44 protein-coding genes and 1 pseudogene are annotated in these 48,998 nt (G+C 59.0%); 29 read left to right on the forward strand and 16 right to left on the reverse strand.

Translation table 11 applies throughout. The features are described from left to right. From NW838_RS09085 to NW838_RS09095, 3 genes are all read left to right on the forward strand, one after another. On the forward strand, positions 1-740 hold a 740-nt coding region (locus NW838_RS09085; protein ID WP_414427902.1), incomplete at its 5' end, for an OmpA family protein. Between the two features lie 119 nt (positions 741-859). Next, a complete protein-coding gene (locus NW838_RS09090) occupies positions 860-1,972 on the forward strand; it encodes a hypothetical protein (RefSeq protein WP_414355631.1) in 1,113 nt (370 codons plus the stop codon). A 165-nt stretch (positions 1,973-2,137) separates the two neighbouring features. After that, positions 2,138-3,394: an AI-2E family transporter gene (locus NW838_RS09095; protein WP_414427903.1), complete on the forward strand. Its 1,257-nt coding sequence runs from the start codon at positions 2,138-2,140 to the stop codon at positions 3,392-3,394. 72 nt (positions 3,395-3,466) lie between these two features. Here the strand turns inward: NW838_RS09095 and NW838_RS09100 are convergent, their stop codons facing one another. Both NW838_RS09100 and rnc read right to left on the reverse strand, forming a co-directional pair. Then, entirely contained in the window at positions 3,467-3,694 is a 228-nt protein-coding gene (locus NW838_RS09100; protein ID WP_414355629.1) for a hypothetical protein, read from the reverse strand. Then, positions 3,691-4,413 (reverse strand): ribonuclease III, encoded by a 723-nt coding sequence (gene rnc, locus NW838_RS09105; RefSeq protein ID WP_414427904.1) that lies wholly within the window; start codon positions 4,411-4,413, stop codon positions 3,691-3,693. The genes NW838_RS09100 and rnc overlap by 4 nt, the downstream gene beginning before the upstream one ends. A gap of 153 nt (positions 4,414-4,566) precedes the next feature. On the opposite strand from rnc, the gene NW838_RS09110 reads away from it, so the two are divergent. Next, a complete protein-coding gene (locus NW838_RS09110) occupies positions 4,567-4,899 on the forward strand; it encodes a hypothetical protein (RefSeq protein ID WP_011432395.1) in 333 nt (110 codons plus the stop codon). Positions 4,900-4,961: 62 nt separating this feature from the next. Here NW838_RS09110 and NW838_RS09115 read toward each other — a convergent pair whose 3' ends face one another. The 5 genes from NW838_RS09115 to lpdA all read right to left on the reverse strand — a co-directional run bounded on the left by NW838_RS09115 (position 4,962) and on the right by lpdA (position 9,742). Further along, positions 4,962-5,237 carry a hypothetical protein gene (locus NW838_RS09115; RefSeq protein WP_099812344.1) on the reverse strand — a complete coding sequence of 92 codons (276 nt, stop codon included), beginning with the start codon at positions 5,235-5,237 and terminating at the stop codon, positions 4,962-4,964. Positions 5,238-5,337: 100 nt separating this feature from the next. Further along, entirely contained in the window at positions 5,338-6,411 is a 1,074-nt protein-coding gene (mutY, locus tag NW838_RS09120; protein ID WP_414355642.1) for an A/G-specific adenine glycosylase, read from the reverse strand. A gap of 85 nt (positions 6,412-6,496) precedes the next feature. After that, the gene (locus NW838_RS09125; RefSeq protein ID WP_011432392.1) at positions 6,497-6,634 is read right to left on the reverse strand and encodes a hypothetical protein; all 138 of its coding nucleotides are present in this window, start codon (positions 6,632-6,634) and stop codon (positions 6,497-6,499) included. A 233-nt stretch (positions 6,635-6,867) separates the two neighbouring features. After that, positions 6,868-8,196, reverse strand: a complete 1,329-nt coding sequence (locus tag NW838_RS09130) for a class I SAM-dependent methyltransferase (protein ID WP_414427905.1) — start codon at positions 8,194-8,196, stop codon at positions 6,868-6,870. Between the two features lie 163 nt (positions 8,197-8,359). Further along, positions 8,360-9,742 carry a dihydrolipoyl dehydrogenase gene (lpdA, locus tag NW838_RS09135; protein ID WP_414355641.1) on the reverse strand — a complete coding sequence of 461 codons (1,383 nt, stop codon included), beginning with the start codon at positions 9,740-9,742 and terminating at the stop codon, positions 8,360-8,362. Positions 9,743-9,861: 119 nt separating this feature from the next. On the opposite strand from lpdA, the gene NW838_RS09140 reads away from it, so the two are divergent. The 14 genes from NW838_RS09140 (at position 9,862) to NW838_RS09205 (ending at position 21,824) form a co-directional block, all read left to right on the forward strand. After that, positions 9,862-10,644, forward strand: coding sequence for an HAD family hydrolase (locus tag NW838_RS09140; RefSeq protein ID WP_414355626.1), 783 nt, complete (start codon positions 9,862-9,864; stop codon positions 10,642-10,644). Further along, complete coding sequence (locus NW838_RS09145) at positions 10,641-11,495, forward strand: M28 family peptidase (protein WP_414355625.1); 855 nt, start codon at positions 10,641-10,643, stop codon at positions 11,493-11,495. The genes NW838_RS09140 and NW838_RS09145 overlap by 4 nt, the downstream gene beginning before the upstream one ends. 258 nt (positions 11,496-11,753) lie before the next feature. Further along, complete coding sequence (locus NW838_RS09150; protein ID WP_414355624.1) at positions 11,754-12,515, forward strand: ChaB family protein; 762 nt, start codon at positions 11,754-11,756, stop codon at positions 12,513-12,515. Between the two features lie 148 nt (positions 12,516-12,663). Further along, entirely contained in the window at positions 12,664-13,599 is a 936-nt protein-coding gene (locus tag NW838_RS09155; protein ID WP_011432386.1) for a DnaJ C-terminal domain-containing protein, read from the forward strand. Further along, positions 13,596-13,877 (forward strand): chaperone modulator CbpM, encoded by a 282-nt coding sequence (locus NW838_RS09160; protein ID WP_011432385.1) that lies wholly within the window; start codon positions 13,596-13,598, stop codon positions 13,875-13,877. Before NW838_RS09155 ends, NW838_RS09160 begins: the two co-directional genes overlap by 4 nt. A 34-nt stretch (positions 13,878-13,911) precedes the next feature. Next, the gene (locus tag NW838_RS09165; RefSeq protein WP_414427906.1) at positions 13,912-14,136 is read left to right on the forward strand and encodes a hypothetical protein; all 225 of its coding nucleotides are present in this window, start codon (positions 13,912-13,914) and stop codon (positions 14,134-14,136) included. Positions 14,137-14,165: 29 nt separating this feature from the next. Then, positions 14,166-14,669 carry a hypothetical protein gene (locus NW838_RS09170; RefSeq protein ID WP_414427907.1) on the forward strand — a complete coding sequence of 168 codons (504 nt, stop codon included), beginning with the start codon at positions 14,166-14,168 and terminating at the stop codon, positions 14,667-14,669. Positions 14,670-14,954: 285 nt separating this feature from the next. Continuing rightward, a complete protein-coding gene (gene rplU, locus NW838_RS09175; RefSeq protein WP_414355622.1) occupies positions 14,955-15,380 on the forward strand; it encodes a 50S ribosomal protein L21 in 426 nt (141 codons plus the stop codon). Positions 15,381-15,456: 76 nt separating this feature from the next. Then, positions 15,457-15,726: a 50S ribosomal protein L27 gene (gene rpmA / locus NW838_RS09180; RefSeq protein ID WP_414355621.1), complete on the forward strand. Its 270-nt coding sequence runs from the start codon at positions 15,457-15,459 to the stop codon at positions 15,724-15,726. A 225-nt stretch (positions 15,727-15,951) separates the two neighbouring features. Next, a complete protein-coding gene (locus tag NW838_RS09185) occupies positions 15,952-17,454 on the forward strand; it encodes a cellulose synthase (protein WP_414355620.1) in 1,503 nt (500 codons plus the stop codon). Between the two features lie 488 nt (positions 17,455-17,942). Further along, the gene (locus NW838_RS09190) at positions 17,943-19,754 is read left to right on the forward strand and encodes an MBL fold metallo-hydrolase (protein WP_414427908.1); all 1,812 of its coding nucleotides are present in this window, start codon (positions 17,943-17,945) and stop codon (positions 19,752-19,754) included. 54 nt (positions 19,755-19,808) lie between these two features. Then, on the forward strand, positions 19,809-20,564 hold the full coding sequence (locus NW838_RS09195) for an ABC transporter ATP-binding protein (RefSeq protein ID WP_414427909.1): 756 nt from the start codon (positions 19,809-19,811) through the stop codon (positions 20,562-20,564). Between the two features lie 196 nt (positions 20,565-20,760). Continuing rightward, positions 20,761-21,336, forward strand: a complete 576-nt coding sequence (locus NW838_RS09200; protein WP_414355617.1) for a TIGR04376 family protein — start codon at positions 20,761-20,763, stop codon at positions 21,334-21,336. A gap of 191 nt (positions 21,337-21,527) precedes the next feature. Beyond that, on the forward strand, positions 21,528-21,824 hold the full coding sequence (locus NW838_RS09205) for a PipX family protein (RefSeq protein WP_011432377.1): 297 nt from the start codon (positions 21,528-21,530) through the stop codon (positions 21,822-21,824). Between the two features lie 61 nt (positions 21,825-21,885). On the opposite strand, the gene pheS is transcribed toward NW838_RS09205, so the two are convergent. Beyond that, entirely contained in the window at positions 21,886-22,887 is a 1,002-nt protein-coding gene (gene pheS / locus NW838_RS09210; RefSeq protein WP_011432376.1) for a phenylalanine--tRNA ligase subunit alpha, read from the reverse strand. A 133-nt stretch (positions 22,888-23,020) separates the two neighbouring features. Beyond that, positions 23,021-26,404, reverse strand: coding sequence for a ribonucleoside-triphosphate reductase, adenosylcobalamin-dependent (nrdJ, locus tag NW838_RS09215; protein ID WP_414427915.1), 3,384 nt, complete (start codon positions 26,402-26,404; stop codon positions 23,021-23,023). A gap of 638 nt (positions 26,405-27,042) precedes the next feature. Here nrdJ and NW838_RS09220 point away from each other — a divergent pair. The 4 genes from NW838_RS09220 (at position 27,043) to NW838_RS09235 (ending at position 32,519) form a co-directional block, all read left to right on the forward strand. Continuing rightward, positions 27,043-28,257: a site-2 protease family protein gene (locus tag NW838_RS09220; protein ID WP_414427910.1), complete on the forward strand. Its 1,215-nt coding sequence runs from the start codon at positions 27,043-27,045 to the stop codon at positions 28,255-28,257. Between the two features lie 170 nt (positions 28,258-28,427). After that, on the forward strand, positions 28,428-29,732 hold the full coding sequence (locus NW838_RS09225; RefSeq protein WP_414355615.1) for a M16 family metallopeptidase: 1,305 nt from the start codon (positions 28,428-28,430) through the stop codon (positions 29,730-29,732). Positions 29,733-29,792: 60 nt separating this feature from the next. Next, on the forward strand, positions 29,793-31,103 hold the full coding sequence (locus NW838_RS09230; RefSeq protein ID WP_414427911.1) for a M16 family metallopeptidase: 1,311 nt from the start codon (positions 29,793-29,795) through the stop codon (positions 31,101-31,103). Positions 31,104-31,412: 309 nt separating this feature from the next. Further along, a complete protein-coding gene (locus tag NW838_RS09235) occupies positions 31,413-32,519 on the forward strand; it encodes an o-succinylbenzoate synthase (RefSeq protein WP_414355613.1) in 1,107 nt (368 codons plus the stop codon). On the opposite strand, the gene prfB is transcribed toward NW838_RS09235, so the two are convergent. Further along, positions 32,516-33,644 (reverse strand): peptide chain release factor 2 gene (prfB, locus tag NW838_RS09240; RefSeq protein ID WP_414355612.1). Its coding sequence is split into 2 segments (ribosomal slippage): positions 32,516-33,571 and positions 33,573-33,644, totalling 1,128 coding nucleotides; the frame shifts between segments, so codons are not numbered across the junction. The genes NW838_RS09235 and prfB overlap by 4 nt on opposite strands. A 322-nt stretch (positions 33,645-33,966) precedes the next feature. Here prfB and NW838_RS09245 point away from each other — a divergent pair. Continuing rightward, positions 33,967-34,368 (forward strand): DUF4359 domain-containing protein, encoded by a 402-nt coding sequence (locus NW838_RS09245; RefSeq protein WP_414355611.1) that lies wholly within the window; start codon positions 33,967-33,969, stop codon positions 34,366-34,368. Positions 34,369-34,420: 52 nt separating this feature from the next. Here the strand turns inward: NW838_RS09245 and NW838_RS09250 are convergent, their stop codons facing one another. Both NW838_RS09250 and NW838_RS09255 read right to left on the reverse strand, forming a co-directional pair. Beyond that, complete coding sequence (locus NW838_RS09250) at positions 34,421-35,542, reverse strand: methyl-accepting chemotaxis protein (protein WP_414355610.1); 1,122 nt, start codon at positions 35,540-35,542, stop codon at positions 34,421-34,423. A gap of 282 nt (positions 35,543-35,824) precedes the next feature. Next, positions 35,825-37,042 (reverse strand): annotated as a pseudogene (locus NW838_RS09255) (HD domain-containing phosphohydrolase). Between the two features lie 215 nt (positions 37,043-37,257). On the opposite strand from NW838_RS09255, the gene pth reads away from it, so the two are divergent. Next, a complete protein-coding gene (pth, locus tag NW838_RS09260) occupies positions 37,258-37,932 on the forward strand; it encodes an aminoacyl-tRNA hydrolase (RefSeq protein WP_414355608.1) in 675 nt (224 codons plus the stop codon). A gap of 211 nt (positions 37,933-38,143) precedes the next feature. Here pth and NW838_RS09265 read toward each other — a convergent pair whose 3' ends face one another. Continuing rightward, on the reverse strand, positions 38,144-39,019 hold the full coding sequence (locus NW838_RS09265) for an ABC transporter permease (protein WP_414355607.1): 876 nt from the start codon (positions 39,017-39,019) through the stop codon (positions 38,144-38,146). A 296-nt stretch (positions 39,020-39,315) separates the two neighbouring features. On the opposite strand from NW838_RS09265, the gene NW838_RS09270 reads away from it, so the two are divergent. Then, positions 39,316-40,800: a cation:proton antiporter gene (locus NW838_RS09270; protein WP_414427916.1), complete on the forward strand. Its 1,485-nt coding sequence runs from the start codon at positions 39,316-39,318 to the stop codon at positions 40,798-40,800. A 1-nt stretch (position 40,801) separates the two neighbouring features. Here the strand turns inward: NW838_RS09270 and NW838_RS09275 are convergent, their stop codons facing one another. Further along, positions 40,802-41,392 carry an FHA domain-containing protein gene (locus NW838_RS09275; RefSeq protein WP_414355606.1) on the reverse strand — a complete coding sequence of 197 codons (591 nt, stop codon included), beginning with the start codon at positions 41,390-41,392 and terminating at the stop codon, positions 40,802-40,804. A 215-nt stretch (positions 41,393-41,607) separates the two neighbouring features. Between NW838_RS09275 and NW838_RS09280 the strand changes: the two genes are divergently transcribed. The 4 genes from NW838_RS09280 (at position 41,608) to NW838_RS09295 (ending at position 43,964) form a co-directional block, all read left to right on the forward strand. Beyond that, a complete protein-coding gene (locus tag NW838_RS09280) occupies positions 41,608-41,832 on the forward strand; it encodes an NAD(P)H dehydrogenase subunit NdhS (protein WP_414355605.1) in 225 nt (74 codons plus the stop codon). A 34-nt stretch (positions 41,833-41,866) separates the two neighbouring features. Beyond that, positions 41,867-42,634, forward strand: a complete 768-nt coding sequence (locus tag NW838_RS09285; protein WP_414427912.1) for a low-complexity tail membrane protein — start codon at positions 41,867-41,869, stop codon at positions 42,632-42,634. An 84-nt stretch (positions 42,635-42,718) separates the two neighbouring features. Continuing rightward, a complete protein-coding gene (locus NW838_RS09290) occupies positions 42,719-43,513 on the forward strand; it encodes a hypothetical protein (protein WP_414355603.1) in 795 nt (264 codons plus the stop codon). Positions 43,514-43,706: 193 nt separating this feature from the next. Continuing rightward, a complete protein-coding gene (locus tag NW838_RS09295; RefSeq protein WP_414355602.1) occupies positions 43,707-43,964 on the forward strand; it encodes a DUF2949 domain-containing protein in 258 nt (85 codons plus the stop codon). 63 nt (positions 43,965-44,027) lie between these two features. Here the strand turns inward: NW838_RS09295 and NW838_RS09300 are convergent, their stop codons facing one another. Continuing rightward, a complete protein-coding gene (locus NW838_RS09300; protein WP_414427913.1) occupies positions 44,028-47,237 on the reverse strand; it encodes an efflux RND transporter permease subunit in 3,210 nt (1,069 codons plus the stop codon). A gap of 48 nt (positions 47,238-47,285) precedes the next feature. Next, positions 47,286-48,638, reverse strand: a complete 1,353-nt coding sequence (locus NW838_RS09305) for an efflux RND transporter periplasmic adaptor subunit (RefSeq protein WP_414427914.1) — start codon at positions 48,636-48,638, stop codon at positions 47,286-47,288. Between the last annotated feature and the right edge of the window lie 360 nt (positions 48,639-48,998).

Below are 48,998 nucleotides of genomic sequence, written 5' to 3' on the forward strand. Positions count from 1 at the left end.
CCGGCTTTGAGATCCTCTTCTCCGGGTTGGGGGAGGAGATTGAGACCCTCGGCTACAACAACCAGATTGCTCACGAGATCCTCAATATGAAGGGCACCTACAGCACGCCGGAAGAACGGGCCCAGTGGCCGTTTCAAAACGCCAGAGAAAACACTGCTGCCTATTTAGCCGCACGTGGCAAGTCCCCCGAAGGCGATGAGCGATTCGTGAGCGCCTACTTTGTGGTCAATACCGATGACTGGGAGGTCACCCGCGGCAGTGGACCGATCCCGACCGGGATTACTCTGGGGCGAGTGGATGTCGTCGATGTCAAGCCCCGCCAGCAACGCCTGGAACTGGTTGAAAGCATTACAAGCAGCGAGATCGATCAAGCCATCAGCCGCGATGGCCGGATCGCTCTCTACGGCATTCTCTTTGCCTATGACTCGGATCAAATCGAAGCGGCTGCCGAGCCCACCCTTGCCGAGATCGCCAAGCTGATGCGCGAGCGCACCAACCTCAGCATCCTCGTGGTCGGTCATACCGATGCAACCGGTAGCTTCGACTACAACCTAGGTCTCTCGCGGCGCCGGGCCGAGGCGGTTGTCAACCGGTTGGTTCAGCTGGGTATCGAGCAACGTCGACTCTATCCGGTTGGTGTGGGGTTCTCTGCTCCTGTGGCCAGCAACACCACTGAGGAAGGCCGGGCGAAGAATCGCCGCGTGGAGTTGGTGGATCTGGCGGGTGGCAGAATCCCCTAGGGGAGAGTTTCTGAGTTTTGGCTCAGGGCAAGCATCGCCGAAACTCTGGACACTGCGGCTGCGGCGAACTAGTTTAGAGGCAACTCTTTACTTCTAAGCTATTTCAAGGGGTGGGATCCATGCTTAAGCCCAGTCTTTTGTTCTCCGGCTCGGCGCTGTTGGGTTTGCTGTCTTTGCCGTTTTTGATTGGCGAATGTGGCTGGTTGACCTCATCTCGTAAGAGCCAGAGTCCTGTCACTGAGGTTTCTCTACAAGCTTGGGAGCACTCCCTGCCCTCATCCCAGACCTTGTTTGAAGATGAAGCAGGTTCTGAATCTTGGCTCAGGCGGCAAGCCCAACTGCAAGAACGGGTACAACAGCTTGAGCAGCGCTCTCTCGCTCACCAGCAGCAGGTCTATCAATGGCTTGCGCAACAGGCAGATCCCCAGCCCGCCGGGGTTGTTGGCCGTTCCAACCCAAGCCTTGCCGTGCCGGCACGGCCTCGGCGTCAGAATCCCACTCTCTCTCAATCCTCTGCTCCGGCGGATCTTCCCAATGAGCTGGCGCGGCTAACCCAGTCCATCCAACAGGAGCCGGGAAATGCGCAACTTTATCTGCAACGGGCGCAATACTTCTGGCGTCAGTCTCAAGAAGATCCTGCTGCTTTACCGCAGCCTGAGCATGCTTCTGCCATTGCTCGCTTGATGCGCTCTGCTCTGCGGGATCTGGATATTGCCATTGCTTTGGATCCCTATCTGGCTGAAGCCTATTTGCTCAAGGCCAAAATCCAACACGAGCGTTTGCAAGAACCTGAGCAGGCTCTGGCGAGCTTGTCTCCCCTGGATCGGATTGCCTATCACAACCCGCAACTGCACTTGATCCGCTCTCGCATCTGGGCCGAACAAGGCCATCTGGAATCGGCATTTGATGTGTCGCATCTGGCGATTGAGCTGGCCAAGCAAAATCAAAGTGCTGCCGATCTTTTCGAGGCCTATGTCCATCGCGGCCTGATGTGGGCCAGCATCTGCGACTTCAATTTGGCCGTTCAAGATTTCAGCCGAGCTCTTGAGTTGCAGCCTTACCAAGGTGATGTGTACTACTACCGGGGTATGGCGCGCGCTTACCAGGGAGAGGATAGGGCTGGTGCCGCTTCCGATTTGGGTAGCGCTTTGATGTTGTGGCGGGCTTCCGGCACGGGATCCCCGGAGCTGCTGGAATATGCAGAAGCGGTACGGATGGAACTGCTACGGTAGCTGCAATTCTGGCTGGGTTTTTGCTGCGGATCTTTGGTCTGGCCGACTGGGCAGGGAAGTTCTGGGTCTAGGGTCTTTGCCCAAGAGCGTTTGGCAAGTCCAGCTAGGGCAAGCCAGGATGGTAGAGCCATCTGTTACCTAGCCCCCTGAAGAGAACCCAGCCAGATGATGAGCCGAAGACAATTGACCATCTCCGTATCCTCCGTAGCCCTGGTGGTGGCCACAGGGATGCTGTTGTTGCTGCTGTGGCAACTGCGCAGCTTGGTGCTGACGGTGATGATCGCGGTGGTGGTGGCGGCAGCGCTGGCTCCCCTGGTGGATCTGGCCGAGCGATTACGCATCCCCCGCTGGCTGGGGGTTGTGCTGGTGTATTTGAGCTTAATTGCCGGGATTGCCGGCTTGGCTCTGCTCATTGGCCCAACGGTGGTAACTCAGACCCAGCGGTTGCTAGCGAGGTTGCCCTTCTATCTGGAGCGACTACAACTGCTGGTGGACACCTGGATTGCTGATCTGGCGGGGGTGGATCCGGCGGCGCTGGACTACTTAAACCAGTTGCTCGATCCTCAGTCGTTGATGAGCTGGGCAGTTCGCTCGGGACAACGGGTGCTGGTGCAGTCTTTCGACTTCACCCGCGGTTTGCTGGGCGGTCTGCTGACCATGGTGCTGACCCTCTTCATTTCCGGCTACATGCTGGTGAGCGGCTCTGACTTGGTGCGGGGCTTGGTGGAGTTGTTTCCCTATCCCTGGAATGAGCGGCTTGCTGAGCAGGTACACCCGATGGCTCAGCGCATGGGGGGCTACATCCAGGGGCGGGTGCTGGTCTCTGCCATTTTGGGCGTGATGATCACCGTCTCGCTTCGCTTTCTCGGCCTGTCGGAGTTCGCTCTGGCGCTGGGGGTGATCGCCGGGTTTACCAACCTTATCCCCTTCATTGGGCCGGTACTGGGATCCCTGCCCGCCTTGGTGGTGGCAATCGTTCAGGGGGGCTGGACTTTTTTGTGGGTGCTGATCCTATACGTTGCCGTTCAAAACCTGGAAACCTATGTGTTGGATCCTCTGTTGGTGGGATCCTCGGTGCGGGTGAAGCCCTTGTATCAGTTGCTGGCGGTGCTGGGGGGCACCCAGTTGTTGGGTATTGTTGGGGCGGTGATCGCCCCCCCGTGGGTGGCGGGTATGGCGGTGCTGCTGGAGAACCTCTATCTGAAGCCCAAGCAGGAGGCAGAGGTTCGAGCCAGGCTGTATGCTCGGGCCACCGAGGCTGCTGGTTCTTTGGCTTTGCCGGGGATGGATCCTGCCGACGCGAGCAGCCCGGAGCCATCTTTTTCCTCTCGTCCGAATGACTCGTCAAACGAGCCGGAAGGGTTGCCACAGAAAGAAAGTCTCTCGCCTGCGGATCCCGTAGCCGGAAGAAGTCCTTATTAGCAAGCTTCTCATCTGATTCGCCTCTGTTGCTCTCGGAGAAGGGCTGCTGTGGTTTTGGGTAGGGTGCACATCTCAGCGGTGACGGGCATCGAGGATGAACAGAGCACTACCTACGACGAACAGGAGGCTGGCTCCTATCCCCAGCAGGGTTTGGACAACCTTGAGATTGAGAAGGGTTGGAGCTGCGGGATCCCACGGAGGGGGGTCGCTACCCAAGGTCATCACCTCGCTCGCCGCAAACAGGCTGCTCCCCAGCAAAAACAACCAACTGGCCAACTCGTAGCGGTGGTTGCCTCTCATGTCTTCTCCGACTGCAAGTGTTCGTAGGCTTGAGCAGCGGCGGCCATTTCCGCAGCCTTTTTTGAGCGACCTTCACCGCGGCCCCAGCACCGCCCTTGCCCCCAGACTTCCATGGTGAAATGAGGGGGATGCTCCTGGGCGGCCACCAGGCGGTATTCGGGCAGGCTACCCCAAAGGCGTTGGGTCAGTTCTTGCAAGGCTGCTTTGGGGTTGCGCCGAGTGGGGTCTTGGAACCATTGCTCCACTCGCCGGTGTAGATAGGGATCCAGCCAGGGATGCAGCCTGGGCAGCGTGTAAATACCCCAACTGAGATAAAAAGCCCCAAGCAGAGCCTCGAAAGCATCCGCCAGCCGCCGACCCCGTCCGGCCAAGTCGTTTTGAGAGCTGGATCCCACCTCGAGGTAGCGATCCAAGCCGTGCAGATCCGCCAGTTCTGCCAGGTAAGCATCGCTGGTCAGGTCGGAGCGAATCGCGGTCAGCTCTCCCACCGACAGATGGGGATAGGACTGAAACAAGAATTCCGTAACCAAAATTCGCAGGACAGAATCCCCCAACAACTCCAGCCGATCGTTGTTCCGCTGGCCATCCAGAGAAGGGTGAATCAAGGCCTGATCCAGCAGATCCCAGCGCAGCTGCTCCAGCAAAGCCGGATCCCTGAATCCAAGGCGGGCCAGCAAATGCTCCAAGGCACGGCGACGGGGCGGGATCAACTCAACCATACACTCAGGTGCTGACGTTGCCTTAGCGGTCAGAACTGCACAGCTTGCAACCATTTTGACCTGAGCCATCTCACCCAGGCCGGGATCCCCGCTCAGGCGGTAAGCCAGCTATGCTACAGGAGTAGTATAGGCTTTTCGAGGGAGGATCCCTGCATGCCCATTCGCGCCAATTCCCCCATTCCCACGACCCAGATGGAAGTGACCAGCATTCGGCTGGAACGTGAGCTGAAGCAGCGACTGAAGGCGTTGGCCGGAAATCAGGGTTACCAGGCCCTCATACGGGAAATTCTTTGGAGTTATGTCCTACGCCACTCCCAAGGGGCTGCCACCCTCAGTCCTGAGGATATTCGGGCCAGCTTCCCGGCCACGGCCCACCAAGCCCAATGCTGTGCTCTCACCGGACGGGCCATTCAACCGCAGGAGCCAATGTTGCTGGGGTGGACCACCGATGGGAAGTTTGTCGCCCTCAGCTCCTCCTGCTTTTAATCTTTGTTTTGGAGTCTCTCTCCAGTTGGCGAAAGGCTCCACCCGGCACGAATGCCACCCCTTTAGACGCCACGAAGTTCTCGATATTTTCTGGCCCGTTCCTCGGCTGGATCGGGGGCTTGAGCTTTGGCAACTGCCTCCTCCAGTTGGGCCATCACCGTCTCTGCCGGTTCAGCGGAGCGGACGACGTAAAACATTAGGTTAATGGCTTCGTTGGCCGTCAGTTTGAGGGTTTCTTTTCCCTTGGGCACCAGCGCGATCTTGCCATCTGTGGTTGTGATGGCTGTGTGGGATCCCTTAGCCAGAATCTCCCCAGCTTTTTCCAGAGTGACAAGCATATCCGTAGCTCACGGCAGCAGGACATCTACTATCCTATCGAATGTCTTGGGGCAAACGTTCCAGAAGGGTCTAAGCCATTTGGCGGATTGGGTGGGTTCATCATGGGTTGCCATGCTCTGCCAGCCAAGCATACAAGTGGGGAAACAACTTTTGATTGGCCCCTGGGAAGGGAAATTCCGACAGCTCCGCCGGGCTGACCCAGCGCACCTCGCTACATTGCAGGGCTTGGGCTTCTCCGCCCAGGTAGCGGCAGATAAAAGCAATAAGAGTAACGGTGAAATGGGTGTAGGCATGTTCGATGGTGGCCAGCGGTGCGACCACCTCGATATCGATGCCGATTTCTTCCTTCACCTCCCGCACTACACACTCGGCAGCCGTTTCTCCCGGCTCGATTTTCCCTCCGGGAAACTCCCACAGCCCACTGAGCATCGAGCTTTCCAACCGTCGATCGATAAGGATTTCTTTCCCCCGCAGAACAATGGCAACCGCGATTTGCTTATGAGGACGGGAGGCACGGGGTGCAGACATAGGCAATTGTTGGTGTTGACCTCGATTGTAGGCGCTGCAATCCGCTTGCCAAGGGCACTGGCCACAGTGAGGCTTTTTGGGACGACAGACGGTAGCCCCCAAATCCATCAGGGCTTGGTTAAAAGCCCGCGGCTGCACGGGATCCAACAATTGCTGGGAAAGCTGCCACAGCAGGGACAGACACTGGGACGGAGGCTGCTGCAAAGCCACCAAGCGAGCCAGCACCCGCTTGACGTTGCCATCCAAAATGGGCAAAGGCTGATCGAAGGCAGCGCTGAGAATGCCGCCGGCTGTGGTGCGCCCGATCCCCGGCAGAGCCAGCACCTGCTCCAAATCCCTGGGGAACTCGCCGTTCCGTTCCCGCACCAGGATTTGGGCGGCTTTGTGCAAGTTCAGGGCCCGCCGGTAGTAGCCCAGGCCCTCCCACAGTTTCAGCACCTGCTGCTGGGGGGCTGCCGCCAATGCTGGGATCCCGGGCAGGGTTTGCATCCAGCGCTGAAAGTAGGGGATAACTGTTGCCACCTGGGTTTGCTGTAACATCACTTCCGAAACCCAAATGGCGTAAGGATCCCGGGTGCGGCGCCAGGGCAGATCCCGCCCGTGTTCACGGTACCAACGCTGAAGAGACTGCCGCAAGCGTTGCAAAGAAGCCTCGTCCCACTCCCCTCCTTTGCTCGGAAGGCTGGCAATGTAGGAAAAACTGACCTCGGCTTCTGATATGGGCTGAGACTCAAGCTGCGTAAGCAAAGTGCAAAGCCCACCAGATCAGGGCCGAAACCACACCGGCCACAATTCCTGCCGAGATCAAAACGACAATTGGGCTATCTGCCCCCTTGAACTTCATAATGCCGCGATTGTAGTCAGCCATCCTTGCCTCCTACCAGCTCTGGCGTTGGGGTTGTCAGGGATGTTGATCGGGATCCAGATTTGCCAGCTCTATTCACAGGGAAAGCTGTGGCGAAGATGTCCCAGTAGAGGTGCTCCGCACCGCCGGCGCAAACATGCCTGGGGAGAAGCACCGTCCTCGGTCATGCATGATACAACCTTAGCATGGAACAGACTTTGACCCTGGTGATTTGGACTGTTTGGAATAACCAGAAGCTAGGCAACCCGCAGAACTAACCGGTCTGCTTCCCACTGTCTGAAGAGGTTGAGAAGGTGGTCGGGTCTCTCTTCGTGGGCAGCCAGGATCTCAGCGCCAGAACGGGCTTGATTGGCCAGGGGCAGCAGCAGCTCCACCACCTGGTAGCGGGTAGAGGCTATCATCTTGCCCGGGATCCGGGCGATAGGCCAGAAAATATCCATCTTCTGGGTCAGGATCTGGGCCGGATCCAGCTTGCCCAACAGATCTGAAAAGGGGATTTTTTGATCCCAGTAGCGCACGCTGCCATAGCGGACGAACAAGGGGTTGAGCTGCCAGCGGGAGCTCTTAAAAAATTCGACTGTAAAGGGATCCCAGTGGTCCACCTTTTTCCCTTGATGGCAACACCAGAAGAGATTTTGCGTGTGATATAGGGGCTCCAGATACTCGATGACCCGCAGTTGGTCGATGCGAGCGAGGGCCTCGTAGCGGCGGTGGAACTCCAGGTGGGTGGCGGCAATCAACGGCCTGGCGTTCCAATAGTCCAAGTAGGGGGCTACATCGATAAACTCCAGCCCGGCTTGGGCAAGCAAGTCGGGAATCTCGCCGATGTCGAAAGGAATATCATTGGCATGGAAGAAATTATCGACAATGTTTTCATCTTGTCCATAGTATTCTTGGTGAGCCTTGGCGTGCTTGGCCAAAAGGGAATTGGGGCTGGCTCCCTTCAGCAGTTGCCGCACAAATTCGATCTTTTCTGGGGTTGCAGGTGGGGTGATGCCCAACAACTCCAAGGCTCGCCGAATGCGGTACAGATGCCAACGGCCTGAACGGTTGTAGAGCATCAGCGCCATCACCCCATCGGGAGCCAACCGCGATGCCAGATTGCTCAAAGCCTTCACCGGATCTGCAGTGTGGTGAATCACGCCGTAGGAGCTGATCATGTCGAAGATGCCTTCGGGCCAAGTAGAGGGATCCAGCAGATCCCCGTACTGCACCGAACAGTTGCGCAGGCCGTGGTGCTTAATTCGCTTCTGGGCCATCTCCAGGGCTGGGCGACTGATGTCAATCCCGACCACCGAACCATAGCCGGGGTTGCTGGCGGCAATGCCATGCACTTCCCAGCCGGTGCCACACCCTGCCACCAAAAACCTGGCTCCTGCGGGCTCTTGCAGCCTACGGGTGCGGGCGTACTGCGCCAAGGTATAGCTGCCCAGACTGGAGAAGCCCTCAAAGGGTCGGTCGTAAGGAATAGGAGGATAGGGGAAAGTCTCGTACTGGGCCTGCACCGCCCGGGTAATCTCGGCTTCGCTCACCAAAAGCACTTCCTCCCACGCGTTCCCCCCCATCCTAAGGTCTTCTTGACGCTTTGAGCCGGGAGATCTTGCTGGGTTGCCCGTCTGAGAACCTGGCCCTTCACAGCCTGGTTGTAAACCCCGCCGGAGGCAGAGCGGGCGGGACGGAGTCCTCACAAAACCGAGTGAGGCAGGCGACCCTCTGCCGAGCCGTTGGCTAAGCCCCTGCCAGAGCGTGAGTTGCCCGCTTGTAGGCTTCCTCCAGCGTCTCTGCCAAGGTGGGGTGAACGTGCACCAAGCCGGCCAGTTCTCGCACCGTGGCCCGGCGAGCAATGGCCTGAGCTGCCTCGTGAATCAAATCCGCCGCATGGGGCCCGAAGATATGGGATCCCAGCAGTAGGCCGGTGCTCTTGTCAAAGACCAGCTTGACCATGCCCTCTGTCTCTCCCGAAGCAATGGCCTTGGAGTTGCCGCCAAAGTAGGTGCGCACCGTGCCCACGCTGTAGCCTTCCTCCTTGGCCTGAGGTTCGGTCAGCCCCACAAAACCCATTTCCGGGTGGGTGAACACCGCGGCCGGGATGCTGAGGTAGTCCATGTAGGCAGTACGGCCACAGATGTTTTCCACGGCCACTCTCCCCTGAGCTGCCGCCGCGTGAGCCAACATCATTTTGCCTGTCACATCCCCAATGGCCCAGAGGTGAGGCAAATCGGTGGCCATGCGGCTATCGACGGGGATGAACCCCCGTTTGCCGGTGTCGATGCCCAGCTCGGCCAAGCCCAGCCCCTCTGAGACCGGGATCCGACCGGCAGCCACCAAGCAGCCATCCACCTGCAGCGTCTCGCCGTTGGAGAGGTGAATCGTTACTGGCTGGCCAGGGATCACCTGCTTGGCCGTGATCCCCACGTAGGTCTGGATTTGCCTGGGCTTAATCAGCACCCGCTGGGCCAGGCGGGCAATATCGGGGTCAAAGGCCGGCATCAGGGTCTCCAGGGCTTCGATGAGGATGACCTGGGATCCCAAGGCAGTGTAGATGTCGGCAAACTCCTGGCCAATGTAGCCACTGCCGATAATCGCTAGGCGCTCCGGGATCCACTCCAGCCGCACCGCCTCGTCGCTGGTGAACACCGTCCGCCCATCCACCTCGATGCCAGGGGGCACAAAGGGGCGGGAGCCCGTAGCAAGAATAACATCCTGCGCCGTGTAGGTATAGGATCCCTTCTCTTCCTGGACTTCCACCTGCTGGGGTGCCACCAACTTGCCTCGCCCTCTCAGGATTGTTACCCCCAGCTTCTCCAGCGAGCGAGTCATGTCGGCGCGGATCTTCTCCACCACTTGGGCAGCATGGGCGGCAATCGCTCCCCGGTCAGCCTGGACGGATCCCACTTGGATGCCCAGCTCAGAGCTGTGTTGCAGTTCCCGCAGGCGTCCTGAGGCGGCCAGCAGAGCCTTGGAGGGGATGCAGCCGCGGTTGATGCAGGTGCCGCCCATTTCTGCACCTTCGACGATGGCGGTTTTCAGGCCGGATTCGACAGCATGCAAAGCAGCGCCGTGACCGCCGACGCCGGCACCGATGATGATCAAGTCAAAATCGAAGCTCATGGCGAGATTGGATAACCAGTGCCTCATTTTCTCACCTTGTTGGCCTTCCCAGAAACCTGGCTAGGGGCACCCAAGCCATGCAGTAGCATAGAGTCGCTTGTAGGCGGGTGGGGGTACACATGACACTCCAAGCTTTGATCTTCGATGTGGACGGCACGCTGGCGGACACGGAGCGGGATGGTCATCGCGTGGCCTTTAACGCTGCCTTTGCCGAGGCAGGGCTGGACTGGCACTGGTCGGTGGAGCTGTACGGCCAGCTCTTGGCCATTACGGGAGGTAAAGAGCGCATTCGCCACTTTATCGACACCATTCAGCCGCCGCTGCTCCCTGGGGAAGATCTGGTGGCTCTGATTGCCCGGTTGCACCAGGCCAAAACCCGCCACTACACTGCCCTATTGGCCCAAGGGGGGATCCCACTCCGCCCAGGGGTGAAGCGCCTCCTGCAGGAGGCCAGAGCTGCTGGGATCCGCTTGGCCATTGCCACCACCACCACGCCGGAAAATGTAACAGCCCTTTTGGAGCACACACTGCCGGAGAGCCTAAGCTGGTTTGAAGTGATCGCTGCCGGCGATATTGTCCCCGCCAAAAAGCCCGCCCCCGACATCTACTTCTACACCCTGGAACAGATGGGGCTGCCCCCCCAGGCCTGCCTGGCCTTTGAAGACTCGGAGAATGGGCTGCGCTCGGCCCAGCAGGCCGGTATTCCCACTGTGGTGACGGTAAACGACTATACTCGGGATCAGGATTTTTCCGGGGCGGCTCTGGTGCTGGATCACCTGGGGGAGCCTGAGGATCCGTTTTGGGTGTTGGCGGGAACGGTGGGATCCCACCGCTACTTCACCCTGGAGTTGGCCCGACAGATCCATGCTCAAGTTGCCCGGTCTGGAGTGGGAAGCTCATGATGGCGTCAGATCTCCAAGACCTGCGGCAGCGCCTAGAGGCTCATCTGCAGCAAGTGGCCCAGCCCCGGGATCCCGACTGGTCGCCCTTGGGCCATCAGCAGGTGGAGCGCTACATCCAAGAGCAGCTTTCTAAGTGGGGATCCCTGGAGTCCTTCCCCTTTGAGGCCGGTGGCCGCCTGCACCGCAACTGGATCTTGAAATTGCCGGGATCCCGTTCTGGCCGCCAACCCATCCTCATCGGAGCCCACTTTGACGCTGCCCCGGCAACCCCTGGAGCAGACGACAACGCCAGCGGCATAGCGGTGTTGCTGGAATTGGCCCGCCATTTTGCCGCCAACCCTGCCCCTTCCCCCCTGTGGCTGGTGGCTTTTGACCTGGAGGAGCGGGGGATGGTGGGCAGTGGGGCTTACGCCCAGTTTCTTCAACGTCAGAGGCAATCCCTACGGCTGATGCTGTCTTTGGAAATGCTGGGCTACCGGGATCCCACCCCCGGATCCCAGGACTATCCCGCCGGCCTTGAGAAGCTTTACCCCAACCGGGGAGATTACATTGGCCTTATTGGCAACTGGCCCACCTGGGGGGATCTGCTCAAGCTGCAGCGTGATTTTCAAAAAGCGGGGATCCCTTGCTGTTGGTTGTTGGCCGGGCAGCGGGGCCTAATCCTGCCTGCCACTCGCCTGAGCGACCACTCCCCCTTTTGGGATGCGGGCTACGCCGCCGTTATGGTTACCGACACCGCCTTCTTGCGCAACCCTCACTACCACAAGCCAAGCGACACCCTCGAAACCCTAGATCAAGACTTCCTGACGGGGGTCTGCCAGGGCTTGATGGCCGGGATCCGCTCGCTGTAGCTCCTCCAAACCCCCCAGTCATTCCGGCAGCAAGTAGCATGCGTTGAATCCCAACTCCCCTCTCCTGGAAGGAGGCTGGGGGTAAGGGTAGAGTTGGCATCCTCAGTACGGAGATTTCTCCAGGGGGTTCGCGATTCTGCGACCGAGTCCTTTGCTGAAGAGGGGAGACAATAGACGAGAGTAGTAAGACGAGAGTAGTAGCAGGGAAAAGGTTAAAAAACCTGCCTTGGCACTGTAAAACTCAGCAGGAGATTGCGTATGAGCGCTTTTGCCCAAGCTCCCAAAAAGTGTGTTTCCGCCGCTTTCAAAGAAGAGGGCAAGCTGCAAGAGTGTATCCAGCGGCTTTTGAACCGTGGCATTCCCAACGATCGCATCTCCATTATTGGCCGCAACTTTCAAACCGAAGCCAAAATTACCGGGTTTATCACCCGCAAAGAGGTGGTTCTGGACGGTCTGACCAATGGGGCCATCTATGGATCCCTGTTCGGATCCCTGCTGGGGCTGCTCACTGGCGTGGGGGTGCTGTTCATTCCCTTTTTGGGGGCAGTGGTGGCCGCTGGGCCTCTGGGAGCCGCTTTGTTGGGGGCAACGGGCGGCGCTTTGTACGGAGCACTGGGAGCGGGCCTGGGATCCGCCCTGATTGCCTTGGGTATGCCGCAGGAGAAAGCCGCCATCTACCAAACCCGGGTACAGGCGGGCGAGTTCTTGTTGGTGGTGCAAGTACCGGAAGAGAAGTCGGGCGAAATTTACTGGCTGCTGCAGAGTGCTGGCGGAGAGGAAGTTTCCATTGCCGACTTGAACTTGCCCGGTGAGCCAGAGGGAGACTTAACCCCAGAGAGCATCTCGCCGGAAATCCGCGCTGACCTCTCGGAAGAAGCGCAGCAAACCTTTGTGGAAGCCTACAACCAAGCCAAACAAGAGAGCAATAACTCCACCCATGCACTCCTCAAAGCTTGGGAAAAGGTCAAGCAAATTTTCACACGAGATGAGAAAGGGATCTTCTCCAAACGCAAGCCCTAGCCCAAAAAGTTTCCGAAGTAGTGAGAGCACAGTAAAGCGCCATCTCGCCCTTCTGCCTCTACCTCTTTTGGATCTGCTCTAATTCGCCAACTGCAACTTTGTATTCTGGAAATAGCTCGAAAAACCCTAACCTTGCAGGGGTGAGCCTATGGCTGCGAGTGACTTCAAGGATTACTACAAGATCCTGGGCGTCAGCAGAGATGCCTCTGCCGAGGAAATCAAGCGCGTCTATCGCAAGCTGGCCCGCCAGTATCACCCCGATGTCAACCCTGGGAATAAGGCGGCAGAGGAGCGCTTCAAGGAGATCAACGAAGCCTACGAGGTGCTCTCTGATCCAGAGAAGCGGCGGCGCTACGACCAGTTTGGGCAGTACTGGCAGCGGGTGGGTACTGGTTCTGCTGCTGGAATGCCGGGCATGGAGGGCTTCGCCCAATACGCCAGCTTCGAGGAGTTTATCAACGAGCTGCTGGGCCGTATGGGCTCCCGCCGCAGCGGGTTCCAGGGCTTCGCCGGCGGCTTTGGGCCGTTTGTTTCGGTGGATTTGCCGGGGCAGGATGTGGAGGGCACCCTGGGTCTCAGTTGGGCAGAAGCTTTCCACGGCACCCAGAAACGGCTGAACCTAGATGGAGAAACGCTAACTATCCGCATTCCCCCCGGCGCTAAGCCGGGCAGTCGCATCCGCGTCAAGGGCAAAGGCCAGGTCAGCCCCTTTGGCGGGCCAAGAGGGGATCTCTACCTCACCCTGGAGCTGCCCCCCCATCCCTTCTTCCGCTTTGACGGAGACAACCTGCTCTGCGAGCTGCCCATTACTCCTGACGAGGCGGCTTTGGGAGGGACGGCGGAAGTTCCCACCCCTACGGGTCGCGTGCAACTGAGGATCCCTGCCGGGGTAGACAGCGGCCAAACCCTGCGGCTGCGGGGCCAAGGCTGGCGGGATCCCCAAGGCCAGCGGAGCGACCTGCTGGTGCGGCTGAAGGTGGTGGCACCCAAATCCCTTTCCCAGACCGAGCGGGATCTCTACGAAAAGCTGCGCCAAAGCCGTAGCTGGGATCCCCGCGCCCACTTGCAGGAGGTGAGTCTATGAGTTTGGCCATTGTGCGGGTAGAAGAACGGCTCTATACCTTTGAGCAGGCCACGGAACTGCTGGGGATCCCTCCCCACCTGCTGGAATGGCTGCTGGCCCAAGGCTTAGTGGAGGCCGAGAGCAGCTACCTGACCCCCCAACAGCTCAGGCGGTTGTTGCAAATGAGCCGCCTACACCGAGACTTGGGGCTTAACTGGACGGGGGCAGCGATGGTCTTGGACATGGCTCAGGAAATTGCCCGGCTCAGGGGGCAACTGCGCCACTACCGCGGATTTTGAGGCTGCCCAGCTAACCCATCAAGGAGATAACTCGATGAACCCTATGGAACAGATCATCCGACGTAGCCAAGTGGTGGGCCTGCTGGCCCTCGATGGCAGCACTGCTACCGCATTGGGTACCGTAGAAGAAATCTGGGTTGACCCAACAGGGCGGGTATGCTACTTCACCAGCCAGCAGGGGTACACCCCCCTGGAGCAGATTTCTCTCATCGGGCCAGACGCGCTGCTGACCTACTCTACCGTTTTTGATACCCCCTAACCCCCATCAGCTCTCTTTACCGTCGCACAGTGCGCATTGGGAATCGAGAGGGCGGCTGGATTGAGGATTTTCTCTTTGACTGGGAGACTGGAGCGATTGCCGCTTATATTCTGGGTGGCAGCATTGCCGAGCCTTGGGGGGGGCGCGCCGTTCTCCTGCCTGAGGACGTGGAAGCCATTGATGTGGACGCGGTGGTGGTCAAGGAGAATGCTCCGCAACGGCTGAAATCGGAAGCGGAAGGCTTAAAGAACTTTTGGAGCGAAAAATCTCGGCAGGTGAAACAGCTTATCCAGCGCATGGGGGATCGCCTCAAGGCGTTGGTTGGCCCACAGGATCCGCCGGAGGTGGTGCGCGTTAAGGTGAAGCAGGTGCGGGACGAGCTGGCCAAAGGGGGCAAGTTCGATCTCTCCCTACTGGACGAGGCGGCAGAGTTTCTGCAACACAAGTGGGAAACCTGGCAACATCGCCTCAGCCGCGCCGCTCAGCGCATGCAGGCTGCCCTTCAGGCTGCTTGGGAGAAGCTGACCGAATAGCAAAGAATGACTCTGCAACCTCTGGCCTGCGGTCGCCTCAGATGCTGCACATTTGCTTCCCAACTGCTTCCCAACTCCCCTCTTCCTCTGGGAAAGGGGCTGGGGGGCAACAGCATGAGGTGCTTGGGGAGTCCGTCCCACTGCTCGACCGGAACTGTTGCAAGCCAGTCCTCGACCAAACCCAGCTGACGGACGGCGGCTTTTTCGGCTACGATCTAAAATCGCTGTCAATGCTCGGATCAGGTTTCAAGACCCCCGCAGGGCACCTGTACGGCAGGGAGAAAGATGACTTACGCAATTGTGGAAACCGGCGGTAAGCAGCTTTGGGTGGAGCCGGGGCGTTTTTACGAGGTCGATCGCCTGGCGGAAGTGGAGGAGAACAGCCCCTTCGATTTGTCTCGTGTGCTGTTGATCAACCACGAGGGACAAATCACGTTGGGGCATCCCTACGTTTCGGAGGCGGTCGTCAGGGCACGGGTTTTACAGCATCGGCGCGGCGATAAAATCATCGTCTACAAGATGAGGCCAAAGAAAAAGACCCGCAAAAAGAGGGGTCATCGGCAACCGCTGACCCGTCTGCTGATCGAGTCTATTGAACTCAATGGGGTGCCCCTAGCCACGGCACCATCCCGTACGGAAGCGGCTCCAGAGTCTAACCCAGAGGCAGCCCCTTCGGCAGCGGCGACAGGGATCCCTGTGGAGGAGGAATAAGCTCTGAACTCAGGTGTCCTGAATCCCGATTTTTTTATCTCGTTTCTGTTGATCACGCAGTTGCATAGGAGGCGTTATGGCTCATAAGAAGGGAACGGGCAGCACTCGCAACGGTCGAGATTCCAATGCCAAGCGGCTGGGGGTGAAGCGCTATGGGGGCGAGCTGGTGCATCCCGGCCACATTCTGGTCAGGCAGCGGGGCACCAAGTTTCACCCAGGGGTGAACGTGCGCATCGGCGGCGACGACACCTTGTATTCTGTGGTCACCGGCATTGTGACTTTTGAGCGCTACGGCAAGCGGCGGCAGAAGGTGAGTGTCTATCCGGCTGAGGTGGCTGCCCAGTAGGGAAAGGCCCAGCTTTGAGACTGCTTGGGAAAGTTGCTCCCGCAAGAGAAGGCCCTCGGTTCTGCCGACCAAGCTACCCGCCAGTCTAGGAACTGTCTGCTCCACAGTAGGCAGGATTTTGCTACTGCTGATTCCTGAATTTCTCCGGTCTTGCAGGTTGGGGCCAGCCGGAAGAGGAGAGGAGCTAGAGATCCCTGCCCCTTCGAGGGCGAAAATGGCAAAAGCGTGGAAGGCAGAAAGCTGATGCGGGTGTATTTGTTTCGCTGGGCAGGGTTGCTTCACCTCATTGCCGGGGTGATGTACCTCTACTGGCGACTGACAGCCGGGCTGATGGATTTGGGATCCCTTTTGTTTTGGGGGGCAGAGCTGTATGTTTGGCTGGCGGCGGTGGGCTTTACCCTCAGCCGCTATCCCCAAGTGCCGAGAGAGACGCTCCCATCCCCGGAGGTCCTGCGGCGGTCGTTTTTCCAGTTACCGCGAGTGGATGTGCTGGTGATGCGCCAGTGGGATTCCGTAGAGGCAACCCGGCAGACGGTGCTCTCGGCTCTGCACCTCGACTACCCGTGGGAGCGGTTGTTTGTCCACATTGTGGATCGGGTAGAAGATGAGGAGATGGCCAAGGCGGCGCGGGCCATTCCCTGCGAATACTGGGCCTGCCCTAGCCCCACAACCGACCCCCTGGCTTATGCAATGGGATCCCCTCACATCCAAGGGGAGTATCTGCTCCTGGTGCAGCCGGGCCATTTTCTCGAGCCGGACTTCCTGTGGCAGACCTTGCCCCGCTTTTACGACTCGCCGGAGCGGGCTCCCATCGCCAATCGTATCGGGTTTGTGCAGGCGATGCTGCGCACCCTAGGCCAGCCCAGAGCCGTTCACCCCCTGCAACAGCTTTTGGCGGTGGGATCCGAAGGGTATCAGGCGGCACCCCTGTTGGGTTCTGGCTGTCTCATCCGGCGCAAGGCTTTGGAAGGGATCCCGCAGATCGACATTCGCCGCCCTGTGCAGTTGGGGTGTCAGATGCACTGCCGTGGCTGGCAATCTCAATTGGTTCGCCAAACCCAGGTTACGGGTGTTTTGTTGCCCTTGCGCAACCGCCGCGTTGCTTTGCTGGCTTTGTTTTCGGCCTTGAGGGAAAACCCCTTTTGGGGCAAGCCGACCACACAGCAGCAGCGCTTTCAATACCTGTGGCTGGCCCTCTGGGCTGCCGGTGGGATGGCGGAGCTGGTCTACTTGGCGGTGCCGATGGTCTTTCTCTGCACGGGGTGGATGCCGGTGCCGGCCTTTGACCGGGTCTTCTTCGCGTGGTTTTTGCCTTATGCTCTCCTGGGGCGCATCAGTTGGCTCTTGGCCTTTCCCCCCCATCTGTGGGGGGCAGCTTGGCAGTCGGAACGGCAGACGGGCAGCCAGTTTTTTCAGTCCATCCAGGCGCTGGTGCAAAGTCTGCAGGGAGTGCCCCCCTATCCCGAACAGCCTTCCCAGCTCTCCTTGGGGCCTCAGGCTCTGGCTATTGTGCTGACTTTTCTGGCTATGGGGGTGGGATCCCTGCGTTTTGCCGGCAGTTGGGATCCCCCTTGGTCTGAGCTGATCTTTGGTTTGGTCTGGGCTTTCTACAACTTGATGATCCTGACGGCTCGCCCCGACGATCACGATTTTGCCGGCCTTGCCCTGCTCAACAACCGCACCGCCGAGTGGGCAGAGGAGAATTACGGTCATCTGGATTCAAACTAAGGCACTGCGCTCACACCTGAAACATGGGTCGCGTCAACGTTGCGGAGCAATAATGCACCGGGTCAGAAGGTTTTTCTCAGTAGTCCGGGTGTCTCACCCCAGACTGAAGCGACTGTAAGGGCTTCGCACCGCTGGCACGAGCGGAGATTCTTAGGGGTGCAGAGCCAAGACAGCCCGCGTCCAAACTGACGATCTGCTCCTGAGCTGGCAACCCTCTCCGGAACCTGGCTGTTGGGATTCTATCTCTCTGCTATGTGGAAAGGGTTGGATGGCAAAAGCTATGCTGGAATCTAGATGGGTATCTTAGCTTGACCTAGAAACGGGACTCATTAGGACTGAAGAGACCCAGAACATAAAACGACGCCGAGTTGATTTGCTAGAAAAGAGAGTGCGTTAGTAAGCGCTGGGGGGAGTCCCTGTCTGAGTTCCCAACCGTTTTTTCAGGCTTTAAGTGGTCTTGTAGGCTTGTAGGTAAAAACGACGCAACTGTGGAGTCAGAGAGACCGCCCCTGCGACTGCTACCCCTGGGTACGGATCCCCGTCAACAGGGCTGTGCCTATTGGGTGGAGATCGGATGCCACCGCTTGCTTCTCGATTGTGGGTTGCCCGCTCCTGCTCTCTTTAAGGCTCTGCCAGGGATCCCGGATGCGGTGATCTGCAGCCATGCCCATTTCGACCATGTGCAGGGGCTGCCTGCCTTTCATCGCCGTTATCCTCAGGTACCTCTCTACGCCACGCCGGTGACCGCCCATTTGGCCGCTGGTCTGTGGGAGCGCGGTATTTGGCCGGGCTACGACCGGGACATTCGCTTTCCCCCCTTTCGGGCGCTGCCTTTGGGCCGGGCGCGAGAGATTTTGCCCCATCTGATGCTCACTTTCTTTGCGGCTGGGCATCTGCCGGGAGCGGCGGCAACCCTGCTGCAAAATACCCAAACCACTCCGGCCCAAGCCTGCGTGTACACGGGCGACTGTTCCCTGGCCTCAACTCGCTTTGCCCCCGGCTTGGATCTCGCCGCTTTGCGTCACTGGCAGCCGGATGTGCTGCTTATGGAAGCCTCGCTGGGATCCACCCGTCATCCGGCCCGTCGTCACCTGGAAAATCGCCTGGTGGAGCGGTTGCTCAGCGCCCTGGAAGCGGGGCAAACGGTGCTGTTTCCCCTGCCGGTGCTGGGGTTGGGGCAGGAGCTGATCTTTCTCCTCAAAGCCCACCATCGCTTTACCCAGTCTCCCCAAGCGCTGTCTGCGAAAGCGTCGCGCGGCGATAAGGTGTGGGTGGCGCCAGGGTTGGCGGCAGGCTGCGATCTCTATGAGCGTTTGCTTCCCTACCTGCCGGAGGCGGTGCGCAATTTCGCCACCTATCAGCCTTTGTTCTGGGAAGACCGCCTACACCCCCAGGTGCAGCCCCTTACCGAGGCGGATCCTCTGCCCCAAGGCTTGCTGCTGTGCGATGCCGATGCTGGGCCTGAGGCTTGGGATCCCATCTGGTCGAGATTGCTGGCCCAACCGCAGCGCTCCTGTCTGCTGGTGCGGCTGCCAGAGGTGGAACTGGCTACCCCGTTTGAGCGTTGGCCGGCGCCGCTGCGCTCCCGCATTGCCGTTGAATGGATAACCTGGCACAGCCACAACGATGTCGGGCATCTCACCCAGATCATCCACACCTTTCGCCCCCAGCATTTGGTCTTGGTTCACGCCGACCCCAAGCAGGCTCAGGATCTGGCGGATCTGCCGGAGCTGTGCAATCGCTACCATGTCCACTGCCCTCAGCCTGGGCATTGGCTGGAGTTGCCCGATGGGCACCTACAAACCCCAGTTAGGCTCGCGGAGCTGAAGGCCGGTTCCCCCGCCGAGATCAGGGATCCCCCTTTGCGCTATGAGGGGGAGGTGGAAGAAGTTTGGCAGGAGCAGGGGTCGCCGCGGACTTTGGCGGGGGTACAGGTGCGTCTGCCGCCCCAGATCACCCAGGATCCCCGTTGGCCGGCCTGGGCCGATACCGGCTTAGTGGAAGCCCGCTGGCAGGGATCCGAACTGGTGCTGCGCGGCCTTTCTCCACGGGAGCTGATCCGCCCGGCAGAGGCTGCCCCTTCTCCAGCAGGGATCGTGCCGCGTCCAAAACAGCCTTCTGTATCCAGTCATCACGGTGGCAAAAAGTGCCAAAATTGTCGCTTTGCCCGCCAGATCTTGACTTCCCAAGCCCAAGCCTTTCGCTGCGATCAGGAACGCTCTCCCCTCTACCGCCTCAGGGTGGATCCCCAGGGGAGCTGCCCCTACCATCAGCCGCAGGAGATCCGCTCTTCCGGTTAGCCGTCAAGCCAGGGAAGCCCAAAGGCTAGAATGGGGCAAGTCGCGGTGCCAACCATGCTTGAGCAAGATTCCTGGGCAAATCATCGCCGTGGGCCGGTCGGATCCCTGGAGCGCCCAGCCGAGGCCTTGGCTGCGGCCAGCCCGCCCGTAGTGCAGATGGTTGGGGTGAACAAAGTCTATCCACTGCCGGAGGGCAGTTTTCAGGCCCTCTACGATATCGACTTGGCGATCCAGCCGGGAGAGTATTGCGCCATTATGGGGCCCTCTGGATCCGGCAAATCCACCCTGATGAACCTCATCGGCTGCTTGGAGCGGCCCAGCTCAGGGCGCTACTGGCTGGATGGGGTGGAAGTTTCCACCCTGACCGATCGCGATTTGGCCCACATTCGCAACCAAAAAATCGGCTTTGTCTTCCAGCAGTTCCATCTCCTGCCCGTCCTGACAGCGCTGGAGAACGTCATGCTGCCCTTGGCCTATGCTGGGATCCCGGAGCCGGAGCAACGCCGGCGGGCCAAGCAAGCCCTAGAACAAGTGGGCTTGGGGAGCAAACTGCAGCAGCGTCCGGCCCAACTCTCCGGCGGCCAGCAGCAGCGGGTGGCGATTGCTCGTGCCATTGTCAACCGACCGCACCTGTTGCTGGCTGATGAGCCGACTGGGGCTCTGGATAGCCATACCGGCCAGGAAGTGCTGAACCTTTTTGCGGAGCTCCACCGGCAGGGCATCACCCTGGTCGTGGTCACCCATGACCTTGAAGTAGCCCAGGCCGCCCAGCGCATTATCCGGGTTGGGGATGGCCGTTTGCTGGATTGAGAGGGATCCGCCTGGGGGCAGTTGGGTTCAGGAGAGTTCCCAGTTGCGGTGAACTGGCGTGCCGGATGGATCCCTGGCCTCACTTTGGGTGAAGGTCGAAGGGAATGTCTTAAACGGGCATGGGATAACCCTATCTAGGATGGCCCAGCTTGGGCTACTCTAAACGCAACTGAGGGCTTGGGAAGAGGATCCGTCCATGAAACTGATCGAAGATATCATCCGGTTTTTGGAAACCCGCCTGGAAGAATTTCTCAGGGCCCACCCTGAGATCGAGCTGCAAGCCCTCGATGAGCAGTTGCGCCAGCAGGAATCCGATACCCTGCGGCTGTTGCAGGAAAGCCGCGCCCAAGAGGAAGCTCTCCAAAAAAGCATTCTCAACTTGGCTGAGGAGATTAAAACCTGGCACTTTCGCATTGAGAAGGCGCAGCGGGCCAATCGTCCCGATCTGGCCGAAGGAGCGCGACGCCGGGAGGCTGAGCTGTTGGAGAGGGGCAGCCAGCTATGGGGTCAAATGAAAGCCCAAAAGGAGAAAATCCAACAAATGGAAGCCCTGCTGCCGCAGATTCGCCAGCGCCGCCAAGAAGTGAAGGCTAAGCTGCAGGAGGTAAGAGCCGCGCAAGCCAAAGGCATCGACAACCCGGACCGGAATTTCAGCCCTTGGGGAAAACCTTTCGAGGCTTGGGATGAATTGGAAGAGCAATTTCGTCAGCTAGAGGTGGAAAACGAATTGAATGACACGAAGAGGAAGGTGCGGGAACAGCAGCGGCGGTAACAGCCTGACCCAAAATCTTGTTAGTTTGCTAATGTTGAATCCAGTCGCAACAGCCAAAATCGAGCTGGGCGGAACTTGTGATTTAAGCCCTTGGTCTCAAGAGCCATAGCCACATCATTTCCAGAACTTTCTCTGGCACCGACCGGGAAGAAAAGTCTCTCCTCTCCCCCAAGAGTGATACGCTATTGGGCATGAATGAGTTGTATCTGAATCACCCCACATTTGGTCTGCTCTACAGCCTGTGTCAGGTCGACGAAAATCAGGCTCTCTTCACCACTCTCTACGCCCAAAGGCTCTTTTTTCGGGTTTACTTCAGGCCGCCGGATAACAGCGGGGATCCTGCTGCCATGGAGGAGTTGGTCTTCGATCCGATTAGCCGTAATGAGGCTCGCCAGCTCATCGAAGAGCAAATGCGCCTGCTGCGCCGTGCTGCCCGCCAAGATGAGCTAGAACAATTGCAGTTGATCTACAAGCAAACCTTTTCCTGACAGAGGTTTTTTCGAAGGTCTGGCACGGCTGAGGGTGAGGGTTTCGTCCCCCAATAGCCACCTAAAACTGAGACAGAAAGCGCAGGTCGCTGGTATAAAACAGGCGGATATCCTGAATGCCGTGGAGGAGCATGGCCATCCGCTCAATGCCGATCCCTGCCGCAAATCCGGTGTAGCGCTCCGGGTCGTAGCCCACCGCTTGAAATACATTGGGATCCACCATGCCGCAGCCGAAGATTTCCAGCCATTTCGAGCCAAAGCGCACGTCCATCTCAGCAGAAGGCTCGGTAAAGGGAAAATAGCTGGGCCGAAAGCGGGTTTCTCGCTTGCCCAATAGGCGGGTGATGAAAGTGTTGAGGGTGCCCTTCAGGTCGGAAAAGGTGAGGTTCTCGCCCACCGCCAAAATTTCCATCTGGTGAAACACAGCGGAGTGGGTGGCATCCACGGTATCGCGGCGCATCACCCGACCGGCATGCACAATGCGCAGCGGCGGCTGGTGTTGCTCCATGTAGCGCACCTGCACCGAGGAGGTTTGGGTACGCATCAGGTAGCCATTGGCCAGGTAGAGGGTATCCTGCATATCCCGCGCCGGATGGTCGGCAGGGGTGTTGAGGGCCTCGAAGTTGTAGTACTCCGTCTCGAGCTCAGGCCCATGCACCACGGTGTAGCCCATTCCCACAAAGATATCGAGCATGCGGTCGATGGTGGCCTGCAGCGGATGGATCCGCCCCAGAGGCCGACGGGGCCCGGGCATAGTGACATCCAGGCGCTCTGCTTCTAGGCGGGCCAGCAGTTGAGCTTCACCAAGGGCCTGTTTGCGCTGCTCCAGACTGGATTGGAGGGCCTCTTTAAAGGTGTTGGCCAAAGCGCCAATGGCAGGCCGTTCTTCTGGGGGCAGCTTCCCCATTCCCCCCAAGATTTTGGAGAGCTTACCTTTCTTGCCCAGGTAGTCGATGCGGATCTGTTCCAGAGCCTCCAGACCGTCAGCTTGTTCCACTTGGGCGAGGGCCTCGCTTTGCAGGGTGAGAAGCTGTTGGCGAAGCGTGTCTTTTTCGTCTTGCATGGGGCCGATTCCAAGGGCAGAAGGGATCCCTGGCGTTGTGAGGAGTCCCTACAAAGGTATCACAGGAGGGAGCTCGGTCGCGCCTTTGCATCCGATGGGGTTGGTCGGCAGCAGGGGGAACCCTTTTGGGGAACTAGCTCTGAGGCGCCGAATCTGGCAACAGACACCCCAGAGCGTCACACCCTGCCGGTCCCTCTGCTGTCAGGGTCAGGTTGCGGTCGTAGCGGGCCAGGGCCGCGAAGAAGTTATCTGTCCGCCGTCTCTTTTTGACCTCGGCCACCAGTCGTTCGTAGGTGGGCTTGTCGATTTTCTCAAAAGGCAGGCGGGGGAAGGGGGCATCGAAGCGGGCCAGCAGCGCTGCGCTGATGTAGCCCTCGTCGTCGCGGATGGCTTCGTAGATACGGGATCCCAGAGCTTCCACCTCGTCCTCCCGCAGCTCGATGGTGGCGGAGGTGTTGTGGGTGGTGTAGTACTTCTGAACCTGCATATAGAAGTCAAACTGGGCCAGGGCCGAGAATTGCTCGATCTCGATCTGGCCAGCACCGGGCAGGTTGGCCCATTCTACTTCCACAGGCAGTTCCACCAGCCATTCGGTACAGCGGGGATCAAAGGGGTCGTTGAGCAAGTTCCCGTTTTCATCTTTGTCCGCCTGAGCAGGTACCACCGAGTAGCCATAGTCCAGACAGGCCAGCGCCACCGGGTCATTTTTGGCAAAGGTGATGCGGCGGATGTAGCGTTGGGCTTTGGGCGGGTGCCAGCCGGGAGAGGCGTTGGTGAGCAGCGACTTGGTGCCGGCGGGCTGAACCGTGGTGCAGCGGTTGGGGCGGCGCAGGCTGTGGCGGTCGCAGTAGTCCCAGACCACGCGGTGGACGATCTCCTTCCAGCGGCTGAGGTATTCCCGCTCCTGCTGCTTGAATTCCTTCCCGATGGGGGTATCGGGTCTCCCTTCCTGCCACCAGCGCAGCCATTCAACCCCAAAGGCTTTGACGCAAAAGTCGAACAGGCCTGTGAACGAGACGCCGACGATGGGATCCCATTCCCGCGAGCGCTGGAAGCGGGGTTCCACAAAGCGGTGGTGGAGTAGGGCTGCCACCGTGAGAGCTCCCGCTGTAAAGGCGTCTTCCTGCTCCTGCCGGTTGTGGGGATCCAAACGGTTGAGGTGGATCTCGGCCAAGTTGCAATGGAATGTGTGGCCAATAATCTCGCCACAGTTGTGGACAACAAACCCATTGGCATCAAAGCACGCTGGGCCGGGGACAGTACAGTCATACACCGGCTCTACCCCGTCTGCCTCAAGGGCAGCAACCGTCACAGCAAACCGCTCTCGGTTGAGCTGGCGCTTGTAGCCATTCAGCAGTGCCTCTAGCTTTTGGGCTTTGTGCGGTTCCCGAAAGCCGACCCATTCCTGGAACAGATGCAAGTTGTCGTTGGCAATAACCAATTCGTGCTGGGCTTTGCAAGCGTATGGTGCAGGTTGGCGAGCACTGTTCGGCAGCAGGCGATATCCAGCAGGACGGCGATTCTCATACAAAACTGCAATGATGCCCAGCCGCGCCAGCATGCGCTGAACCGCTTTGAGGGTACCCAGATGGCTTTGAGAGAGCCGCACGCTAACCCCTTTCTCCTGATTACCTTGCACGCTGCCATCCGCATCAAAGAGCCCGCACAAGAAGCCTCGATGAAACTGGAAGCTGGTGGCTTCGAGCGCCTCTGTCATCTGCTTTTGTCCGGGCCTCATGCCGAACTGGGCCGCCAGTTTTGCCAACCCCCTGGAGCCGATAACCCGCAACCCAAGCTGCGCATAGTGATATGCCTCTGGCTGGCGGGGCTCGTAACCCACTGCCGTTTGCAAAAGCTGAATCGCATACTGGCTCATTTCGGCTTGGGTATCTTGCCAATAGCGTAATAAAGCCGTGTCGTTCCACGGGGTTGCCGTAAGGCTACCGTCACCCAGCAAATTCCCCAAAAGCCAGCCTTCTTCCCAGGTACCCGCCCCATCCCACGGGGTGAGATCGCGATGGTTGTGCAGCAGGATGCGGTCGCCCGGTTGTAGGCTTTCTGCCGGTACCCACTCGGTGTATTGTGCCTTTTGGGTTTGAGCGGTGACTTTGAGAACCCGATGGTTGCCTGTCAGCCGCAGAGAGAACCCTTCCTTGGTCAAAAGCTTCAGCACAGGCTTGGTACCGGAGTAGAAGAACCCCTCCGGTGTGGTACTGAATAGTTCTCCATTGATATAGGTGCTGTGCTGCTTCCCAATCAGGTCTCTCACCTGGCGCGGCCCATCGCCCGTGTGCACCCAGGTATCGGCTGTCACGCAGGGATTCAGCCCATAGCGCCACAGGCGATCCTGAAGTTCCTCTTCCCCTAGGGAGGGATCCCGTCCCTTTAGCCATTCTCGGGCCGTTCCTGCCTCATAGGCTTTGAGAAAGTCGGGTTTTAGGTCGGGTGGGATAAGGTCGCAATTGGCCCGTGCTACGGCTTCCCCGGCCCACTGGATGGCCCCCTCGCCTGAGTAAAACTGCTTCCGCACGGCCTCAACACATTCTTCCCGCGTCGGCTTGCGGTGAAACACCCGCGTGTGGTTGGCCATGCGCAGGGCATCTCGCTCGGGATCAATTCTCCAGTTGCCGTTTTCGTCCTGCTGCCAGAGGTTGTCTTTGGCGGTGGATCCCAGCTGGTCGTCGGCAGCAAACTGACGAATGCCAGCGCTACGACGAATGTTTCCCGCCACCACCACCGCCGCCTCGTCGATGAGCAAACAGCACTCCACCGAGTTCAGTTGCCGACCTACCGCCCTGTTGAGGATGGCGGCACAGCGCTCGTACAAGCCGGGCAGCTTAATGGGGTTGGCTACGCCCCCAAACCCTTTCAGCCGCTCCCCAGCCGGGCGGACATCGCTCAAGTCCACTGTCACTTCCACCTGGCCCCCAAAGCTGGGATCCGACGCCAGCTCCAGCAGCGCTTGGTAGGACTCCACCCAGCCGCGGCGGCTGTCCCCCACCTGGATGTGCACCTGGGATCCCTGCCGTTGGATGCGGGTGTGCTCCTGCCGCTCTTCGGGAGGGGTGGTGCCGATGGATCCCTTGACGTGAACCTGAAGGCGGTTGAGGATGGGAGGCAAGCGGTTGATGAATTGGGGTTCCAGCACCGCTCCCGTGCCGCAGCCCATCATGGCCAGATCCATCATCAGGCCAAAGGCCCGCCAGTCCACCACCGCCAAACTGGTGCAGTTGTAGGCACCGGAGAAGTTTTCCGGCTTCTGGATCCAGTCGGTGCCCATCACCCACAAGGCTCGACCGGAGATCAACGCCTTCAACTGCCGCTGCAGACGTTCTACCAACTGCCGCTCCTGAGGGGTGAAGCGCCCTAGCCGGGCGATGTCGGCCAAGGTGCGATCGCAAACCTCGCTCCAAGTCTCGCGGCTGCCATCTGGGCGGCGACGGCTGTAGGTGCGGTAGAACACCGGGCTGGCCGCCGGGGCTGTGGCCGGAAACTCGCCTGGAGGCGCGGCTCCCATCGTCTGGGCGGGATCAAGTCCCTGCACTTCTTCGCTCTGTTCGCCTGAGTGGGACGAAGTCCACACCATAGCCACACCCCTCCTGCAAAGCTCCCCTGCTAAAGCTCGGTCGTTCCAACTTTTGAGTGCTGGTTGGCCCCGCCGACCCAATGTCCAACCACGTTATCACAATCTTCGGGGGTCTGGTGTTGTAGGTAGTGTTGTGCTCCGAGGAGATCCTCAAGATCCTCTAGGGATAGGGCAGGGCCCGCTGTCTGCCGGGGGGAAGCCTCAAGGAAACGGAGGGCCCGGCAGAGGGGCTACACTGGAGGAGAGGGATCCCAAGTTGAGGGGCTGCTTGCCGTCTTCAATGGAACCTACCTGGGCAGTTGGGGGCTTTGGGTAGCCCTAGAGCCGGTTGCCTAACCGCGGGCCTCTGGGCTGGTTTACAAGGCAGCCCTGCAAGCGCTCCGTGCCGCTGAGCCAACGCCGGTTACCAGCGCCCTCAAAGCCGTTTCTGGTGTCTGCCTATCCATAACATACGCAAACATACGCAACTGGAACTGGTAGTTTAGATGGGCGCTTTCTCCCCAGGCATAAGTACCGGAGCATCCGCGCCGTAGAGTCTCGGTGAGAGCTGTGTAAGGAGTTGTATCGTCATGACCAGTCGCCTGCGCATCGGTAGCTTGTGGGGGATCCCCTTTTTCGTCGACTACACCTGGTTCCCAGCGGCCCTCCTGCTGGTGCTCTCCTACGGGGTGTTGACGGCGATGGGGTTGTTTCTTTCTCTGCTGGCCCATGAGTTGGCCCACAGCTTGGTGGCCCGCGCCTATGGGGTACGGGTTAACTCGATAACCCTATTTATTTTTGGGGGTATGGCGGCGATTGAGCGGGAAGTTCCCCGCCCCCTTGGGGCTTTTTGCGTGGCGGTGGCAGGCCCTCTCCTCAGCTTGGGTCTGTTTGTGCTCTTCAGCATGGCCCGGGCTTGGGCTGTGCCGGAGTCGATGCTGGCCTCAACCCTCACCAGCTTGGCTGCCATCAACCTGACGATTGCCCTGTTTAACCTGCTGCCGGGCCTGCCTCTGGATGGGGGGCAAATGCTCAAGGCGGCCATCTGGGGTTGGACAGGGGATCGGCAAAAGGGTATGCTGTGGGCGGCCCGAGCCGGCCAGGGGGTGGGCTGGGGTTTGGTGGGGCTAGGTCTGCTGGTGGTATTTTGGGGGAGCCTCAACGGCCTCTGGGTGGGGTTGATCGGCCTGTTTATTTTGAACACCGCCCGCCGCTACAGCCAGTACGCGCAACTGCAGCAGGTGCTGGCCCGCCTGAAAGCTGCAGATGTGATGACCCGCCAGTTTCGGGTTTTGGACGCGAACATGAGCCTGCGGGAGTTTGTGGATCGCTATCTGGTGCCTTCTTCTCTCAGGCCGGAAGCCCCAACTCAACCGGCGGACGTTTATTTTGCCGAGGAAGATGGCCGCTACCGTGGGCTGGTCAGGCCAGAATTGCTCAACGACATCGAGCGCAGCCAGTGGGATCGCCTCACCCTGAAAGCCATTCTCAAGCCGATGGAGCAACTGCAGGGGGTACGAGAAGAGACCCCCATTCCCCAGGTGATTCAGATGATGCGCCAGGCAGAACCCCGCCGCATTTTGGTTTTCACGCCCACCGGCGCCATTGCCGGCTTGATCGATCGCGGGGATGTGGTGGCCATGGCTGCCCGGCAGTTGGGGGTCGTGCTGCCCCAAGAGGTGGTGCAGCGGGTGCGCGATAGCGAAGAATGGCCCCCTGGATTTCAGGTGGAGGACAATCTGGCAAGCGAGGGATCCCCCAGTCTGGCTTGGCAGGGATCCCCGGATCTGCGCAATGAGCCTTAGGGGGATGTCTGGACAGGGAGCAGCCCAAGGTACCTAGGTTCTCCCTCTACCACAAAAGGGGTTGGGATCTGCAAGGTGGGGAGAGAAGGCCGAGAAAAGTAGTCTCAGATACTATTTCCCGGAGCCCCTCTCCATCTACAATTAAGACTGTTCTCCATCAATTAAGAATTTTGAACCGCTTTCCTCGTCTCTTGCCCGCCTACACCCACCGACTGAGCAACGGGTTAGGCGTTATCCTTCATCCCATCCCCATTGCCGATTCTGTAACCGTTGATGTCTGGGTACGGACAGGTGGACGCCATGAGCCGCCGGAGTGGCTGGGCCTATCCCATTTTTTGGAACACATGGTGTTTAAGGGTAGCGAGCGGCTGGCCCCTGGTGAGCTGGATTGGGCCGTGGAAGGACGGGGCGGAGTTACCAATGCTGCCACCGGCCAAGACTACACCCATTACTACATTACGGTGGCTGCTGCTGACCTAGCGGATACCTTGCCCTACTTGGCAGAGGTGGTTTTGCGGGCCGGGATCCCGGATCCAGAGTTTGAGCGGGAGCGGCAGGTGGTTCTGGAGGAAATTCGCCGCGCCGCCGACAACCCTGATTACACGGCCTATCAGCTTTTGATGCAGACCGCCTATGGGGAGCATCCCTATGGACGACCGGTGTTGGGCACACCGGAAAGCTTGATGCAACTGACCCCTGAGGTGATGCGCGCTTACCACCGCGCTTGGTATCGGCCTGAATCCATGACGGTGGTGGTGACGGGTGGCATCGATCCCGAGCGGGCGTTGGCCTTGGTGGAGGAGCAGTTTGGCAGCTCTGCTGCTGGGCCAGCACCGGCCAGCCCCCCCATCCCGCCCCAGCCTCGTCCCCAAGGGATCCTGCGCCGGGAGAGCGACCATGCCCGCTTGGAGCAAGCCCGTCTGAAATTGGCCTGGCCTACCGTTGGCATTGACGATTGGCAACAAGCCTGTGGCCTGGAGATGTTGGCTTCTCTGCTGGGAGATGGCCGTACTTCGCGGCTGGTGCATCTGCTGCGGGAACAGCGGGGCTGGGTGAGGGCCATTGGCTGTTCTTCGCTGGTGCTGAAGGAGGGGGGACTGTTTTGTATCGGCGCTCAGCTGGAGCCGGAGGATGTGGCGCGGGTGGAGGCGACGATTCTGCACGAGATCGAAAAGCTGCAGCAGGATGGCATCGGCCAAGCGGAGTTGGATCGCACCCGGCGTATGCTCACCCATGAGTTCCTGTTCTCCGCCGAGTCTCCCAGTCAATTGGCGGGCATCTATGGCTACTACGAGACGCTGGGCGGGGTGCAACGCATTCAAGAGTACCTGGAGCTGTTGCAATCTTTTACCCCGGCTCAGATCCGGGAATTGGCCCAGCAGTACTTGTCTCCGGAGGCCTATGTGGTCACCGTTCTCAAGCCGACTGCCCTCGATCCAGCAATGGCCTCGGAGCTGCAACTGGCCTGTCGGTGAGCGCCGCCTTGGCGCTCCGGACTCTTGATTTTCGGATTTTGGACGGGATCCCTTGCCTGCATGAACTCTGCTCTGCTTGCCACCCAACGTGGCCGTTTACAGCGCGTCCTTTTGGCCAATGGCATCACGCTGTTGCTGGGCCAGAACCCAACGGTGGAGATCTTGGCTGCCCACTGTTTTTTCCGCGGTGGTAGCCGGGCAGAGCGGCCGCAACAGGCGGGGGTGAGCCACTTGATGGCGGCTGTCCTCACCAAAGGTACGCATCGGCGCAACTCCCAGGCCATTGCTGCTGCGGTGGAATCGCTGGGAGCCTCGCTATCGGTGGACAGTTCTGCCGACTATTTCGAGGTGAGCCTGCGCTGTGTGGCTGCCGATTTCCCGGAGTTGCTGGATTTGCTTGCGGAGACGCTGCGGGATCCCAGTTTTCCTGAAGAGGAGGTGGCGCGAGAGCAGGGGTTGATACTGCAAGCCATTCGCGCCCAGCAGGAACGGCCTTTCAGCCTGGCTTTCGATCAGGTGCGACAGGCCCTCTATGGGGATCATCCCTACGCCCTGCCGGGGTTGGGACGGCTGGAGACGGTGGGATCCCTGACCCGCGAGGATTTGGTGGCCTATCACGCGGCCTACTGTCGTCCCAATGGAATGGTGATGGTGGTGATCGGCCCAGAGCCGCCGGAGCAGATGGCTGCCCAGGTGGAAGCGGCTTTGGGAGACTGGGTTGTTCCCGGCCCCTCTCCAGAGGATCGGGATGTTCCCCTGCCCCCTCTGAGGGATCCCCAACTGCTGAGGTTGCCCCAGCCCACTCAGCAGACGACGATCTTGATCGGGTTTCGCGGATCCCCTGCTGCTTCTGCGGATTATCCGGCCCTGAAGTTGCTGGCCACCTACTTGGGGAGCGGTCTGTCCAGCCGTCTGTTCGTGGAACTGCGGGAGCGCTGTGGCCTGGCCTATGAGGTCTCGGCTTTTTTTGCCACCCGTCGGGATCCCGCCCCTTTTGGGGTTTACATGGGCACTGCGGCAGAGAATACTCAGGTGGCCCTGGAGCGCCTACAAGCAGAAATCCACCGTCTGCAGGCCAATCCCCTCGATCCGGCGGAGGTGGAAATAGCGCAGCGCAAACTTCTGGGCCAATACGCCCTCAGCAAACAAACCAATGCCCAGGTGGCCCAACTGGTGGGCTGGTACGAGATTTTGGGCTTGGGCATGGAGTTTGACCAGCAGTATTTGCAGAGGGTCAGGCAACTCACCCCAGAGCAGCTCCATCAAGCCGCAAAAACCTACCTGACCAACTCGGCCATTGCTCTGGTGGGGCCGGAAGCTGCCTTGGCAGAAGTTGAGCCGGTGTTTTATGGTCGTTTCGATTCAAACTAGGACACTGCACCCACACCTAAAACGTTGGTTGCGTCGTCGCGTCAGCGTTGCGGAGCAATAATGCATAATGCATTGTGCCAGAAGGCTTTTTTCAGTAGCCCAGGTGTCTCACCCTGACCTGAAGTGACCAGAACTTTGGATTGAGGTCATTATAATAAATAAATACAATTATAATATTATTATGCGCCATTATGAGTCAATCTCAGGGTGTTAAAGAAAGCGACGGGGATCGTTTTTGATCTGAAGAGCAGACCTCTGAGAAAGCCGGAGTTTTTCCCTTCTTTATCTATCTATCCTGCTTGGTTTTTTGTGGTTGGTAGGCACAGTAGATCACCCGCAGGGGATACCCAGAAAGAGGAGTCTGCACCGCTCAGGCGGCTGGAAGAGCGGTTTTCCTTTGCGTTTTGCTCCTATCGGCGTCCCTTTCGGCAGCCCCTGCGCACCCACCACGGCCTGTGGTCTATCCGGGAAGGGATCCTGATCCGGCTTACGGATCGGGAGACAGGCTGTCAAGGATATGGGGAAATTGCTCCCATCCCTTGGTTTGGCAGCGAAACCCTGGAGCAGGCTCTGGAGTTTTGTCGGCAGTTGCCCCCTCTTTTGTCGGAGGCGCATATTTTGGGGATCCCAGAAGCACTGCCAACCTGCCGGTTTGGGTTTGAATGCGCTTGGCTGGCCTGTCGGGATCCCGATGGGTTGAATAGGGATCTCTCTTTGCTCTCTTTCTGTGAACTTTTGGGGGAGACCATCCCGTCGGGAGCCTACAAGGACTCCGTCCCGCTGACGCGAGCGGTGTACAAGCTCAAGGTAGGGAGGGATCCCATGCAGCAGGAGTTGAAGAAGCTGGAGCAATGGCTGGAGCGGTTGCCGCCGGGATCCCGTCTGCGTTTGGATGCCAATGGGGGACTAGGGCTTGCGGAGGCCCACCGGTGGCTGGCCGTTTGTGATCGGCTTAACCAGGACTCGCCGGGCAAGATCGAGTTTTTGGAGCAGCCTCTGCCGCCGAATCAGCACTCCCATCTGGTGGAGCTCAGCCGCCAGTACCAGACCCCCATTGCTTTGGATGAATCGGTGGCCTGTTTGGAACAGTTGCAAGCCGTCCATCGCTCAGGATGGACAGGGATCCTGGTGGTGAAGCCATCTTTGGTGGGCTCCTGCATCGCGCTGCGGGAGTATCTCAGCCGACATCCCGGCCTGGATCTGGTTTTTTCTTCTGCGCTGGAGACTGCCATCGGCGCTTGGCATGGACTGGCCTGGGCGGGATCCCTGCAGGAGAAGACGGCTTGCCCCAGAGCTGTGGGGTGGGGGGTAGGGGGGGTCTTTCCAGAAGGGGATCCCGTTCAGCTCCAAATGGCCTCACCGGAGGAGCGGCTTGCTCTGATGCAGGCAGTGTGGGAGCGCTGGAGCCGACTCTAAACGGCAGCGGCTTGCTTGGCATTTTCCTGCCGCAAGTAGGCTTGAATAAAGTGCATCAGCTCGCTCGGCTCACCGTTCATAAAGGCCTCGACATTGTAGGTTTCGGCGTTGGTGCGGTGATCCTTGATCAACTTGTAAGGATCGAAGGTGTAGGTGCGAATACGCCCCCCAAAGCCCTGAGTCACCATCTCGCCGCGAATCTCGGCCAGCTTTTGTCTGCGTTTTTCTTCTTCCATCTCGATCAGCTTGGCCTTCAAGATCTGGATGGCCCGCTCTTTGTTTTGCAGTTGGGAGCGCTCTTCGGTACAGCGCACAGCAATGCCGGTGGGCTTGTGGATCACCCGCACTGCTGTTTCCACTTTGTTCACGTTTTGGCCACCTGCTCCACCCGAGCGGGAGGTCTCGAACTCCAGATCTTCCATCTTCAGCTCATACTCGCTTTCCTCTTCCAGGATCGGCATCACCTCTACGCCGGCGAAGCTGGTTTGCCGTTTGCCGTTGGCGTTGAAGGGGCTGATGCGCTCCATCCGGTGGTTACCCTTCTCGGCAGAGAGATAACCATAGGCGTAGGGGCCTTCGATCAGCAGGGTGGCGGACTTGATACCGGCTTCGGCACCTTCGGAGTATTCCGAGAGGCTGACCTTGTAGCCCTGGTTTTCGGCCCAGCGGGTGTACATTTTCAGGAGCATTTCCGCCCAGTCCTGGGCGTCGGTTCCCCCTGCGCCGGCGGTGATGGTGAGGATGGCACCGTTTTTGTCGTAGGGGCCGGAGAGCAGTTGCTGTAGCTCCCACTGGCCCAACTCCCGCTCCACCACTGCCAGGGATCCCGCTGTCTCAGCTAAGAGTTCCGGATCGGGCTCTTCTTGGAGCAGCTCAAGGGCGCTGACGGCATCTTCTAGGCGATCCTTCCAGCGATGCACCTGATCCCAGGAGGCTTTGAGGCTGTTGAGCTGCTGCATGTGGCGGCGGGCTGCCTCTACATCATTCCAAAACTGGGGCTGGGAGGCTTCCTGCTCTAGGATGGCGATCTGTTGCTCCAAGTGGGGCAGGTCAAAGATAGTCCTGAGCGTTGCTCAGGCGCAAGGTGAGCGATTCTAGGGTGCGTCTTAGATCGGCAAGTTCCATAGAGAACATCAAACCATCTGCACATCGGATCCCATCCTATCCTGTGGGCCAGCAACTCAATCAAGGGATATAGCCCTTCTGCGGGCTTGCCGGAACACTGTTGCCGTGCAGCGCCGGTGAACCGGGTTCCTAGGAGTCCTTTCGGGGTAGAGCGTTTGGCTGTTGATCCCGCGCAGGCGGCTGGCGAAAGGGCTACGGGATCGACGGGTCGGCTTTGGTCGATTGCGTCAGCGGGACAGAACCCTTTGGCTTCTGCCGGAAGATCCCTGTTGAGGTGGCTCAAGCCTGTAGCAGAATGGAAAATCTGGTTTCGGAGGCTGCGATGCTAAAGGTCTTTTCCTTGCTTTCCGGGCTGGTTTTGGCCGGAGGGGTGGCTGCTTTGGCCATCACCAATCCCACCTTAGAAGAGTACGGAACCTATGCAGGGGAACAACTGGCTGCCTACGCTACGCGGGAATACTGTGCTCAGATCCCGGCTTTCCTGGCCACTTTGATTGAGGAATGTCATACTCTCGTCCGAGAGCTTCAGCCCGAACTGGAAGCTTTGTTCATGCGCCAAACCCGCCGGCAGAATTTTATCCTCTTCAGCCTCTATACCACCGATTTGTCGTTGCTCAACTTTGGCCCGCTGGGGATTTCCTTGCCCACCTACCACTTTGAAACCCTCGCCGTGGCTGGGCAATTCTACACTTATGAGATTCGAGAGGGGAAAGCTGCCCCCTAGTCACCATGGCAACCATAGGATCTCAAGATCCAAAAGAATCTCAAAAGTTCGGCTAGATCTGGGCTCGTTCCAACAGGGTTTGCAGCTCTTCCAGGGCCAACTGGGCTGACTGGGCCTGCTGGTAAAGGGATTGCACCACCTCAGCGCTGCTCTGGGCCGATTGCAGTGTGGATTGGCTCTGGCGCTGGATACGCTCTGCCAAGCTGCGAATACGGTTGCTGGCCTCAGTGGTTCGCCCGGCCAATTTGCGGATCTCCTGGGCAATGGCTCCAAAGCCACCGGCACCACCGCTGCGGTTGGCCTCTACAGCCGCATTGAAAGAGAGCAGGCGAATGTATCCTGCCACCTCTACGATCAAATCCACGATGGTGTTGATCTCCTTGAGCTCCCGCGACAACTCCTGGCTGTTGTCGGCAATTTCCTGAACTAGGCCGCGTACGGCTTCCACGCCTTCAAAGGTAGCGGCAAAGGTGGATTTGCCTCTCTCAGAGAGCACAGAACTGATTTCAATGATGCGGGCGTTAAGGCGAGCCAACTCCTCGGAGCGCTGTTGGGCCCGGCGACGTTCCATGTCTAAGGCCAGGTTTTGGTTGAGGATCTCGGCTTTTTGTCGCTCCAGATCCCGGGCATACTGGAGGCTGCGGTTTTTTTCCTGCTCCAGCTCTGCCAAGATCCTTTTCATCTCTTCCTGCTGCTCCTGTAGCTTGCGCTGGGTGGCCAGATGCACCTGGGCCTGGGCCACCAACAACACCGGCACATCGAGAAGGCGGTAGTCCTGGGATCCCAGTTGAACCACCACGGGGTCATAGATGGTCTCTTCGGGCCGTTGGAAAGCTCGGTCGGCTGCTTGGATGACATCGCAGTCGCCGGGGAGCAAGAGAAAATCCCGGCTATGGAACTCTACCATGGAGCTGATGGGCCGCTTCAAAAACACATCCAGGCCGTAGGGCTTGCTGAGCATCCACTCCAAAATGGCGCGGCGGGTCAACATTCCCCGCACCTGTGACCGCTCGTCCAGCACGATGACTCCTGAAAGGCTGCTGTCATCTTCTAGGCGGCGCACCACATTCTCGCAAGGGGTGGACTCGTTCACCTGAAACTCCACCAAGGCCAAATCGCGCAGCTTGGTGTTGATCGATAGGGTAGGAGTGGGTGGATTTGTCAGGGTAGCCATCACAGGGATCCTCGGCACAGGTTGGGTACAGATGGGTTGGAGACTGATGTGTAGAGGAACACAAAAAGTCGGCTCTAGATCGGCCTTCAATGGGGTAATTTGTGCAGAAAATCGACCACCTTCAGTTTGCCCTGGGATCCCACCTTTTGCCCATAAGATTCTGCGGGATTGTACGGAAAGGATGGCCTGGGATCCCTTCTTTGCAGTTTGCGGGGATGGATCCCTTTGGAGCTGAATGTTCTGGGTTGGTATCTTGGATCCCTGATTGATCTGGAGCTGGATTTAGCGGGTTTCTGGATAGCGGTGGTAGATTTCCAGAATTTCGCTGCGTCCTCGGTTAAAGGCGGCCACCACTTGCGGATCGAAATGGCTGCCGCTGTTGTCTTCTACAAACTGAAAGACCTCATTCAAAGCCCAGGCTTCTTTGTAGGGGCGACGGCTGGCCAAGGCATCGAATACATCGGCTAAGGCCACAATCCGCCCTTCTAGAGGGATCCCTTCTCCTTTGAGGCCGCGCGGATACCCACTGCCGTCGAACTTCTCGTGGTGGGTAAGGGCGATGATGGCGCTCTTTTGCATCAGCTCGGAGTCGGACTTGCTGAGAATTTAGTAGCCGATCTCAGGGTGGCGGTTCATGATCTGCCGTTCTTCTGGGGTCAGGCGCCCCGGCTTTTGCAAGATGGCATCCGGGATCCCGATTTTGCCCACATCGTGCATGGGACTGGCGTAGAAGATCAGCTCTTGCTCATGGCTGGATAGGCCCAAGTGCTTGGCGATGATGCGGGAGTAGTTGCTCATCCGCTTCAGGTGAAAGGAGGTATCTTGATCCCGGTATTCTGCGGCCAGAGACAGACAGAAGATGGTCTCGAAGTGGGCAGATTTGAGCTCTTCCCGCAATTGGACGTTTTGATAGGCAACCGCCGCCTGGGAGGCTAGGGCTTCTGCCACGCTGACTTCCAGCTCAGAAAAAGGTTGGCTCCACTCAGCCACCTGGTCAGGAGCTAGGGGGGTGGGGTGATCCGGCTTTAGGCGGTTCAACAGTTGCAGGGCGCCAAGGATCTTGCCTGAGGGATCCCGCATCGGCACGGTGAGCAAGGAGCGGGTGCGATAGCCGGTTTGCCGATCCACCTGTGGGTTAAAGGCATAGGGCCGGTCGGCGGGCAGGCGGTAGACATCCGGCAAATTCAAGCTTTCCCCGGTGAGCACCACGTAGCCCACAATGCTGGAAGGGCTGAGGGGCAAGCGCAGATCCCGCAGCTCCTCATGGCGGTTGACCACGAAAAACCGCAATTCTTCTCCCTCTCGGACAAAGAGGCTGGCCCCATCACAGTGGGTCAGTTCTCGGGCTTGAGCAACGATCAACTCCAGCAGCCGCCCCAGATCTGTTTCTGAGGAGAGGGCGATCCCCACTTGAATCAGACGCTGGCTGAGGCGCAGGGCATCCGAGGCATCGAATTCGGTTGTGCTGGGGTGAAGACCGAAGGGGGTGGGCAGGCTCATAGCAGGGTTGGTCAGAAGCGTTCACAATGAGCGTTGACAATAAACAATGGCAGAGTCATGGGCGGCGAGCCATTTGCCCCCAGGGATCCTCACCGCTGTCCCGACTCAGTCCGGCTGGGTATCTGACACCTTCGGGGCGACCAGCAGCCCAAAAACACGCCAACACCACTCAAAGCAGCGATGCCTTACTTTAGCTCGAGGAGGCGAGAAACGTTGTGACCCAGGTCAAGCCCAAGGGAACCGATGAGATTTCCCTGCAGCTCGTTGTGGGCCTGGGCAATCCCGGCCCTCAATACGCCAATACCCGCCACAATTGCGGCTTTATGGTGGTGGATCGGCTGGCGCAGCGCTGGGGGATCCCGTTGGTTTTGGAGAAGCGATTCCAAGGTAGCTACGGAGAAGGGTTTGCCCTGGGAGGAAAGCGACGCTTGCTCAAGCCGGAAACCTACATGAACCGTTCCGGCCAATCGGTGCGGGCGGTGCTGGATTGGTACAAGTTAGATCTCGCCTCTGTGCTGGTGGTGTACGACGATATGGATCTGCCGCTGGGTCGTCTGCGCCTGCGGGGATCCGGTTCTGCCGGTGGGCACAACGGCATGAAGTCCATCATTCAGCACTTGGGGAGCGAGGCGTTTCCACGGCTGCGTTTGGGGGTGGGCAAACCCAAGGGCAGCCAAGATGTGGTCGGGCATGTGTTGGGTGGATTCGCCCCTGCAGAACAAGAGGTGCTGGAGCGGGTGTTGGATGTGGCGGTAGAGGCCGTGGAGTGCTGCTGGCAAGAGGGACTGATGACGGCCATGAACCGGTTTAATCCTCTGGATCTGTCTGGGCCACCGTCCGATCCGGATGGATCCAATCCTGCACCGGGCCAAGGCGAGGCTTCCTCCTAAGGAGCAGCTTGTCCTGGATTGCCGGCTCCGAGGGGTCTTCCAGGAGAGGGCGCAATAAACGCTTCGTCCTGCTCAGGGGAGCGGCTGTGAAGATGATAGTCCAGATAAGTGTCAATTATCTGGACTATCCACCGATGGAACCAGAGCAGCCCACGAAACCCCAATCGCGAAATCAGATCCAAAGCCCCGTCGATCCCCAGTGTTGAGTGGGTTACGGAGTGGGTCGCCGCCACCGCGTCCAGATGTTCTCCAGCAGGCCAATCCCCTGCACCAAGAGGATCCCCAAAGCTGCCGCCACCAGCATGATCACCCACAACCCCACCATGTCGCCGTAATAGGAACGGCTTAACAACATCGGCCCCAGCCCTGCAAAGCTAACAATCGAAATCTCTGCCACAATAGCCCCCACCAGAGCCATCGCCACCGCAACCTTCAGGCTGGTAAACACCATCGGCATAGCCGCCGGGATCCGCACCCAGCGAAATACCTGCAGCGGGTGGGCATGGTAAGTGCGCATCAAATCCAATTGCAGAGGCGGTACACTGCTCAACCCCTTGGCAATGCCGATCGACAGCGGGAAAAAAGCAATGTAGGCCGCCACGATTGCTTTCGGCAACAGACCCCGCACCCCATATTGCCCCAGCACCACCGCCAGCACCGGCGCCAAAGCCACAATTGGCACATTCTGGGAAGCAACAATCCAGGGAAGCATCATCCGCTCAAAAGCTCGCGAAAACACCAACGCCACCGCCGTTGCCCACCCCACCAGCAAAGCCAGCCCCAACCCCACCAGCGTTTCTGCTGCCGTGACCAGAGCGTTATACCCAACTGCGCTCGTGGAAGTGAGGGGGAACGCCATATTTCTCAAGCCCTCCGCCAATTGACCCAAAGAAGGCAGGATCGGGTTGCGCAATAGTCGAGCACACTCCCTGACCGTGCTGCAGTCTGCAGTGCCCTGCTCCAAGAGGCGTTGCGCCGCCGGGCTGTTCGCCCAAATCGCCAAGGGATCCCAAACCAGCAGCAGTAGGATCCCTGTCAGGAGGATGGGTAGCCAGCGTTCACTCAGCGTGCGTAGAGGAGATATCACCGTTAATCCTCGCGGTAGATCGAGACAGAGTGCACGGCACCTGGGATCCCAAGCTGAGAACCCGCACCGCCATAAAAATATAGCCATTGCCAACCAGAGCAACTTCATCGGAAACCATTCTGTTGGCATCAGCGGGACAGAGTCCTCATAAAGTGCCGATGCAGGCATTGCAAGCGGATCGCCATGAGGGTTAGCCTTTGTAACAGTCTTCTGGCAGAGCGATTGCCTGAACAGAGCCGCTCTGCTTGTGCCAACCCAAGACAAAAAGCAGTCCACCTGAGGTTGAGATCTTGCTGTTGAATTGCTGGGATCCCGTTTTGCTTGCCGTCGAAGCCGCTGCCCCCATTGAAGGAGCTGCCAATCTTTCGCCCCTGATCCTGGTAGCGGTGCTGATGGCTCTAGTGGTCATCTATCTGGCCAGCCGTATCGCCGGAGAAATTGCCGTCCGCCTGAGTTTTCCCCCCGTGTTGGGAGAGCTGCTGGGGGGCGTCGCGGTAGGGGCCTCCGCGCTGGGGTTGTTGGTCTTCCCGGAAGGACAAGTTTCCGGCCAAGAGCTGCACGCCTTGGCCCAATCCTCAGCATTGATGCAATTTCTGCAAGCCACTGCCGGACTCGACGAGGGATCCCTGGTGCAGGTGTTTTCCTCCCAAAGCCAGATCATCGACATCCTCTCCGAGATCGGGGTGATCGTCCTTTTGTTTGAAATCGGCCTCGAGTCGGATCTGGCCGAGCTGTTGCGGGTCGGCCCTCAAGCCGCAGCCGTAGCCATCATCGGCGTTGCTGTGCCCTTCCTGGCCGGAACCCTGGGCTTGCTCTACCTGTTTCATGTGCCCGTTATCCCCGCCATATTTGCCGGCGCTGCCCTCACAGCAACCAGCATCGGCATCACCGCCCGCGTCTTGGCCGAGCTGCAAAAACTCACCTCCCCAGAGGGGCAAGTGATCATTGGTGCCGCCGTCTTGGATGACGTGTTGGGCATCATCATCTTGGCCGTGGTGGCGGGCTTGGCCAAAAACGGAGAAGTCAACCTTTCCGATATCGGCATCATCATCCTCAGTGCCATCGTCTTCTTGGTCGGCTCCATTGTTTTGGGGCGCCTTCTCAGCCCCTACTTTGTTGCCCTTCTCAACAGCCTGAAGACCCGAGGTAACCCCCTTCTGCCCGCCCTTGTGCTGGCCTTTCTGCTGGCTTATGTAGGGCAAATCATTCATCTAGAAGCGATTTTGGGCGCTTTTGCCGCTGGCCTGATCTTGGCCGAAACCGAGAAACGGCAAGAGCTGGAAGAACAGATCAAGCCCATTTCCGACCTACTGGTGCCCATCTTCTTCGTCTGCGTTGGGGCCAAAACCAACCTTGCCGTACTCAACCCCACCCTCCCTGCCAACCGAGAGGGACTGATCATTGCCGTCTTTTTGATCGGAGTTGCCATTGTGGGCAAGCTGGCAGCAGGCTTGGGGGCCTTTGGCAAGCCGGGCATCAACCGCTACGCCATCGGGGTGGGCATGATTCCCCGGGGTGAGGTGGGCCTGGTGTTTGCCGGCGTGGGAGCCGCCAGTGGAGTTCTCTCCGATGCCCTCGATGTCAGCATCATCGTCATGGTGATTGCCACCACCTTTGTCGCTCCCCTCTGGCTGCGGGGAGTATTGATCGAGGAAGCCAACTCCCCCCCCTCCCTCCTGGACTTGCAGGCAGAAGCGTCAGAGCAAGACCGCAAAGACAGCACCGACGAGACTGCATCAGCGCTCCCAGACTCAGAACGGGTGGGCATTCCTGAGGGCTAAATTATCTCAGCTTTCCCCTCAAACGCCCCCAGAGGGTCTGGAACAGCAGCCGCAGCGGATGGCGACGTCGGGGCCTCACGCCTTCAATCTTCTCCGTCGTCTCCTCTTGGGGCAAAATCGCCTGCATCGAGGGCGGATCAAACCGCTGCAGTGTTGTGGAGCGTCGATCCACCACCTCCGCCTTCACGCTGCGAAAGCTTACAGACTGGAGATACTGCTGAAAATCTTCGTCCGACAACCGACGAATGCAGTACTGCATCCGCACCCGATCCCCCAACAGGATCTGATCCCCATCCTTGAGATCCCAGCTCAGACATCTCTGCCCATTCACCGAAATGCCGTTGGTGCTGCGCTTGCCCTCGATATTGCCGTCCAACAGCCGGTAGGTATATTGGCCATCTTTGTGGGGTAGCCGCAGCAGCAGCGCGTGTTGCCGAGAAACTGCCGCCGAATGAATGACAATCGCATTGCTGGGATCCCTGCCAATCGAATAGGTGGCAGCGCTGAGGGCCACAGCCCGCCGTCCCTGCTCATCATCGATCACCAACACATGCCAGAGTTGGGACTGGGAAGACTTTATGTCAGTAGCCATTGTCTGGGGCCTTGAGCTGGAGCTGGATTGACCGTCGAAGTCGCAGTGCAGGCCCCTTTCGTGTTAGCGGGCTGGAAGCCACACCTCAGCCCATTGCCCAACCCTCGGTGAACCGCTGTGGGGAGAAGGTCAACGAGGGGGAGACTCGGCAAGAGAGGGGCTTTCCCCCATAATAGTAAGGCAGAGCTTCTGCAAAAAAAGAGGATAGCTGAAACGTGAACACGACTCCAACCCCAACCCTCCTCGAAGCCCTTCCCCCGATCCACCCCGGCGTTGCCGTCCGGGTCATCAACCCCAACGACACCTACTACTGCTTTGAGGGACAGGTACAGCGAGTTACCGACGACCATGCCGCTGTCCTCTTTGAAGGCGGCAACTGGGATAAATTGGTCACCTTCCGCCTCACAGAATTGGAAGTGGTGGACAAATCTCGCCCCTAGCCCTGCTCTTCCCTGTCCCTCTTGGAACTTCCCCATGCGCAGCCATTGGCAGGAACCTTTCCTCTGGATCCATGCCGCCGGCATCCTCCTCTTCCCCTTGTGGGTGGGGCTGACCCTGATCGGGCTGGCCACAGGGGATCCCCTCCTGCCGGTGGGGGTAGAGCAGGCCTGGGTGGCCGTGGTGGGCATTGGGCCGGTCTTTGCCCTGCAGTGGCGCAAGCCATTGGATATCTTCAGCCTGTGGGTGGCCTCTGTCCCCCCGGAAGAACTTACCCCCGACCAGCGCCGCATCTTGGCCGCCTTCCTCAGCCCCGAACATAAGATTTTGACGCTGTTGGCGGCAATCCTGATGCTGGAAGTCGGTGAGCGCCTCTACGACTTTGCCCCCCTCTTTGCCCCGCTCACCCCTGGCAACGGCACCCGTCTGGCAGGCCTAGCCATAGCTGCCTTTGGATTTTGGGGATCCAACCTATTCTTGCAGATCCCCATTGCAACGATACGGGTACTCCTCCTCAGCGAGCCGGAGCTGGCCCAAATGGATCCCGTCCCCGTCGAGGAGATCGAAAGCCGCTTCTCCGTCATCGGCAATCGCCGCAGCCCACTCCTGCAACGGCTGCTGCGCCGCATCTCCGGCCAAGATTCAGAAGGCACCTCGAAAGACCAAAAAGACAAGGATAAAAACAGAGCGACAGAAAACCCCCAGCCGGAATCCGAGAAGCGGGATCCCTCTGGGGAAGTTGCCATGCCGGCCCCTGAAACTCCCCCCGATCCCACCCAAGGCAAGCTTCCGCAAAAGCTGTAGCACAATGTTAGATTGGAAGCAATCCAGACATCGTGAAATCGAACCATCGGCATTCCCCTGAGCTTCGAGGCTACCGCACCGGCAATGGCGAGCAACTTTTCTTTCCGCTTCAGACAATTTACCCAACGCCTCAGAGAAACCACCCAACTTCCCCAGTTTTTTACCGAGCAAGCCACCAGTGAAACCCAAAACCTCGCTCGGGAGTTGGCTTTGGTTGGGGAATACGCCACTCAGCTTAGCCAAGTGGTGATGGAGGTGGACTTTCTCAACCAGCTCTACACCCGTCTTTTGAACGAGCGGGAAGTGTTGCAGCAGGAAAAAGACAACTTGGAAGCCCGGGTCTTTGAGTTGCAGCAGGAACGCAACGAGACAGAGCCCCAGGTGATGTATTTGCGAGAGCAGTTAAGCCAGGCTAGCTTTCAACTGGAACAAACCCAAAACCGCGAACGCAGCCTCAGCGAGCGAGAACGACAGTTGTCGGAAATCGTAGCCCAACTGGAGCGCCGGCGGGCTGTACTCAATCAAGCTATCGAAAACCTCACCAACCAAGAGGCCGATTACACCGTTCGCACCAAAGAACTGGAGGCGGTCGTCCAGGAAAACGAAAAGAAAGCCAAGCAGTACCTGGAAGCTGCCAACCACTACCGCGCCTACCTGGAAGAGCTCAATGCGCAAGTGCAAGAAACGCAAGCCAAGCTGAGAAGCCTTGGTGTCGAGCCCAAGCCCGCCGACCTGCCTCGACTTGAGGATCTGGAAAAACCCACCCCCATCCCAACGCCACCCCCTGCCTACACGCCTCCTCTCCCCCAACAGCCCCCCCCATCCCAGCAGAGTGGCTATTGGTCAGATAGTCCCTTCGACGACGACCCCTGGGGATAGACCGTCCTGCCAGGATCTATAAGCCAGCTTTGCGACAAAGCTCAGTCCTCTCTGCCCTAACCGGCCTTGGGAGGGCCTGGGTGGTCACATACCCTGGAAGAAACCTGTTGCAAGGGATCCGCAAGAAGATCCCCAGAATCAGTACGAGGATCCCGATCCTCGACATTCAATCCTTTCCTGCCCGGCCAAACCTATGGAACCGACCCTGCCGGATTTACAAGCCCTTAGCCAATGGGATCGACAGTTCTGCCAGTTTGCTGAGCAGCAACAGCTCCTCAAGCCCAAACAACTGGCTCTGGCCCTGAAGATCCAACGGCAGCAGCACGGCCCTCTAGCCTTGATCCTCTGGCAGTTGGGCTTTGTGGGCCTGCAACACCTGGCTCAGTTCTGGGAAAAAATGCCCGGCGGAGCCGAGCTCGAACTGCTCGAAGACAGGGCCCTCGGTGGATGAAAGGTGCCCCCTTCCCCCACTCGCTTTTCCGCCAGAAGAGAAGAAGCAAGCAGATCCCTCTTGCTACCCAACGCTGTCGCCACCAGGCAGCAGATCCTTGGGATCCTCCGGTGGGGGCAGATGCGCCAGATCCACAGGCGAAGGGGATCCCCCCAAAATTCGCACCTGGATCCCCTTGATCACGACATAGAGCACCGGCACCACCAGCAAACTGAGCATTGTCGAGACGAACATGCCGCCGATCACCGCCGTGCCCAGCGACTGACGGCTGGCTGCCCCTGCGCCCGTGGCCGCTGCCAGAGGGAAAATACCCAGGATAGTGCTCAGGGCGGTCATCAGAATGGCGCGGAAGCGCGTCTCGGCTGCTTGGGTGGCAGCTTTGAGCAGTGGGATCCCTTGGGCAACCAACTGGTTGGCAAACTCCACAATCAAGATAGAGTTTTTGCTGGCCAGCCCGATCAACATCACCAACCCGACTTGGCAGAAGACGTCGTTGGTCAAGCCCCGCAGCAGTTGCGCCAAAAGAGCCCCAAGAACCGCCAGCGGCACCGCCAACAAAATGATCAAGGGATCCACACAGCTCTCAAATTGCGCCGCCAGCACCAGGAAAACGAACACCAGGCCCAAAGCAAAGATCAGCGGCGCCTGTCCTCCCGACTCGATTTCTTCCAGGGAAAGGCCCGACCACTCGAAGCCGAACCCCTGGGGCAGCAACTGGGCGGCCAGCGTTTCCATTGCCCGAATCGCTTGCCCTGAGCTGAAGCCCGGCAGGGGGCTACCTTGAATTTCGGCAGAACGGAAAAGGTTGAAGTGGTTAATGATGGCCGGGCCGGTGGTCTCCTCCACCTGCACCAAAGTGCTCAGCGGAACCAATTGCCCCTGGCCCCCGCGCACGTAGAACTGGCCGATGCTCTCTGGGTTGGCCCGGAAGATCTGATCTGCCTGCACGTAGACCCGGTAATTGCGGTTGAACAGGTCGAAATCATTGACGTAGGTGCCCCCCAACAGCGTTTGCAGCGTGCCGAAGACATCCGACAGAGGGATCCCCAGCAACTGGGCCAGATCCCGATCCACCTGTACTTCTAGCTGCGGCGAATTGGCGTTGAAAGTGGGCGGGTTAACCCGCAGGCCCAAGGGAGGTTGGCCCGGCTGGGGCGGCGAGTTGCCCACAAAAAACAGGGTGTTGGCCGTTTGCTCCAACAGATTGAAATCGTTGACCCCCCGATCCTGAAGTTGGAAGGTAAACCCACCGGTAACCCCCAAATCCGGAATGGCCGGCGGCAAGATCGGGATCACCAACGAGCGGCTGATCCCACCCAAAAAAGGCCCAAATAGCCTGTCAACAATCGCTTGGGCCGATTGCTCCGGTCGCCGTCGCTCTTCCCAAGGTTTGAGGGTGGCAAAGATCAGCCCATTCCCCGGCGAGGGCCCGGTAAAGCTGAAGCCCCCCACCACCGCCACATCCTCGATCTCCGGGATCCCCTCCAAAACGGCTGTGGCTTGCCGAATCACCCCGTCGGTGTAGTGAAGGGAGACCCCCGGCGGCCCCTGAACAATGGTGATGAAAAAGCCCTGATCCTCATCCGGCACAAACCCCGTCGGCACAACCTGGAACAGCCAGTAGGTGAGGCCCAAACAGGCGACAAATCCAGCCACCACCAGCAGCCGCAGCCTCACCACCAGCTCCAGCAGGCGGCGGTAGACCGCTCGGATCCCTTCCACCAACCGGTCAAACCAGCGCAACAGCCAAAACATCTCTCCTGAGCGCGGACGAATCAGCAGTGCCGACAACGCCGGGGCCAAAGTAATGGCATTGAACGTGGACAGAGAGACCGCCACCGCAATGGTGACGGCAAACTGCTGATAGATGCGACCGCTGGTGCCGGGAAAAAAGGCAATCGGCAGGAATAACCCCAACAGCACCAACGTAGTGGCAATCACCGCCCCCAACACCTCATTCATCCCCGCCGAGGCCCCCTGCAGAGGCCGCATGCCGCGATCACGGATATAGCGGGAGATATTTTCCACCACCACGATGGTATCGTCCACCACCAGACCGGTGGCCAGAGTCAGGCCAAACATGGTCAGAGTGTTGATGGAAAAGCCAAACAGGCGCACAAAAGCAAAAGTACCCAGCAGCGCTACCGGGATGGTGATGGTGGGAATGAGGGTGATGCGCCAATCCTGCAAAAAGATAAACAGCACCAACACCACCAGGCCAATCGCCTGCAACAGAGTGAAAATCACCTCCTGCACCGACTCGGTAATGAACAGGGTGGCGTCGAAAGGGATCTCGTAGATCAAGCCGGGCGGAAAACTCTCCGCCAGCTGCGCCAACGTCTGCCGCACCTGCCGCGACACCTCTAGGGCGTTGGCATCCGGTTGTTGGGTGATGGCGATCCCCACCGCCTCCTGCCCCCCGATGCGGAAGAACGTATCGTAGCTTTGGGCCCCCAGCTCTACCCGGCCCACATCGGCAATGCGCACCAAGCTGCCATCGGCGTTGGCCTTGAGAACGATCTGGGCGAACTCCTCCGGCTGTGAGAGCCGCCCCGTTGCCTGGACGCTGATCTGAAACTCCTGATCCGGCGGGCTGGGCTGGCTGCCAATTTGGCCGGCAGGCACCTGGATATTCTGCTGGCGCACCGCGTTCACCACATCCAGAGCCGTTAGCCCGTAGCCGGCCAAGCGTGTCGGATCCAGCCAAATGCGCATGGCGTAGGTGCGCTCTCCAAAGATGATGACATCGCTCACGCCCCGGATGCGCCGCAAAGCATCCCGCACAAACAGCTCTGCGTAGTTGCTCAAAAACAGCTCATCATATTCCCCTGCCTGCGAACGCAGCGCCACCACCTGCACGAAAGCACTGTCGCCGGCTTTTTGGACGCTGACGCCATTTTGGATCACCTCTGCCGGCAGCCGCGCCTGAACTCGGGCAACTCGGTTCTGCACATCCACAGCCGCTATGTCCAGATCCCGATCGGGGCTGAAGGTGACCGTGATTTGGCTGGTACCGTTGCTGCTGCTCACCGAAGAGAGGTAGCGTATGCCCTCGACGCCGTTGATCTCCTGCTCCAGCACGTTGGTCACCGTCGTCTCCACCGTCTCGGCATTGGCCCCAGGGTAAACGGCTGTCACAGTTACGGCTGGCGGCGCCACCTGAGGGTAGTAGTCCACCGGCAGTAGGGGAATGCTCACCGCCCCCACCAGCACAATGATGATGGAGCAGACGGTAGCGAAAACAGGACGGCGAATGAAAAAGTCAACGAACATAAGTCTAAGGATCCGCTGCGATGAGATACCGGTTGAGCTGGTCGCCCTTCAAGTTGAAGCTTGGATGACTGGGCCAAAACTGGGGCAAATAAGAATTGCTGAGAATGCACAGCCTCTTCTAGGGCGGGGATCCCCCTCTCCACCTTGTTGCTGCCCCCTCTGCTGAAGGATCACCTCATCAATAATCGGTGCGCCATCGCGGATTTTTTGCAGGCCAGTGAGCACAATTGGCTCATTGGCCTCTAGGCCCTCCAGCACCTCATAGCTGTTCCCGTGGATGGATCCCAGCCGTACCGGCCTTTGCACCGCCACCGCCCCCGGGGGCATGCCCTCTGCTGGCGGCTCCGTCGTTTGCACTGTGTAGACAAAGGTTTGCGCTCCCAAGCGGGCCACCGCTGTCACCGGAATCAGCAAGGCCGGTCGCTCCTCCCAGATGACACGAGCCCGCACAAACTGCGCCGAGCGCAACTGCCCGGCTGGATTCTCCAGAAGGGCCTTGGCCAAAACCGACTGCGTGCTGGCTTCCGCCTCGGGAGCAATAAAGGAGATCTGGCTGGTGCCGATCACCTCGCCGCGGCTGTCCAGGAGCTGCACTGGGGTGCCGATGCGCAGTTGCGGGGCCCGCTGCAGGGGGATATTGAGGTTGATCTCCAGTGCCTGGTTTTGGGTCAGGGTAGTCAAAACCGTTTGCGGTGTCACGTAGTCTCCCTGCCTCACCAAAACATCCCCCACAATGCCCGCAAAGGGAGCCGTGACCTGGAAAAACTGCAATTGCACCTGCTGCCGCTCCGCCTCTGCCTGGGCCCGCTGCACCTCTCGCTCTGCCCGCAAAATCGCTGCCTCCTGGGCGCGGATCTGCTCCTGTTGCGCTGCCAAAGGCGGGTCCGCCTGGAGCAGATAGCGGCTGGACTGATCCACCTGCAACTTGCTGATGGGCTCCTGCGGGAATAGGCGCAGGTTACGTTCGTGCAGATCCCGGGCAAACTCCGCCGCTGCCTCTAGGCGCATCCGATCCGCCCGCAACTGGCCGAGCAGAGCACGGCTGCTCTCCAGGTTGGCTTGGGCCGCGGCAATCCCCGCCGTTTGGCCGGCCACCGCCGCCTGTTGCTGACGGCTGTCGATCTCAAACAGAGGTGCCCCAGCAGCCACCTGGGATCCCAACTGCACCAACACCCGAGTCACCTGTCCGCTCACCTGGGGCCGGATGCTGGCCACCTGCTGGGATCCGAGGCTGGCGATAAATTCCGACGCCTCCTCAATCATCCGTTCTTCCACCACTCCTATTCCCACTGGCGTGGGGGGTTGGCCGTCCCCCTCCATCTCCTGGGGCGGCCTTCCAGCTCGGCAGGCAGTTAACAGCAAAGAAAGACACAGCAGCGGCAAGGCCGTTCGCGCTCGCATCGTCAAGTTGCTCCCACAATAGGCATAGGGACAGGTAGGTGGACAAAGGGATCCCACCCCTGCACTTGCTTAACCAACCAAGGTAATGAACGAGAGCCTCCCCAAACCTGTGCAAAAGCGCTTGAAATCTTCCCAGTCCGGAACTAAGGTGTATGCTTAACAAAAACTTTCGCCGCGCTTCGCCCCACCCCAATGAGACTTCGTCCTGCTAACGCGATAAGGATACCCTTTGAGGGCACGCCACTCCTGGCTAGACTGTTCCCAGATCAGCAGGAAAGGAGTTCAGGCTTCCACCCCCTGCCGGAGAGCATGCCTCTAACCCCCAAAACCCTGAACTTTGCTGAATTTACTGAGCTTTAG

Origin of the sequence: Synechococcus sp. R55.2 (genome assembly GCF_047462075.1) — a bacterium.
GTDB lineage: Bacteria > Cyanobacteriota > Cyanobacteriia > Thermostichales > Thermostichaceae > Thermostichus.

What these genes read in the sequence shown, in the direction of transcription:
- nrdJ (WP_414427915.1), bottom strand. Translation starts at nt 26,404, where the DNA reads ATGGGAGCCGCGCCTCCAGGCGAGTTTCCGGCCACAGCCCCGGCGGCC.
- NW838_RS09285 (WP_414427912.1), top strand. Translation starts at nt 41,867, where the DNA reads ATGCGCAGCCATTGGCAGGAACCTTTCCTCTGGATCCATGCCGCCGGC.
- NW838_RS09125 (WP_011432392.1), bottom strand. Translation starts at nt 6,634, where the DNA reads ATGGCTGACTACAATCGCGGCATTATGAAGTTCAAGGGGGCAGATAGC.
- NW838_RS09145 (WP_414355625.1), top strand. Translation starts at nt 10,641, where the DNA reads ATGATGGCGTCAGATCTCCAAGACCTGCGGCAGCGCCTAGAGGCTCAT.
- NW838_RS09220 (WP_414427910.1), top strand. Translation starts at nt 27,043, where the DNA reads ATGACCAGTCGCCTGCGCATCGGTAGCTTGTGGGGGATCCCCTTTTTC.
- NW838_RS09290 (WP_414355603.1), top strand. Translation starts at nt 42,719, where the DNA reads ATGGCGAGCAACTTTTCTTTCCGCTTCAGACAATTTACCCAACGCCTC.
- rpmA (WP_414355621.1), top strand. Translation starts at nt 15,457, where the DNA reads ATGGCTCATAAGAAGGGAACGGGCAGCACTCGCAACGGTCGAGATTCC.
- NW838_RS09115 (WP_099812344.1), bottom strand. Translation starts at nt 5,237, where the DNA reads ATGCTTGTCACTCTGGAAAAAGCTGGGGAGATTCTGGCTAAGGGATCC.
- NW838_RS09090 (WP_414355631.1), top strand. Translation starts at nt 860, where the DNA reads ATGCTTAAGCCCAGTCTTTTGTTCTCCGGCTCGGCGCTGTTGGGTTTG.
- NW838_RS09205 (WP_011432377.1), top strand. Translation starts at nt 21,528, where the DNA reads ATGAATGAGTTGTATCTGAATCACCCCACATTTGGTCTGCTCTACAGC.
- NW838_RS09130 (WP_414427905.1), bottom strand. Translation starts at nt 8,196, where the DNA reads ATGGGGGGGAACGCGTGGGAGGAAGTGCTTTTGGTGAGCGAAGCCGAG.
- NW838_RS09150 (WP_414355624.1), top strand. Translation starts at nt 11,754, where the DNA reads ATGAGCGCTTTTGCCCAAGCTCCCAAAAAGTGTGTTTCCGCCGCTTTC.
- pheS (WP_011432376.1), bottom strand. Translation starts at nt 22,887, where the DNA reads ATGCAAGACGAAAAAGACACGCTTCGCCAACAGCTTCTCACCCTGCAA.
- NW838_RS09100 (WP_414355629.1), bottom strand. Translation starts at nt 3,694, where the DNA reads ATGAGAGGCAACCACCGCTACGAGTTGGCCAGTTGGTTGTTTTTGCTG.
- NW838_RS09230 (WP_414427911.1), top strand. Translation starts at nt 29,793, where the DNA reads ATGAACTCTGCTCTGCTTGCCACCCAACGTGGCCGTTTACAGCGCGTC.
- rnc (WP_414427904.1), bottom strand. Translation starts at nt 4,413, where the DNA reads ATGGTTGAGTTGATCCCGCCCCGTCGCCGTGCCTTGGAGCATTTGCTG.
- NW838_RS09300 (WP_414427913.1), bottom strand. Translation starts at nt 47,237, where the DNA reads ATGTTCGTTGACTTTTTCATTCGCCGTCCTGTTTTCGCTACCGTCTGC.
- NW838_RS09295 (WP_414355602.1), top strand. Translation starts at nt 43,707, where the DNA reads ATGGAACCGACCCTGCCGGATTTACAAGCCCTTAGCCAATGGGATCGA.
- NW838_RS09200 (WP_414355617.1), top strand. Translation starts at nt 20,761, where the DNA reads ATGAAACTGATCGAAGATATCATCCGGTTTTTGGAAACCCGCCTGGAA.
- NW838_RS09165 (WP_414427906.1), top strand. Translation starts at nt 13,912, where the DNA reads ATGAACCCTATGGAACAGATCATCCGACGTAGCCAAGTGGTGGGCCTG.
- NW838_RS09245 (WP_414355611.1), top strand. Translation starts at nt 33,967, where the DNA reads ATGCTAAAGGTCTTTTCCTTGCTTTCCGGGCTGGTTTTGGCCGGAGGG.
- NW838_RS09110 (WP_011432395.1), top strand. Translation starts at nt 4,567, where the DNA reads ATGCCCATTCGCGCCAATTCCCCCATTCCCACGACCCAGATGGAAGTG.
- NW838_RS09305 (WP_414427914.1), bottom strand. Translation starts at nt 48,638, where the DNA reads ATGCGAGCGCGAACGGCCTTGCCGCTGCTGTGTCTTTCTTTGCTGTTA.
- NW838_RS09095 (WP_414427903.1), top strand. Translation starts at nt 2,138, where the DNA reads ATGATGAGCCGAAGACAATTGACCATCTCCGTATCCTCCGTAGCCCTG.
- rplU (WP_414355622.1), top strand. Translation starts at nt 14,955, where the DNA reads ATGACTTACGCAATTGTGGAAACCGGCGGTAAGCAGCTTTGGGTGGAG.
- NW838_RS09195 (WP_414427909.1), top strand. Translation starts at nt 19,809, where the DNA reads ATGCTTGAGCAAGATTCCTGGGCAAATCATCGCCGTGGGCCGGTCGGA.
- NW838_RS09160 (WP_011432385.1), top strand. Translation starts at nt 13,596, where the DNA reads ATGAGTTTGGCCATTGTGCGGGTAGAAGAACGGCTCTATACCTTTGAG.
- lpdA (WP_414355641.1), bottom strand. Translation starts at nt 9,742, where the DNA reads ATGAGCTTCGATTTTGACTTGATCATCATCGGTGCCGGCGTCGGCGGT.
- NW838_RS09140 (WP_414355626.1), top strand. Translation starts at nt 9,862, where the DNA reads ATGACACTCCAAGCTTTGATCTTCGATGTGGACGGCACGCTGGCGGAC.
- NW838_RS09155 (WP_011432386.1), top strand. Translation starts at nt 12,664, where the DNA reads ATGGCTGCGAGTGACTTCAAGGATTACTACAAGATCCTGGGCGTCAGC.
- NW838_RS09250 (WP_414355610.1), bottom strand. Translation starts at nt 35,542, where the DNA reads ATGGCTACCCTGACAAATCCACCCACTCCTACCCTATCGATCAACACC.
- NW838_RS09275 (WP_414355606.1), bottom strand. Translation starts at nt 41,392, where the DNA reads ATGGCTACTGACATAAAGTCTTCCCAGTCCCAACTCTGGCATGTGTTG.